The sequence below is a fragment of the Micromonospora sp. LOL_024 genome (assembly GCF_048060415.1).
Lineage (GTDB): Bacteria > Actinomycetota > Actinomycetes > Mycobacteriales > Micromonosporaceae > Micromonospora.
Genome location: NZ_JBHMIS010000026.1, coordinates 1 through 57,671, shown reverse-complemented (window position 1 = coordinate 57,671; position 57,671 = coordinate 1). Strand labels below are relative to the sequence as shown.

Sequence of the window (57,671 nt, the reverse complement as noted above, 5' to 3'; positions counted from 1 at the left end):
GCCCGTACGCCCAGTCGCGCCGGCCACGCCCGCCGAGCAGCACCAGCCGGCGGTTCGTGATCACCGCCATGCCCGCGTCGACGACCCGGACCCCCTCGGGGATGCGCTTACGGAGCCGGCCGGTCTGCGCGGCCACAGTCAGGTCCGGTGCGGGCAGCACGGCGGTGTGTCGCATCTCGACCAGCTGCCCGCCCGGCACCACCCGGAGCACGACCTCGCCGGCGGCCAGCTCCAACGGAAGTCCGTCGCCCGCACCGGCCGAACCGTGACACTGCTCGGCGAGCGTACGCAGGCGGCGCAGCTCCTCGTCGCGGTGCCGCCACGTGCCCTCGGCGCTGCGGAACAGCCGCAGTCGGCGCTCGTTCTGCTGGCGCGCCCACCGGTACCGCCAGGTCGAACCCGTCGAATCAGTCTTCGCCACGCCGACTCCTCCGCCGCGCATGCCAACCGCAGGCCATGAAATGGGGTGTCACAGTGTTAACGGCTGCGAGCACCAGCACGGACACGGCCGATACCGGGATAATTACCCGATCGGTGGACTAAAACGGGCGATGTGGCGGTTTCGGTGCGGCACACGGCGGCCCACCTGTACGCCTGTCAGGGTGACTCGACCGCACCGATGCGGAACTTGTGGACCTCGGCGCCGACGAGCGCCACCTGCTGCTCCGGCTCCGGGCCGGAGCCACGGAACTCCAGCAGCTGCTCGTCGGACTCCCACCGCTCGTAGACGTTGATCCGGGCCGGCTCGATCAGGTCCGCGCTGATGGCGAAGTCGAGACAGCCAGGCGCTTCCCTGGCCTGCCGCACGATCTCGGCACAGGTGGCCAAATAGTCGTCCCGCTCCGCCGGGTCGACGTAGAGCGTGCCGGCGACGATCAACACTGCGTACCTCCGAGAATCAGGGGATCTGACACGCCAGTCATACTCCCCCGGTCTGACGCTCCGCGCTCGCCGATCGACCTCAGGCGCGGTTGATCGCGTTGGCGTGGATCGCCTCGGCCAGGTACTCGGCCAGCCCCGGCGCCATCGCCTCGTAGTGCGCGGTGAACCGCTCGTCGGCCAGGTACATGTCGGCCAACCCGGTGTGGATCTCGTACGAGCACTCGTAGAACCAACGGCTTATCTGCTGGCGGTGTTCCTCTGCCAACTCCCTGGCCGCCGGCCCGTCCGCGGGCGCGCCCGAGGTCAGCAGCGCGATCATCCGCCGCCCCCAGTCCTCGTTCTCGCCCTTGATCCGCAGCCAGTCCTGCTTGGTGTAGCTCGATGCCCGCCGGTTCGACTCCTGGTACGCGTCGGTGCCGCCCCAGCGCTGCTCCGCCTCCTCGGCGTGTGCCTCCGGCTCGAAGTCACCGAACACCTCGAAGCGTTCCTGCGGGGTCAGGTTGATGTTCAACTTGCTCGCCTCCATTGCGAACTCGATCGCCGCGACCATCTCCTGCAGGCGCTTGATCCACACCGTCAGCAGTTCATGCTGCCGGCGCAGGTGGGCACCGGGGTCGCTCGCCGGGTCACTGAGGATCGCGGCGATCTCTTCCAACGGGAACCCCAGCTCGCGGTAGTACCGGATCAGCTGCAGCCGCTCCAGATCCGGCTCGGAGTAGCGGCGGTATCCCGCACCGCTGCGCCCGCTCGGCGTCAGCAGCCCGATCTCGTCGTAGTGGTGCAGCGCCCGCACTGTCACACCGGCGAGCCTGGCCACCTGACCAACGGTGTAGGCCATGGTTCCCTCCCTTCCTGGGAACCAGGCTCCCGCCTGCCGCTACGTGAGGGTCAAGCCCGATTCTGGGACGTCGGTCACCCTCGACGGGGCGGACTTCGCCAGGACACCACGCAACTCGGCGAGCGCGGTCGGGCGGCCGTACCGGTACCCCTGTCCCTGCAGGCAGCCGATCGCGGCTACCGCGTCGTGCTGCCGTTCGGTCTCCACCCCCTCGGCCACCACGCCCAGGTCGAACGCGCCGGCCAGCCGATTCACCATCTCCACCGTCGCGTACGCCCGGGTGTCCTCGGAGATCCGGGCCACGAACGACCGGTCGATCTTCAGCTCGGTCGCCGGGATCCGGTGCAGGTAGCTCAACGACGAGTACCCGGTGCCGAAGTCGTCGATGGCGATCCGGATGCCCAACTCCCGTAGCTGGCCCAGCCGGTCCAGCACCGCGTCGCTGCCCTCGATCAGGGCCGACTCGGTCAGCTCCAGGGTCAGCGCCCGCGGCGCCAGCCCAGCCCCCGCAGTGGCCTCGGTGACGGTGGCGATCAGGTCGGGCCGGCGCAGGTGCGCCGCGGCGATGTTCACCGCCACCGTCGCCGACGGACCCCGGTCCTGCCAGGTGGCCGCCGCCCGGCACGCCTCGTGGATCACCCATCGGTCGATCGGCAGGATCAGCCCGGTCTCCTCGGCCAGCGGCAGGAACCGCGCCGGACTGAGCAAGCCCAGCCGGGGATGCCGCCACCGCACCAGCGCCTCCGCGCTGCGTACCACCCCGGTGGCCAGATCCACGATCGGCTGGAACTCCAGGTGCAGTTGCTCCTCGTCGACCGCCCTCCGCAGGTCGGCGATCAGCTCCGCCCGGCTGACCGCCGACTCCCGCAGCGCCTGCGTGCTCCGCCGGTACGCGGACTTGCCGGCCGCCTTCGCCGCGTACATGGCGATGTCGGCGTCGCGCAGCAGATCCGTGTGCGAAAGGTGCTGCGGCCCGTACTCGGCGATACCGATGCTGGCCGACGGGTGCACCCCGACCAACTCCTCGCCGGGTGACGGTTGCAGCGCCGCCAGCAGCCGCTCGGCCAGCCGCTCCGGCATAGCCGGCCGTCCACCGGTGACCAGCACGGCGAACTCGTCGCCGCCGATCCGGGCGATCATTGCGTCGTCGCCGACCGCCCGGCGCATCCGCCGGGACAGACCGGACAACAACGTGTCACCGGTGGTGTGCCCGAACCGGTCGTTGACCTGCTTGAACCCGTCCAGGTCGAGCAGCAGCACCGCTACTCGGTTCGCTCCCCGCAGGGCGCCGCGCAGGCGACGGATGAACGCCAGCCGGTTCGGCAGCCCGGTGAGCTGGTCGACGTAGGCGAGCTGTCGCAGCCGGGCCACCAGCCGCAGATTCTCGTTCGCCGCCAGCCCCTGGCGCAGGGCCAGCGTCGCCAACAGTGCCATCATCGCCAGGAATACCGGCAGCGGGGTGTGACCGCTGGCGTCGCGGGCCAGCATGGTCGCCGCGATCGCCCCGCCCACCGGCAGGTAGGGCAGCACCACCCGCCACCACGGCGGCAGCGGGGCGTCGACGGCCTCCTCGGCACTGTCGTCGTACGGCGGCGGCATCCGGGTCGCCACCATGATCAGCAGGTAGCTCAGCGGCCAGAGCACGTCGAACGGGGTGCCCGGCTGGTAGGTGCCGGCGACCACCAGCGACACGTACACCGAGTCGGCGATCGCGCGTACCGTCAGGCTCACCCCGAGCAGCGCCATCGGCCGCCCTGCCGGCCGACCCGGGCCGATCACCGCGATCAGGATGGTGAGCTGCATCAGGTCGAACATCGGGTGGAGCAGGCCAGCGGTGCGCAGCGGCTCGTCGGAATCCGTCATCATCAGGTAACGGAAGGTCAGCAACCAACCGATCGGAATCAGCGCCAGCCCGACGATCACTCCGTCGAGCAGGGTCCGCAGCCGGCCGACCGTGGTACGCGGGGCGGTGACCCAGCAGAACAGGGCACCGGTGCCGGTCAGCAGGCTGGCTGCGAAGATCAGTCCGATCGGCAACAGGTGCGGCAGGCCCTCACCGAGCAGCCGCTGCGACGTCCACAGTGCCCGCCCGGCCAACGACAGCGCCATGGTGGCCGCCAACAACAGCCAGAACCGCCGCAGGGGCACCGGCTGCCGGCGGGCGGCCCCGACGCAGGCCACCCCGGCCCAGCCCGCCACGGTGATCGCGCCCAGGTCGCCGACCAGGGCGCCGGCGGGCAAACCCAGCACCAGCCACAGTGCCTCGATCGCGACGACGGCACCGGCGCCCACCAACCCCACCCGACCGGCCCGGTCCTTGCGGGGCGACCGCGCGGCAGCCTGTCCGATATCCCTTCGCGACACAGCGATCGCTCCGGCTCTCTCTCGTGGTACACCCTCGGCGGCGAGGATCGGCCCTGGAAAACTTGAAAGCCTAGCCACGCGGGCTACCGCACCGCCAGATCCGGCGGCTTCCGTCCACAACCTGACGGTCGATCCGCATCAGATGCCGGGACAGGGCCGGCAGCCGTCGCTCAGGTCCATTCCTCGTCGGGCTCCGGCTCAGCATTGACGGCACCACCAGCCGTACCGCTGAGACCACTGCCGGTCGTCTGCCTCGCGGTGGGTGGGCCGCCGTGCGTCCACGGGGTCTCCTCCACCGCCGGGAACGCCCCGCCGGGCACATAAGCCTCGCTGAGCGTGGTGTAGCAGAGCCGCTGCCCCACCTCCGGCACACTGCCCGGAGTGGCCCTCAGCCCGCGTCCCATGCCACCGGACAGCTCCAGCACCACCTCGACCGTCCCGTCGGCCCCCGGGGTCGCGAAGACCACCCGCGCCTTCTGCCCGGGCCGGGTCGGGCTGGACAGGCTCGCACCGACCGGCACCAGCACCGCCTCGGTGGTCACCAGCTGGATTCGCGGGCGCAACACGGGCCGCCGGCCGGTGTCATCCACCCGGGCCGGGTCGGCCCGGACCACCTCGCCGACGAACGCCTGCCCGGTCAGCCGGTGCTCCGCCATCACCAGTGGATCGTCGTAGGCGCGCTGCACCGCGTAGCTCTCCGCTGCCCGCTCCAGGCGGTGCAGGCGGGTGGCGGCGGCCACCGCGCCGTCGCGGCGCGGCTGGGGCACGCCGTCATCGTCGAGATGCTCCGCGTGCGCGGTGAAGGCGTCCCGGTCGCCGTCCCACCGCCCGGCCACCCGGGCCCCCGGCTCCAGTGCCCGCAACAGTCCCAGGCCGCGCCACATCAGCTCCCAGGTGGGCGTCAGCTGGTCCCGCAGCAACCTTTCCAACTGGGTGTACGCCGCGACGCGCGCCGTCTCGTCGTCGGCGGCGGCGTACGCCTCGATGGCCGGGGCGAGTAGCCGGTTGTCGAACTCGGGGTCGGTGGCCGGGCCGGCCGGCGGGCAGGCCGACGGGTCCTCGGCCCGGGCCGCCGCCTCGGCGCCGGACACTCCGGCCGGCGGGGCGATCCAGCTCAGCAGCGCCGGCAGGTGCAGGTCCTCCACGTCGCTCTGCCCGGTCGCCCAGTGCAGCGTCAGCGCCTGCGTCATCGCCACCAGCGCCGACGAGCCGGGGTGCTCGGCCCGTTCGGCGAAGAAGGTCAGCCAGCGGCCCAGCAGCGGCACGTGTGGCGGTACCGGGTACTCGCCGTCGGCCCGGCGGAACCGGGTGGAGCGGCCCAGCAGTCGCAGGAACGTCACCCCCGCAGGGTTCGGCACCAGCAGTTGCGGCGCGTCGAGGTGGCGGTACCGCACGTCCCGGCCCCGGTCGACGGAGATCGCCTCGGTGCCGGTGCGATGCGCGTCCACGTAGGGCAGCAGGATGGCGGCCAGCTCGGCGGCGAAGGCGAGACGCTGGTCCCGGTTGCGGGGCTGCGGCACGGTCAGCAGCCGGCCCTCGCCGGGTGCCGACCCGACCATCGCGGCGAGCGGGGCGTTCGCCTCGCCGGCCATCGCCAGCGGAATCAGCACCAGGGGCCGCCTCGACAGGTGCAGGTGCCGGACGGTGGCCACCGGTTGGGCCACACCGGCGGCAACGGCCTGCGCAGCCGCCAACGCCCGCAGCGTACTCATGACGTCGCCGTGAGGGCGTCGGCGCGTAGCCGGGCGGCGGCGCGCAGCAGGGCGGCGGCCTCCTCCTGTTCCGGGTCGACGGCACGTTGCCCGCTGGCGAGCGCCAGTGCCTCGCCGAGGTCGGCCACCCCGCCGAGCGCCTCGCGGACCGGGCGTCCGAGGGCGCCGGTCTGCCCGCGCGCCTCGTGCCGGCAGAAGTACGCCAGCTCGCAGCTGGCCAGGCACTCCGGGGCGTAGCGGGCCGGCACCTGGGCCAGGGAGCCGGCCAGGGCCTCCGGGGCGACGGCGGGATCGGCGGTGAAGTCCGCCGGCACGTCGGTGAGCAACGTGTCCAGCCGGTCCATCCGGCCCAGTTGCCGGCGCACCACCAGCAACTGCTTGCGTACGTCGAGCAGGTGCGCCACCGGCTGGTTGGTGAAGTCGCGCGGGCAGACCAGCACCACCTCGGGCGACACCAGCTGCGGATCGCGGCCCTGCGCGGCGAGCAGCTCCCGCAGGGCCAGCACGTAGACGGCGGACTGCACCGCCGCGGCGGCCAGCTTCGCCGGGTCGGCCTGCCCGTCGATCACCGGAAACGATTTGATCTCCACGACGTGGTACCGACCGGCCAGCCGCGCGGCGACGAGGTCCGGCTCCAGGTGCACCCGCCGCCCGGCGACCTCGAGCCCGAGCATCGGGTGGTCGAACAGCGCCGCCGGCTCGTCGTGGCCGGCGGCGGTGGGCAGGGCCTCGGTCAGCAGGGCGGCCGAGCGTCGTGCCCGCCCGGCCGGTTCGTCGCCGTCGCCGAGATCCGTCCAGCTCGCCGCCGCCGGCACTGGTACGCCCAACCGCTCGGCGACCAGCCGCAGCAGCTCGACACCGCCGTCGGCCTTCACCTGTGCCTCGAACATGTTGCCCCGGGTGATGGCGAACCGGGACTGACCGAACCGGGCCGGGAAACCGACCCGCTCGGCCAGTAACGGCTTGTCCACCCCGGCGCCGTCGAGGACCGCCCGGCGGGCGCAGCCCGGGTTGCCGGTCAGGGCCGCGATCGTGCGGGCGTTGTGCCGTCGCGGGGGAACCCTACCCCGGATCGTGGCCAGTCGCTGCTCGCTGCTCGTCACGACACGCCACGATAGCCGCGCCGACGGCCCCCCGCCCGCGTCGACACCTTGTCCGGGCTCAGCCGGCCGTGCGCGCCATCTCCTTCGGCAGCCAGATCGGCTGCCAGTCGGACACCTCGTGGAAGCGCCGCAGTTCGGCCAGCCCGGAGACGATCCCGGACCAGGATGCGTAGGGCGGGTTCTGCTCGTCGAAGCCGCTCTGCACGAGGGTCAGCCTCGTCCGCCCCTCGGACTCGGTCAGCTCCCAGCTGGTGACGCCGGGTGGTCCCCAGTCGACGGAGATCCGGCGGCCCGGCTCAAGGTCGACCACCTTGGCCGCGTGGCCGCTCTCGAAGCCACCCATGGCGTACCGGCCGCCGACCCAGGGCTCGATGCCGATGGGGTAGCCGAACCAGGCGCTGGCCTGCTCGGAGTCGGTGAGCGACTCCCACACCTTGTCGGCTGGCGCCGCGATCGCCATCTCGCCCCGGAAGTCGGTGGCGGTGAAGTCGGTCTTCGGCAACAGCGGCCTGCCGGTCAGGTGAGCATCGAGATTGGCGATCGCGAGGGCCCAGTAGGTCTGAAGCACACCCCGGATGCTGGTGCCGTTGACCACGTCGGCGAAGTCGAAGTGGGTCTGCGACAGGGACAGCACGGTGGCGTCCGGTCCTTCCGGCCGCAGGTTGATCTGGGTGGTGGTCTCGACGCCGTCGAGCAGCCAGCCGATCCGCAGCCGGTTGTCGTCGGCGTGCAGCAGCCGTTGGTGCGGGGCGTCGCCCTCCGGCGTGTAGCGGCCCCAGAACTCGTACCGCTCGGGCAGGTCAACCTCGGCGTGCTCGGCCAGCCAGACACGCAGCTCGGCCGTGTCGGTCAGGGCTCGGCGGACCCGCGCGACGGGCGCGGCGAGTCGGACGGCCAGGATCATCGGTTCAGTCATTGTCGGTTCCCTTCGGGTAGCAGGCCACGGCGAGCTTGAAGGCGTCGCCTTCGGCGCCGCCGTAGCGGGAGAACAGGTCCTGCAGCGCGGACTGCAGGTCGTGCAGGAACTCCTGCCGGCGCTCGGCCGGCACCCGGATCTCACCGGAGACGCCGATCGAGGGCAGCTCCGGCGCGGTGCGGTCCAGTGCGGCGACGTCGGCCTGGACCTCCTCCATCAGATCCAGCAGGTAGCCCAGGCTCAGCTCGTCGCGGGCCCGGCGCAGGCCGATCCGCCCCACCAGTCGGGGCGAGAGCCAGTACGACCGGGCAGCCGCCTGGTAGATGCCCTCGGAGATGCCGCGGACCTTGCGCTGGTCGACCTGCTCGACCAGCGCGGCCGCGACGAGTTGCTTGACGTGGTAGTAGACGCGCTGCGGCTTCAGCAGCACCTCGGCCTGCTCGATCTGCTCCAGGTACAGGACATCCTTCATGGCAAAATTAGTTTCTACGTAAAAACTTGCTTGTTGATTGGGTCGACGAAGGCCGCGCCGGGAAATCCGACGCGGCCTTCGTCGACTCAGGTCAGGGCAGCCAGTCCGGCCGCAGCGGATAGCCGCTCACCGCGTCCAGCCCGTTGCGGGTCGACAGGACCTGATGCAGCTGGATACCGTTGCGCTCGAACGCCAGCCGCGAACCGGCCATGTACAGACCCCACACCCGGGCCGTGGCCATACCCACCTCGGCGACACAGAAATCCCAGTGCCGCACGAGGTTGCGGCACCAGGCGGCCAACGTCAACGCGTAGTGCTGGCGCAGGTTCTCCTCGTGGTGCACCTCCAGCCCCACGTCGTGGATCTCCCCAATCACCCGGCCCGGCCCGGCCAACTCCCCGTCCGGGAAGACGTACCGGTCGATGAACGCCCCCGAACGGTGCGGCGCCCGGTTGTCCGCCCTGGTGATGCAGTGATTCAGCAGCCGCCCCTCCGGGCGCAGCCGGTCCCGCAGGAAGCCGAAGTAGCTCGGATAGTTGCGCACCCCGACGTGCTCGGTCAGCCCGATCGAGGAGACCACGTCGAACTGCTCGCGCGGCGCGTCGCGGTAGTCCAGGTGCCGCACCTCGGCCAGCTCGGAGAGCCCCTCCCGCTCGATCGCCGCCTGCGCCCACTGCGCCTGCGCCCGGGACAACGTCACCCCGAGCGCCCGCACGCCGTACTCGCGGGCGGCGTGCCGGACCATGCCGCCCCAGCCGCAGCCCACGTCCAACAGCCGCATCCCCGACCGCAGCGCGAGCTTGCCGGCCACCAGGTCGTACTTGCTCGCCTGCGCCTGCTCCAGGGTGTCCTCCGGGCTGCGGAACACCGCGCAGGTGTACGTCATCGACGGGCCGAGCACCTTCTCGTAGAAGGCGTTCGACACGTCGTAGTGGTGCAGGACGGCGTTGCTGTCGCGGCTTCGCGAGTGCCGCAGGCCGCCCAGGATCCGCTTCCAGCGCGGGAGCGCCTCCTGCGGCGGCGCCGGTGGCGGCACCAGCCGCTCCCAGCCCAGTCCCCGGGCCAACGCCAGCCCGTCGGTCAGCGCGGGCGGTCGTACCCGCACATCCTTGAGCACCCGCAACGCCTCGTACGGATCGCCCGGGTGCACCCCCTCCAGGTCCAGGTCCCCGCTGACGTAGGCCCGCGCCATGCCCAGGTCACCCGGGGCGGTGATCAGGTACGACAATCCTCGCTCGGACCGGATCGACAGGGTGATCCCGGCGTCCGTCGGGCCGATGGCGCTGCCGTCGTACCCACGCACCCGGACCGGCAGCGGGCCTGCGGTCAGCGCCCGGACGATGTCCGCCACGGTCGGGCCGATCCGCCGGCCCCCCGGGGGCGGCGTGGCGGGAGCGCCGGCCGCTCCCTGGCTTCGGTCGGTGAGGCTCATGCTCGTGCTACCGCCTTCTCGTACAGTCCGGTCAGCCGATGCGCCGGGTCGTACCGGTCCCGGACGACACGCCACGTGTCGCCACCGTAGAGCCGGTCGAAGGAATCCCGGTCGTAGTACGCGTCGGAGTAGAGCGACTTGTGCCCGCCCGCCTCCGACACCGCGCGCTCGATCTCCCGGTTGACGTCACCGTCGGTGGCGCCCTCGGCGATCGGCACGCTCCCCCAGAACCCGATGTTGACGTAGTCCTGTCCCGGCCGCATCGGGTACAGCGGCCAGGACCGGGCCGATCCGGTGCCCGACTGCGCACGCAGCCGCAGCGGGCACAACCACACCGGTGTCATGCCCACCCGGCGGGCGAACCAGTGCAGGAACTCGGCGGTGCGCTCCAGCGGGACCTCCACATCCTGCACGACCCGCTCGCGGGCCGGCTGGCCGCGCCACCGGTCGATCCGGCCGGCCACCCGGTGCCGGTGCTCCAGGCGCACGATGCGGTGGTAGACGTCGCTGCGTCGCCACCGGGCCGGCCACAGCCGCCGCACCACGGGATGTTGCGCGCCGAAGGCGGCGGAGCACCAGAACCAGTCGGTGTCCCAGCGCCACAGGTAGTCGTGGATGCTCAACGCGTCGTGCTGCCGTCGGCGCAGCGAGCGATAGTAAATGTCCTGGCCGGTGTAGTCGGAGACCGAAGGCACGTCGTAGACGAAGGTCGCCAGCACCAGGTACGCCTCGTCGATGCCGAACATCACCCCGTCCATCGCGTCGACGCTCAGCCCGGCCCAGGACCCGGTGGCGGCGATCTCGGCGATCGCGCGGCTCAACCCGGCCAGGTCGCCGAAGCGCAGGTTGCGCAGCGCCACGTGACGGCGGACCGGTTGCAGCTCGATGCGCAGCCGGGTGGCGTAGCCGAGGCTCCCCAGCGAGTTGGGGAAGGCGGCGAACAGGTCGGCGTGCTCGCCCTGCGGGCCGACGGTGACCACGTCCCCGGAGCCGGTGAGCACGTCCATCTCGGTCACCGACTCGTGCGGCAGGCCGTTGCGGAACGAGGTCGACTCGATGCCCAGCCCGGTCACCGCCCCACCCAGGGTGATGGTGCGCAACTGCGGCACCACCAGCGGCATCAGGCCGTGCGCGAGAGTCGCGTCGACCAGCCGTTCGTAGGTGCACATGCCCTGCACGTCGGCGGTGCGGGCGACCGGGTCGACGCCCAGCACACCGCCGAGCCCGCTGACGTCGAGCCCGGTCAGCGGGGCGTTACGCGGGCGGAACAGGTTGGAGGTGCGCTTGGCCAGCCGCACTGGCAGATCAGGTGGCACCGCCGCGTACGACCGTCGCAACTGGGCCACCGCCAGGTCATGATCACGCACGGCGCGCATGGGATCACCTTACGCGTCACGGCTGCCCGCGTGGGGACGTCCTCCCGGGGGCGGCTGGCTGGCGCCGGCCGTCGTGGGACAGGATGCCCGCATGTCGGAAACCGATGGACCGGGCAACGTCTACGGCACCCGCCGGGCCGGACCACGCCGCGACCCGCTGCTGATCGCGGCGCTGGCGGTCGGGCTGGTCGGCGTACTGGCCGGGGTGCTGTTCGCCACCGGGGTGCTCGGCGGCGGCGACCCGGCACCGGCACCGACAGTGGCCGCGCCCAGCCCGCCACCGGCGCCGCCGAGCCCGACCGGAAGCGAGCCGCAGCCGAGCACCACATCAGCCGAGCCGAGCCGGTCGCCCACCCCGAGCGCCGCCCCGGACGCGATCTCCGGCCCAAAGGTGTTCCGTGGCGTCGGCTCGGGCCGGTGCCTCGGCCTCGACGGCGACGGCGAGAAGGCCGTCGCCAAGCTGGCCGAGTGCAGCGGCGGACCGGAGCAGCAGTGGGTGATCACCGCCTTCGGCCCGGAGACGGTGACGCTGACCAACGCCGCGCACAACCAGTGCCTCGACGTCGAGGGCGGCAGCGGCGACGACGGCGCCCGGTTGCAGCAGTTCGGCTGCCACGGCGAGGCCAACCAGCAGTGGCGGCTCCAGCAGGTCGACGGCGCGACCCTGGTGGTGGCGGCCCACAGCCGCAAGTGCGCCCAGGCCCGCGACGGTGGCGCCGAACCCGGCACCGACATCGTCCAGGCGCCCTGCGACGGCAACCCGGCCCAGCGTTGGGCCTTGCAGTAAGTCGGCAACCCGCCCCGTCCCGGACCGGCGTCCGGATGTGCTCACGGTCGGCGAGTCGGCTGTGCGAGCTACCTAGCGGCGACCTCGGCGGGCCCGCAGGTAGTCGCTCACCACGTACTCGCCGAGGTCGTCGGCGTCCGGTGTGAAGACCCGACCACCGCTGCGCCGGGCGACCGCGTCGACGAAGCGGCGCAGCCCCGGGTCGTCACCGAGCATGAACACGTTCAGCGTCGCACCGTACCGGCCGAGCCGGTCCACCTCCCTGATCGTCGCCTCGACGGTCTCCGGCAGCGACGGCCAGTGGAACACCGCCTCGCCGTCGTCCGGGTCGAGATGGGCGGTCGGTTCCCCGTCGGTCACCACCAGCACCACCGGCTCGGCGTCCGGGTGCCGACGCAGGTGCCGACCGGCCAGTCGCAACGCGTGCTGGAGATTGGTGCCCTGCGTCATGTCCGGCTCGACCGCGGCCAGCTCCTGCTGGGTCAGCGTCGCCGCCAGCCGGCCGAACCCGATGATCTGCAACGCGTCCTGCGGGAACCGGGTGGCCATCAGGTGGGCCAGGGCCAGCCCCGTCTGCTTCATCGGCCCCCACCGCCCCTGAGAGATCATTGAGTACGACAGGTCGACGCAGAGCGCCACCGCCGCCGACGCCCGCCGCTCGGTCTCGACGACCTCGAAGTCCTCCACAGCCAGCTGCACCGGCACACCCGGGCCAGCCCGGGAGACCGCCCGGGTCAGCGTCCGCACCACGTCCAGCGGCTGCTCGTCGCCGTACGACCAGGGTCGGGAGGCGCCGCTGACCTCACCGGCCGCCCCGGCCGAACGCAGGTCGTGCCGACCCCGTGGGCCGGCGGTCAGCTCGGCAAAGACCTGCCGCAGCGCGGTGCCGCCGAGCCGGCGCAACGCCTTCGGGCTCAACGTCAGGCCCTCGGCGTCACGGGTCACCCAGCCCTGTCGACGCAGCTCACGCTCCAGCTCCCGCAGCCGGCGCACGTCGTCGGCGGCGTCGCGGCCCAGCGTCCGGGCGACCACGTCGACGTCGATGTCGTCCAGCGTCGCCCCCGGATGCGCCTGGCCCAACTGGTCCAGCAGGTCGTCCAGCTCGGCGACCTCGTCGAGCGCCCCGGCCGCCTCGCCGTAACCGAGCGGCTGGCCGCCCTGCATCCGCTCGCCACGCCCCCAGGGCAGCTCGGGCCGCAGTGCCCGCAGGTTCCCCTCCAGCGCGGCCAGCTCACCGGCGAGCCGGTCACCGAGCGACTCGCGCATCAGGCCGGCCAGCTCGTCGCGCTGCCGTTCCGACAGCGAGTTCAGCAGCCGCTGGCCGGCCGCCGACCGCCGGGCGAGCAGGTCGATCAGCTCATCGACGTCGCGCGGCCGTTCCGGGAAGAACTCGCCGTGCCGGCGCATGAACTCGGCGAACGCGTCGGTGGTGTCCTCCGTGCGGGCGTGCCGGGCCAGCAGCGCGTTCAGGTCCCGCATCATCTCGGCCACCCGCTCCTGCACCGCCGGGTCGGCCGTCAGCCGCGCCGAGTCGCGCAGCCCGGCGAAGCGCTGGCCGAGCACGTCCTCCCGCAGCCCGTCGAGAATCCGCTGGTAGGTCTGCCGGGCCTCGTCGCTGGCCCACTGGTAGCCGGCGAGTTCCCGCACCGCCTGCGCCGTGGAGCGGGGCAGGCTGCCCAGCACCGTCTCGGCGAACCGGGCCGCCTCGTCCTGGCGGCCGGCCAACTCGTCCCGCTCTGCGGCCAGCGCCTGGTCGAGCAGGGCGCGAGCCCGGGTCACCGCGCCATCCAGGTCACCTCGACGCAGCGCCTCCCGCCGCAGCCGGCGGGCGCGGGCGGTGAGCCCGTCCAACCCACCCCGCCCCTGCGGGCCCCGGCGCAGCAGCTCCCGCAGCGCGTCGCGCAGGCTGCCGCCGGTCAGCACCTCCGCGCCGACCTGGTCGACGGCGGCCTGCACGTCGTACGGCGGGGCCAGCGGGTCGGGGCCGCCGTGCCACTGCCCGTACCGGAACCGGTCGCCGGCCATGCTCAGTCCCGGCCGCCGTAGCGGGTGCGACCGGAGTCGGTCATGTCCTTGCCCAGCCGTCGGTTCAGGTGCAGCCCCTCCAGCACGAACTCGACGGCCGCCGCCGCCTGCCCGAGGCTGGGCGCGTCACCGATGCCGAGCCGTTCGAGCACCTTGGCCAGCCCGGGAACGGTGCCCACCTGGCGCAGCAGCTCGGCCGCCGGCACCAACTCGCCGGTTTCGATGGTCTTGCCGTCGTCGACCAGTGCGGTGAAGCCGGACAGGTCCAACCCGGCGAGCCGGGCCCGGAACGTCTCGGCGGTGGCGGTACGCAGCAGGTGACCGAGGATCTCTGTTTCCCGGCCCTCCTCGCCGCTCTCGAACTCCACCTTGCCGCGCAGCGTGGAGGTGACGGATACGGCGTCGCCCACCCGCGCCACCGGTGTCTGCACCTCGTGACCCTCGCGCGACGCGGCGAGCAGACCGGCCCGGCGCAGCGCGGCGGCGGCGACCGTCTCGGCGGCCGCGATGGCGAACCGGGCGGAGACACCCGAGCGCGGGTCCACCGACGGCGATCCGCGGACCGCGCGGGCGAACCGGGCGAGCACCTCCAGCACGTGCTCCGGAACCTCGGCGACCAGGTCGGCCTCCTGCCGGATCAGCTCCAGCTCCAGCTCCAGGTCGGTCGGGTAGTGGGTGCGGATCTCGGCGCCGAACCGGTCCTTGAGTGGGGTGATGATCCGGCCCCGGTTGGTGTAGTCCTCCGGGTTGGCGCTGACGACCAGGAGCAGGTCCAGCGGTAGGCGCAGCTGGTAGCCGCGGACCTGGATGTCCCGTTCCTCCAGTACGTTGAGCAGCGCCACCTGGATTCGCTCGGCCAGGTCCGGCAGCTCGTTGACCGCGAAGATGCCCCTGTTGGTGCGGGGCACCAGCCCGAAGTGGATCGTCTCGGGGTCACCGAGGACACGCCCCTGGGCCAGCCGGATCGGGTCGACGTCGCCGATCAGGTCGCCGACGCTGGTGTCCGGGGTGGCCAACTTCTCGCCGTACCGCATCGAGCGGTGCAGCCAGCCGACGGGCAGGTCGTCGCCGGCCTCGACGACCAGCGCCCGTGATGCCGGGGTGACCGGGTGCAGCGGATGCTCGTTGAGCACCGAATCGGCGATAACCGGGGTCCATTCGTCCAGCAATGTCACCAGCGACCGGATCAGCCGGGTTTTGCCCTGGCCCCGCTCGCCGAGCAACACCATGTCGTGCCCGGCGAGCAGCGCCCGCTCCACCTCGGGCAGCACGGTGTCGTCGTAGCCGACGATGCCGGCGAACCGTGGCCGGCCGTCGCGCAGGCGGGCCAGCAGGTTGTCGCGCAGCTCCCGCTTGACGGTGCGGTACGGGTGGCCGGCCGCACGCAGTGCGCCGAGCGTGGCCGGCAGGTCGGCCGGCGGCACCGGAGTTACCGGGAATGCAGTCACCCGCCCAACGCTAGCGCGCCGCCGCGGGTTTCAGAGACCGTCGGAGCACACCGGGTACGGTATCGCGTGTTGCGGGACACGGGGAAAGGAAGTGCCATGGTCTCCGTCGACCACGAGCCGTGGGAGTCGACCGACGCCACGCGCCTACGCGCCGCGCAGCGCGGCGAACTGGATGCCCGTTACGGCTGCGACGACCACGAGCCGGGGGCGCCACCCACCGCCGAAACCGTGAGCGTTTTCCTCGTCGCCCGCGACGCCCACGGCACCGCAGTGGGCTGCGGCGGCCTGCGATTCCTCGCACCCGGCCGCGCCGAGATCAAACGGATGTACGTCACCCAGGCGGCCCGGGGCACCGGCGTGGCGGTCGCCATCCTGCACGCCCTGGAGGACGAGGCCCGCGACGCCGGCGTACGCACCCTGGTGTTGGAGACCGGCACGGCTCAGCCCGACGCGATGCGCTTCTACGAGCGCGAGGGTTACCGGCGCATCGACAACTTCGGCCCCTACCTGGGCGAGCCACTGTCCGTCTGCCTTGCCCGAGACCTGCCGGAAATCTGAGGGCCGGCGCCAGCGGCGATCCGGAGCCCGCCGTGAGCAGCGGTAACACCGCGGCGTCGATTTACGGGCGGGACTTGAGGCGCAACGGAAGGTAGCGGTCAGCGACCGGCGCGGGCCTTGAGCATGCGGGGTAGCGCGGCCACTCCGGTGATCGGGCGGAACGCCCGCGCCGCGTTGACCAGAGCGGCGTACTCGTCCTCGGTCAGGTCGATCTCGGCGGCTGCGGCGTTGCGTTCCACCTGTTCCACGGTGGACGCGCCGGGGATGGCCACCACGTTCGGGTGGCGAAGCACGTACGCCAGGGCGATCTGGCTCGACGTGGCGTCGTGGGCGGCGGCCACCTGGCGCAACGTCTCGATCAGCGCCGTGCCGCGTTCCAGGTTCTCCGGCAGGAAGTACGGGTTGGCCCGTCGTACCGCGCCGGTCGGCGGGTGGTGCGCGTCGTACCGCCCGGAGAGAAACCCCTGCGCCAGCGGGCTGTAGGCGATGACCAGCCGGCCGGCCTGCTCCGCGTACGGCAGCAGATCCGCCTCCGGTTTGCGGTCGAGCATGCTGTAGCGGACCTGGTTGCTCAGCACCCGCCGACCCAACGCGGCCTCGGCCACCTGCCAGCGGCGCAGGCTGTAGTTGCTCACCCCGACCTCGCCGACCAAGCCGACGTCCTGCAACGCGCGCATGCCCAGCATGGTCCGGTGGTCGTTGATCACCGGGTTGGGCCGGTGCACCTGGTAGAGGTCGATGCCGCTGACGCCGAGCCGGGCCGCCGAGGCGACCGCACGTTGCTGCACCACGGACGCGACCGGCAGCAATGGGTAGATCTTGGTGGCCACGGCCACCTTGTCCCGGTCGGCTGCCAGAGCCGCGCCGAGAATCCGTTCGCTGCGGCCGAAGCCATAGAGCTCGGCGGTGTCGAAGACGGTGACGCCCAGCTCGACGGCCCGCCGGACGATCTGGGCCGCCAGCCGTTCGTAGTCAGGGCCGTAGCCCCACTCCCGCGAGCCGAACTGCCAGGTACCGAGGCCGATCTTGGACAGGCGTTTCGGGGTGTCGAGCCGCACGTAGCGCATGGCTCCGACCGTACCCGCAGCAGAGCACGACAGACGCCGATCCGCCGGGCGTTCGCGATGTCCGAGTGTCGCGGGACGCCCTCGGGCTAGGGTCATGATCGTGACCTACCTCGCCGACGACACACGCTACGACCAGATGACCTACCGGCGCAGCGGAGCCAGCGGGCTGCGGCTGCCGGCGATCTCACTCGGCCTGTGGCACAACTTCGGGCCGGACCGCCCCTTCGAGCGGCAGCGGGACATTGTCCGGCGCGCGTTCGACCTCGGCGTCACCCACTTCGACCTGGCCAACAACTACGGGCCGCCGCCCGGTGCCGCCGAGGAGAACTTCGGCCGGATGCTCGCCGGCGACCTCAGGCCGTACCGGGACGAACTGGTGATCTCCAGCAAGGCCGGCTACCTGATGTGGCCCGGCCCGTACGGCGAATGGGGTTCCCGTAAGAACCTCGTCTCCTCGTGCGACCAGTCGCTGCGTCGTCTCGGAGTGGAGTACGTCGACATCTTCTACAGCCACCGGTACGACCCGGACACGCCGCTGGAGGAGACGATGGGTGCCCTGGACGCCATCGTCCGCTCCGGCAAGGCCCTCTACGTCGGCATCTCCAACTACAACTCCGAGCAGACCCAGCGGGCCGCGGCGATCCTGCGCGACCTGGGTACGCCGCTGCTGATCAACCAGCCGGCGTACTCGATGTTCAACCGCTGGACCGAGGCCGACGGCCTGCTCGACACGCTGGAGCGGGTCGGTGCGGGCTGCATCGCGTACAGCCCGCTGGCCCAGGGTCTACTCACCGACCGCTACCTCGACGGCATCCCGGCCGACTCCCGGGCACGCACCAGCGTCTTCCTCTCCGAGAACGACGTAAGTGAGCGGCGACTGGGGACGATCCGCGCCCTGGCCGCGGTCGCCGAACGACGCGGGCAGTCCCTCGCGCAGCTCGCGCTCGGCTGGGCGTTGCGCGACCCCAGGATGACCAGCCTCATCATCGGCGCCAGCAGCGTGTCCCAACTGGAGACGAACGTCGCGGCCGTGCAGCACCTCGACCTGACCCCCGAGGATGTGGCCGAGATCGAGTCCCAGCTGACCTGACGATCTCGGTCCACCCCCTGAGAGTCGGCCCGGATCGACGGGCCGCAAGGCCCTGCCCCGGGCCGCCGCCCGGTCGTAGCGTGAGAGGTGGAGGTGGCCTGATGCGGGTGGCGGTGTTCAGCACGAAGCCCTACGACCGGGAGTTCCTTGCCGTGGCCAACGCCGCGGCAGGTCACGATCTGACGTTCCTGGACGCCCGGCTCACCACGCAGACCGCCCGGCTGGCCGAGGGGGCGGATGCCGTGTGCGTGTTCGTGAACGACGACCTGTGCGCCGAGGTGATCGGTCAACTCGCCGAGACCGGGGTACGGGTGGTGGCGCTGCGCTCGGCCGGGTTCAACAACGTCGCCGTCGCCGCCGCCCGCAAGCTGGGCCTGACCGTCGTACGGGTGCCCGAGTACTCTCCGCACGCTGTGGCCGAGCACACCACCGGCCTGATCCTCGCCCTCAATCGCAAGATCCATCGCGCCTACAACCGGGTACGGGAACACAACTTCGCCCTCACCGGCCTGCTCGGTTTCGACCTGCACGGCCGTACGGTCGGCATTGTCGGCACCGGCCGCATCGGCGTCTGCGTGGCCCAGATCCTGGCCGGCTTCGGGTGCCGAGTGCTCGCCAGCGACCCCTACCCGAGCGACTCGGCGATCACCGCCGGTGTCGAGTACGTACCGCTGGAGCGCCTGCTCGCCGAATCGCACATCGTCACCCTGCACTGCCCGCTCACGCCGGACACCCGGCATTTGATCAACGCCGAGCGGATCGCGCTCGTCCGGGCGGGCGTCATGCTGGTCAACACCGGCCGGGGAGCGCTGGTGGACACCCGGGCGGTGATCGAGGGGCTCAAGAGCGGCCAGATCGGCTACCTCGGCCTCGACGTCTACGAGGAGGAGAGTGACCTGTTCTTCGAGGACCGCTCCGAACGGGTCCTCGGCGACGACGACTTCGCCCGGCTCACCACCTTCCCCAACGTGCTGATCACCGGACACCAGGCGTTCTTCACCGAGGACGGCCTGCGCAACATCGCCACCACCACCATCGCCAACCTCACCGCCGTGGCGCAGGAAGGTCCTGACGGCGTCACCGGCCCGGCCCGCGTCTGCTGATCGGCGGTCGCGGGCCCGCCGCCGAGGAACCAGCGCTGGTTGGACCTGGTCTCCAGGACCTACTCAGGGCCCGGACTGCCGGTGAGCCCGCAGGCAGGAGGCCACCGGTCGAATGCAGCTTGCGCACTGGACCCGGCAAATCGACAAGGCCGAAGCATGTCGACGATGGCCAATGTTGCCGGAGTGGGTCCGAGCGTGTTGAGATGGCTTCATATCGCCGCAGCGCGGAGGCAACCGCGCTGAGCACGGCCCGCACGGGAGCATCGCAGTGCCGGCAGCGCGCCACCCTGGGCAGACGCCTGCGCATCGCCGGGCCACCTCCACGACGACGGGCACACTCCCGGGCAGATTCCCGTCCGCTGCTGCATGTCAACACACCTGAACCGGCGACGAGGTGAGAAACAACCATGAATTTCCGACAACGTGTCACGGGGTGGTACCGAAACCGCTTCGTGTGGATGGAGGTCGGCCTGCTCGCCGTGTCGATCGGCGCGGTCGCCCTGGTCACCTCGACCTACTCCACGACAGCATCGGCCGACCTACCAGCGCAGGTTCTCACCCAACTGCGCACCACCCTCGAACAAACAGACCCCGCGCTCCACCACCACGCCGGACACACCGCCGAACAAATCAGCACCGAGGAGGCGGAGAACCCACCGGTGATCTGTGGAGTCCACGCCTACGGCCACGAACCCGCCCAGGCCACCACGCTCGCCGATGTCCACACCATCTACGGCTTCCACCTCTGCGGGATCGCCGAGACCCAACGGCCGTGGGACTGGGCAGTCAAGCTCGCCGGACCACTGATCATGGACATGACCACGCAACCGCCGAACATCCAGGTCGTCGAGGCCACCGCCGAGATCAGCTATGTCGACCGCCTCCGCCAGATGCTCCCCCACAAGTACGCCGAACTCGCCCTCACCGAAGCCCTGGCCGCATCCGAAATGGCCGACCTGCGCCGCCGATACGACTCCGCCGCCGGACTCTGACGGGCCGGGCGGCCGACCGGGACACGGAGGAGAACCAGGTCTTGGCCGGCGCTCGTGCCCACTACGACCGGCGAATCGTAATCTGGCATCTGTCTGTTCAGGATGGTTGGGCAGGATGCCTGGGAGCAGGTGATCACCGCAGCTCGACCGGGTGGATCTCGTTCACCGGGCTGCAGCCCGACCAGTTCCGCAAGCTGGTCCGGCTGGTCGCCGAGCGTGGCGGTGACGGCATCGCCGACAGCCGGCCGGGCCGGCAATGGGCCCTCAACCTCGCCGACCGGGTACTGCTGGTGGCCACATACTGGCGCACGAACCTGACAATGCGCCAGATCGGCCGCTGTTCAGGGTGTCGCACTCCGCGGCGCACTGGGTCACCGACACCCTCGCCCCTCTGCTGGCCCTGGCGCCGGTGCGCAAGCACCCGGTCGAGCAGATCGCGATCGTCGACGGGACTCTGGTCCCACCCGTGATCACCGGCTGGCCGCCCAGAGCAAGAACTACCGCTATTTGAACGGGCGGCCGGTGATGGCCGACGGCGGCCACCGGGGCAACCCCGAGGTGATCGGGCCGTACCGCAATCAGGGCGGTCGCCGCCGATCTGCCCACTGCCAACCGCCCAAACTGCGACCAACACCATCGCACCCGAACGCACCCGAGTCACTCGCATCGACGCGGCGTCACGGGTGGAATTCGGAGCGCGGCACAGTCCGCCCCACACCGTTTCGGGCACCCCACACTCCAACTCGACCAGGCCAACCGCCAAGATCACAACGAAATGCCTGCTAAAGATCGGTGTCATGCGCGACCTGCCGCCGATCATCGAGCAGCAGTGTGGGGGGCGATCGTGTGAGCACACCGGTGAGCACAGTGATCAGAAAATCGGCATTGGTCGCTGACCAATGCCGATTGACCTGCATAAACAAGGTGGGCCGGAGGTACCACCATGCGAACCACACCGCCACGATCGCCGGTGACCCGCTACCGCTAACTTTGCCCAGCTCACGGGCCTCGGGCGGTGCCCGATGAACCCGGCCCGACCGGCCGAACCGCCGACGCGGTTCGCCGATGCGGAAGAGATCAACCCGTTCAAGCTCCTTCTCGATCTTCACGACCGTGCACTCGCTCGGACGGCGGGACGCGGCCGTGCGGATGCCGTCTTGGCAGAGCTGGCGTTGTCCGCCGCGGTGGTGTCCTGGTGGGCTCGCTGGCAACCCTCGGTGATCCACGCCGCACTGCGGGCGGGCGCGGATCTGGCGGACGTCGCCGACGCCACCGGCCTCGACGCGAGCGACGTCGTCCGACGGTGGTGGCGATGGGTCGATGTCCAGATGCGGCTGGACATTGGCGGACGCCCGTCCGTGGACCCCGCCGAAGTCCGGGCCATCGAGCGACGGCTCGGAAGGGGGTTGGTCCGATGACGCCGACCCGACTCGCCCGAGACGTGAGCACGGTGGCTGTGGCCGGGATTGCTGCCTGGTCGTCGTGGAGTCAAATGGTCGCCGTGGCGTTGAGGTTCGGTGAGCGTCCCGAGGTCGCCTACGTACTTCCGCTGTCGGTCGACGGGATGCTGGTCGTCGCGTCGGCGGCCATGGTCGAGGACAAACGCGCCGGCCGGACTGTGCGCTGGTCGGCCCGGACGGCGTTCGCGGTCGGGGTGGCGGCCAGCGTGGCGGCGAACATCGCCGCCGCCGAGCCAAGCCTCGGCGCGCGGATCGTGGCGGCATGGCCGGCGGTGGCGCTGCTGCTGGTCGTGGAGATGCTGACCAGAGCGCAGCCGGCCTCGGGCAACGACCACCGAGCGTCAGACACCGCCCAGCCGCCTGTCTCTGACGCTGCGTCTGCATCGCCACTGGTGTCGCTTCCGTTGGAGGTTGTGACCGAGATGAAGGAGGCGCAGTTGGCTGAGGCCGCCGACGGTCCGGCGACGAGCCAGGTGTCGGCGCCCCTCCGGCGGCGAACCTCACGACGCAAGCGGGTGACGGGACGCGCGGAGCGGACAGCAGACGTTTAGCCCGGCTGCGTGCCGAGCGGCCGCAGGCCAGTCCGGCGGAGTTGGCTCTGGCCGCCGGCGTGTCCGAACGTCATGTCCGACGCCTTGTGGCGGAGAAGCCTGAGGACGTACAGCCAGCAGAGAATTCCTTTTGATGGTGCTCATGAGCTATGGCGGCCTCCCGAGTCCGTTGCCCTATCTCGCTCCACGACATACGGCTCCGGGCTGCGACGGTCGGGACACGAAGAGTGGACCAAAGTCGCTACACTCCCCGGCTGTACCCAACGGCAACGGGGAGACGTGACGCGGTGCACAAAGCAAATCTGGGCGTGTTCGGCGTAAGCCTCGGCGTACTTGCCGCCACCATCGGCTGCGGAACCGCACCGGAGGCGCAACAGCCACCAGCCCAAGCGACAGCCAGCGCACCGAGCGAGCGGCCCACCTTTGACCCACCGCGCACATTCGACGTGTCCGACCCCATCCCGCTACCGGACAGCGCGTCACTGTCGAAGATCAACCTGGGTGGGCAACGCGTCGAGCCGCTACCCTTGTTACTCGACGGGAACCGACTCTGGATCTCGTCGGTGGACCGGCTGGAAATCGTTGACATCACCTCCGGCATGGTCACCGACACGCTGCGACCCGCACACGAGCCTGCACTGTCGCCGTCGACGCAGAACCCCTTCGTCGGCGGTAACCCCGCTCAACCGCCGATCCTGGCCGGAACCGGTGCGCAGCGCCGTGTGGTGACTGCCTTCGCCGCCACTGCGCCCGGTAAGGGCACGACACCGCCGCGCCCGGTTATCGAAATCCTCGCCGTTGACGCCGGGACCGGGCGTGAAGCTCAACGTATCGAGATCGAGCCCAGTGACGAAGATCAGCACGAGTTGACGCGGAAGCACCCGGTCGTCGTCGGCGCGTCCGGCCCCGTAGTCGTCGCCCAGGTCGGCACCGACACCGTCGCCGTGAATCTCGATGATCGACGCGAGATCTGGCGCCGTCCGGATTTCGCCCTCGGAGCCGTCGCTGGCAATGTGGCGGTCGGTACCGACGCCAAGGCCGCAGTCGCGCGTGCGCTCGCCATCGAAAGCGGCGCGGAGCGCTGGCGCACCGAGCCCGCAGGGACGATCACCATCAAGCCGGGCAGCGCGAAGATCGTGACCGCCACCGGCGCATCGCAAGGCCGCAAGCAGTTCTTCCGCCTCCTCGACGCCGCCACCGGCCGCATGCTGGACGAGTCAACGGCTACCAGCAGCACCGCCTACAACATCACCTGTCTCCACGACGGCCGCAGCGTCACCATCTGCCAGGACCAACGCCAGGACTGGGCGGGTGCCTTCGACGACAGCGGGAAGTGGCTCTGGGAACTACCCGACAAGGAGGCCAACCGCGTTGCCCCCACCGTCACGACCGCCTGGCACGGAGCCGTTTACGGCCGTACGGCGAACGGCCCCGTCATCCTCGACGCTCGCACCGGCGAGGACCGGGAGACGGCTCCCGGCCTCACACCGTGGCTCGTCAACGAACACGCCGCAGTCGCCAGCCCAGCGGATGCCAGCGGCGGGGTGAAGCTCTACCGCGCCACCGGCTGACTGGTGCACGACCTCAGCCAGCCGTAGGTACCGCAGCCCTCGATGCTGTGGCTCAGCAATCACCTTCGGTGGCCGTCAGTTTGTCTGTCCGGTCGGTAGGTGCCGACCGATGTAGCCGACATAGATTCGTCCGCTGTGCGCCGTATCGTCGTAGTAGTGCATGCGAGGGCTGATCATTGCGAACTGAGCGATCTTGAAATGCGCACCCATGAAGATCTCGCCCGCCGGAATGACGGAGACCGGCACGGGTAGCACCCGTTTCCTCCAGAACGCCGGGTTGGTTCGGACCTCCTCGCTCTCGTCACGGGCGTGTCGTCGCGTTGACCACTCGTGGCAGCCAGCCGGAGTGTTCTCCAGGAAGCCATGCACGTCCCGAGCCCAGCGCCCGTCTGCCTTCGCCGCTGCATAGTCCTGGAGCACCAACAACGCGTCCCAGGTCTTCGAAGCCCAGGCGCCCAGGGGGTCGTTGCTGTCGAGTTCCTCGGCGCAGTCAGGATCGCCCGTGAACACGACGTGCTGGAGTCTTGGCAGCCAACGGAGCAACTCACCAAAGCTGTCCGGCCGGGAGACATCCGCTTCCGATGGCTGTGCCGTCCAGGCCACCTCTGCTTGCCCCATAGAGGCGAGCCGGTGGCGCAGCGTCCGTTCGGTCTCCGCGGACCGGGTCAGGCGTTCAACCGCGTCGCGGTTCTCGATCTGCTCATCATCCAGCTGCCATTTGACGTCGTGATACGCCTTCTGTGTCTCATCGAGTTCGGCCTGGAGCTGCGCGAGTCGGGCTGCGATGTCTTTCTGCGCCTCCTGCGATGACCGACCGACCTCGATCAGACGCACGATCTCGTCGATCCGGTCGACGGTCAGGTCATCGACCCCTACCTTGATCTTCAGGTAGTCCAGCAACATGCCTTGCTGCGCGCTGGCGTCATCTTGTCGGCGATCACTCTCTCGCGTCTCGACGGCCGCTGCCTGGGGCTGCGACGGAACGAGCGATGGCCGCTTCGAACTGACGTCGCCGAGTCGGTGCACCAACATGTCGTCGGCGATACGTTCCAGCATCCGGTGTACCCGCGCCACCGATGCCGGTAGTGGCTGTTCGAGAGCCTGAAGTTGGGCATTGGAGGCGAGGACCCGCGCGAGCCGGGGCTGTTCGTTGTCGTCGGCGATCCGCTCGGCGCTCAGCACCCGGTGCCGCAGCCCGTCGACGACGGAGTCCGGTTGCACCTGGGAGCGATAGGTACGAAGCCGGCCGGGCAGTACGGCGTGGGCCTGGCCGAGCCGGTCATTGAGCAACTGTGTGGCCTCCCCGTCCAGCACGTAGCACGAGGCCATGCCGTTGGTAAACCCAGTCAGATTGGCGATCCGGTTAGTCCATGGGACTGACGGCAGCGAGTCGTCGTTGCCTGCGACGAAGACAACACCTCGTCGGTCGGTGTCGATGAGGGCTCGGTGGACCTCGTCGACTTCGTCGCCGCGGATGACGATTGGTCGCGTCGTCAGGCGTGCGGCACCGTCCCAGGCATCGATGATTTCGAGCATGGGGGCGAGAAAGCGGGGGGTGCCTGCGAGGCGGGGGCGGCTGCGTGGGTCCTCGCTGTCGGGGTCGGGGGATTCGATGTCGATCCAGGCCCAAGCCGCCCGCTCTCTCGCGTTGGGCGAGTGTACGGTCAGTTGGATGATCCACTGCCCGTCTGGCTTCGTTTCGACGATCCGTACGCGCGTTGACGTCGACCCATCCTGCCCCTCGTGCTGCAGTAGGAGGGCCCTGACGTTGTCGCCGATGGTCGTCCACCGATTCTCATGAAGCGCGGACGGATCCCAGCCCTTGGGTCCCGCGATCCAGCGGTCGAGTTGTTCCCGTACCAGTGGCTGCAGATGGTTCCGTTCGCGGTGGGTCGTGAACACAGACCTGAAACCGAGCATTGCGCCGTCCCGAGGGGTTACAGGCGTGAGGGCTGCGCCGAACGCGTCGCCGCACTCGCTCGATGCGGCCCCGCTGACCTCCGTCTGCTACTCCAGCACCTGGTCTTGGTTCGGAAGCTGGAGTAGCAGCGGCGGTGTCGAGGTCGGCATCTGGACAAGGAGAGGTCAATCCGCTTGCTTGCTGGTCACCGAGATGAGCTGTTGATCATGGTGCGGATTCCAGGTCATTGAGGAGCGCGTGTACAGGTGCCCAGCACATCCGCACCGTGTCCAGATCGGGCACGAGCCCGTAGTCGATCTGGTGACGAGGGTGCACGAAGTTGCGGTAGTCCCGGACCTTCTCCATGAAGTCCTTGGCGTCGGTCTGGACCCACTTCTGTCGGTGCGCGTACTCGAGGAGCAGGTGAAGGCCCGCTCGTTCGGCCCGAACCCGTCGGCCGTTCCGGTCGACCAGGCCGCTCCTGCGCACGGTCTCGTCGCGGTCAGTCACCACGACGTGCAGCAGGCCTTCTACGAAGCTGCCGATGCCGATGATCGCCAGTGCGTAGGCTCCGTTGTTCTGGCAGATCGACGCTTCGTCGGCGCGGGCCATGAGGATGTCGGTCGCCTTGCTGTTGGGGGATAGTCGTCGCACCCGCTCGTGGAGGTCCGGCGGCGGCCCGTACAGGGGAACGTCGCCGTTCTGGCTGAGCTGACCGAGCACGGGCCGCCCGCCGACGTAGGTGATGGTGAGCTGCTCCGGCGCCAGGATCCGGTTCAGCTCTTGCGCGATCGGTTCGGCGGCCTCGACGCCACCGTCGTACTCCAGCGGATCACCGATGCGACAGAGCAGCCGGTCGAGGGCGGCGGCATCATCGGCATGGCAATTCAGTACTTCAGTCAGCCAGGGGATCCGCGGAGAGCCGTCGTACTGCGGATCGCCAGGCCACCGGACCCGGTGCAGGAACCGCTCGACCTGCGTACCGGTCCGCTCGTAGGGACCATCGACGTCGCAGATCAGGCGGGCGACGCGTTCCAGAGTGAGCGGGTCGAGGGCAATCATCGGGACACCTCCCGGTCGGCGCGCTGCTGCGCGATGTCGAGTGCTTCGGTCAGGCGCTGGAGGATGATTGAGCCGCGCTTGCGGAAGCCGAGCTCAGTCATGGCCTCCTGGAGGCGCTCATCCCGATCACGCTGAAGCTGGTCGCTCACAAGCCAGGTGCAGATCTGTACCAACTGTTCCCGCGTGTATTCGGTGATCCGCAGACCGATCGGCACGTCGGGGCGGGGGCCACGGCGGGTCGCTGGCGGAGACGGTGGCTGAGCGGGCCGGCGTGCCGGCGGTACGGGATGGCTCCTCGCGGCGTGGTCGGCGCGGTCGACCGCCTGCTTCCAGCGGGCGATGAGTCGGGCTGTCTGGCCTGCCGGATCCACGTACCAGTCGGTCGACCAGATGCGGTGGAACTCCCACCCGAGGCGCTCGAGGTGTTGCTGGCGCAGCCGGTCCCGATCCCGGGCGCTGTGTGCCTGGTGGTACGAGTGACCGTCGGTCTCCACAGCAAGGACCATGCGGCCGGGCTGGTCTGGGTGGGCGAGGGCCAGGTCGATGCGATAGCCGGAGACGCCCCACTGCGGCACGGCGTTGATGCCCTGCTGCTGGAGAGCCTTCAGGACGCTGCGTTCGAGGCCGTTGAGCTCGACCCCGGTGTGCTGTCGCGCGCCCAGGTCGCCGCCGAGGTCGACGAACTCCAGGTAGCGGCGGAGCAGTTCGGGCCCGCGGTTCCGTGTCGCTGCGGTCTGGTTCGGGTCCATGTCGTGGTGAGAGAAGGCGCTCACCACGGTCATCCGACTCCGCGCTCGGGTAACCGCGACGTTGAGGCGCCGCTCACCACCCTCCTGGTTGAGCGGTCCAAAGCGCAGCGGAAGTCGACCGTCTCTGGTCTTGGCGTAGCCGATACTCAGGATGATGGCGTCCCGCTCGTCGCCCTGGACGTTCTCCAGACTCTTGATGAAGAACCGCTGGCTCGCGGCCCGGTCCTGGGAGAAGAAGTCGTCGAGGTGCTCATGCTCTCGGCGTCGGCTGCGCAGGGTCGCCTCGATCCGCAGGGCGTGCTTCTGCCCCATCGTGATGACGCCGAGGCTCTCATTCGGTCGCTGCTCGGCATGCTCGAGAATCAGCTCGACCGCCCGGTTCACCTCCTCCGTAGATGAGCCGCCCTGCCCGGGAGCGACACGGCCATCCACCGTCTCCAAGCACAGCGGGCTGTCGACCTGCACGCCGGGGAACGTAACGAGGGACCGGTTGTAGATCTCGACGTTCGAGAACGCGATCAGGCGCTCGTCTCGGCTGCGGTAATGCCAGGTCAAGCGGTACCGGTCCGAGATGAGGCCACCGAGGACGTCAAGAACGGACTCGTAGTCCTCAAGGCTCTCGTCGCCGAGATCATCGTCTTCGCCAGCCGGGCTCTGCTGAACGAGGCGCCGGAAGAACGGCGTGGGTGGGAGCTGCTTCGGGTCGCCGGCCACTACGAGCTGGGTGCCACGCATGATCGAGGCGACCGCGTCGTGCGGCTCGATCTGGCTCGCCTCATCAAAGATCACCACGTCGAACGACCGTTCGGGCGGCAGGATGCGGCTGACCACCAGTGGCGACATGGCCCAGCACGGGAACGCGGCGAGGAGCACCTCCGGTGCGCTGCTGAGCAGCTTCCGGAGAGAGAGGTGCCGGCTCTTCTTGGCCGCCTCCCGCCGGACGAGGCCGTTCTGGTCGGGATAGGCGTCTCGGGTCTTCCGCAGGTTCACTGCCACATTGCGGCGCACGTGCCGGGCGGCCATCTCGATGTGCCGGCTGTCCGCAGCGCGGAAGTCCTGTACCACCGTGGCATGCTGCTGCCCGACGAACTGACCGAGGTACGGGACCCGCATGCGCATCTCGTCGAGGACCACCTGCAACCAGGAGCGCAACAGGGTGTCGGCTGCCTCATCGCTCGAAACCTGCCGGGTGGCCAGGTCATCGAGCATGTGGCCCAGGCCCAACGAGCGGAACAGCTGCTGCTGTTTGTTCAGGTCAGGCATCAAGAACAACGTCTCGCGGTCGGCATTCAACTCGGCGAGCGTGTTGGCTGCGATGGTGGTGGTTCCACGCTCAAGGCCGTCGATCCGGGCACACGCCGCCACCGCGGCGAGGTGGTTACGCACCTGCGTGAAGGACGACATGCACAGGTCGGCGCCCGCCAGCGCAGTGGGTGCGCTGTCCTGACGGCTGAGCTTCCGCCACCGCTCACGCTGATCCGCCGCGGCGACCAAGCCCTGATACATCTCGGAGCGGTTCTTGGGAGGGGCCGGACAGATCCGTCGCAGTTCGCGGCGCAGCTGGAACCGGCGGAAGATGCCGAGCGGCTCCGGCCGGCGCGGCCGGGATCGCCCTGGTGCTGTGGCGTAGACGAAGTCGTCCAGATCCGGGCCGAAGACCTGCTCGCCGTAGCTGGCGATGGTGCGGTCGACCTCGCTGAGCAGGTCGAACAGGTCCCTCCACGCAGCGAGGTCGTCGGGTACGTCCAGCCCCGCGCGGTCGACCAAGTCCCGGATCTGGCGCTGCGCGCCCTGCAGGGCACCGGCCGCGAGTTCGTCGAGATGCACCAGCACCTTGCCGACATCGTCTGGGGTGCGGATAGCGGCCTTCGCCCACGGCGACTCCCCGCGCCAGATCCTCAGGCCGCCACGATCCACGAACGTCCGAAGGTCCTCCCGCGCGGACTCAAGCCTCGATCGGTCGAGGTTCCGCAGCTCGGACGCGCGCAGGTTGTAGCCGCTGACATCGAGAGTCGGAAGCGCGAGGAGCTGCTCGATGACCTGAAAAGCGCTCACCCCCCAGGGCTGCCGTACTTCGTGCAGCTCGGCCGGGTGCCGTTTCGCCGCGGCCCGGCGGCTGTGCAGGCGGCGATGCAACTCGTCGGTGTCGACGGGTGGTTCAGCGCCGGCTTGGGTGAGGACATTGGCGATGCGCTGGGCGACCTGTCGCTTGCTGATCTTGCGGTCGTGCAGGTCGAACACCAGGTTGTCGAGCCCGACGTCGCCAAGGCGGTTCATCACCGCTTCGATGGCAGCCCGCTTCTCGGAGACGAACAGCACGCTGCGACCCATCGCGGCCATGTACGCGATGATGTTCGCGATCGTCTGGCTCTTCCCCGTGCCGGGTGGACCCTCGATGACCACATGTCGGCCGGACAGCACCGCGTCGATCGCCGACTGCTGAGACGAGTCCGCGTCGTGGACCAGGAACTCCTTGGCCGGATCGATCCGATCGGCACTGGAGCTGGACTCCTGGGCTTGCTCCGTGCGCAACTGTTGCCGAGCGTCGCGGTCGCCCGCCATTGCGCCGATCACCGGATGTGAAGCCAGCAGCTCGGCTGAATTGCGCAGGTCCTTGACCATGGCGAGCTTGTCGAAGCTGAAGACGCCGGCAACCACCGCGGGCTCGAGCCGGAGAGACAGGCCGCTGGGAGCTACTGCCTCGGCGATCAGCTGGTAGGCGGCGCTCAGCTGCTGGTCTGGGTCAGCGATCTCGGACAGCATCGCGCTCAGCTTCTCGCCCAAGGCGCTGATGTCCGCCTCCACGCCGTACTGCCGCTCCAGCGCGTACAGGAGAACGGGATTGATCTCAGGTGACTCTGACAGCTCCAGCGTGAAGTCATTCTCGGTCGCCGTCCTGCTGTCCAGCGCAAGCTGCTGCAGAATCAGCGGCGCCCGCAGCGGTTGCATCGGCACGGACCCGCGGGTGTACGGACCGACCATGCAGAGCAGACCGCGGGTCACCCAACCGGCCTGGATGCCCTGCTCCTCCTCCAGCTCGACCAGCTTCCGGCGGAGACTGCGGGCAGTGTTGCAGGCGGTGTTGTGCCGGTCTTGGTCCGGGAACAGCGTCCGTAGGCGAACCTTCTGTCCTCGGAGCAGATCGGCGACCACGTCAGCAGCCGCCTCGGCGAGATCGAGGGTGGTGGTCTGTCGCTCCTTGAAGTAGAGCAGCGTGTTGCGCGGGCCGAAGTCGATCAGTTGGTCTGCCCACCGGCCGGCGGCCTGTTGAACGAGGTGGAGCACATCCGGTTGGGTCAACAGCATCTCGTCTCCAAGTCAGTCGACGTACACCAGTGCTGATCCGCCGGGCCGTCGGCCCGAGGCAAAGCCCTCCAGGATAGGGCGCATGACACGTTCATCTATGCATCAGATTTCCGACACCGACGTCATTGGAACGACGCCACTCAGTAACCTCCACTCCCTTGCCTGGAGTGCCGCCGCGCCTCGTCGGCACATCGAGCAGGCCGAGATGTTGCAGTGCCGGGGCGCGACTTGGCGCGGCTGAAGGCCAACTCGAACGGGCGCTGCGTGGCGAGGGAGAGGCCGTAGCGCGGGCGATCCTCGTCGGGACGTGGCCTTTGATGCATCGATGGGGGAAGTCGAGGTCAGCGGGAGACGGCGGCCGGCGGCTTCGGCGGCTCGTGTCCGCGAAGAAAGTTGGTGGCATCGACGGTGGCACTGACCAGGGCGCACGTTGTTGCGGTGAGGGCGAGCCAGAAGGTCACGGTGCTCTTCCAGTCCTCGGCGATCTTCACGGTCACCACTTCGGTGACCTCGGTAGCCTCGGTAGACCGGCTTCGCCGATTGCTCGGGTCAGGCTGACGACGCCAGCCGAAGCGGGCGAAGAACTTGGCCCAGGTGTGGTTCGACCGGCCGCAGCCGAAGATCACTCCGTTGACCTTCCGTCCGCACCGGCTGCCGTTCTGGGTGGTCACGCCGCACGTCGCCGGCGCCTTCACGGCGAGCAGCCAGGCCGGGATTGCGATCGCGATCGACGCCGACCAGGCAAGGCTGATGAGGTCGAGCGTGACGAGGTAGTAGACGACGCCGACGATGGCCAACGCCTCAACGCCGAGGATCAGCATGGCCTGATCTCGCTTCAGCATCTGGGAACCTCCGAGTGGTCAAGGAGCGCGACGATGTCGACGAGTTCGGTACGGAGCCGGGTCAGCTCGGCTGCGGTGACGCCGAGTTCGTAGTGGTGGTGGTGACCGGCGCGGGACAGCGCCCACCACAGGTAGCTGGCCCGGCGCCCAAGGTCGGGGCCGGCGTAGTGGGCGAGCAGCAGCAGCTTCGGCCGCTGCACCCGGGTCCGTCCGATCTCGGGGCAGACGCGAGCCCAGTACCGGTCCATCGCTGCTTCCAGCTCGTGGCGAAGCAGCCACGCGCACGCACGGGGCCAGGCTCCACGGGTGCCTCGGATGACGCTGCTGAGCATCCGGTCGGCGGTGGCGAGGTACAGCGACGTCGTCATCGCAACCGCCCCACGAGCGCAGCGGTATTGGCGACCATCGCCCGGACGGGCATGCTCCGGTGGCCGTGGACCGCATCCGCCACCGCTTTGACCGTCCGGGTGGCCTGCGCGCCGTAGTCACGGTCGAGACGAGCGAAGAGCTCCGGTCGGGGTACGAGGCGGCCGAAGAGCCCGAGGCTGAGCCGGTCCTTGACGGTGTGCGCCCGGCTGAGCCCTTCCTGGATCTGCTGGTAGGGCGTGCCGCGCCGATGCTCGGCGGCCCGGTAGCGATCCATACTCACCGACTCGATCGCGGACCGGCAGAACCCGGCGACCATCAGGTACTTCGCCTCGTCCGCGATGTCCGCGGCGACCAGAGCGCGGGCATCGTCGAGGTAACGGTCCGCTGGGTCGCAGACCTTGCGGACCTCGACGATCGAGCCCTGGCGGCGAGTGACCTCCCGGACGTCGGCCTCGATGTCGAGGCGGCGGATCGCTTCCGGCAGCCGGTCGTCGTGGGTGAACACGATGACCTGCCGGGTCAGGGCGACCTCCCGCAACACCTCGGCCAAGCCGTCGATCTTGGTGGGATCCATGCTCTGCACCGGGTCGTCGATGATCACGAATCGGTACGGGCTGGTGTCGGCGCAGGCACGGGGCAGGAAGACCGCGAGGCCGAGGGCGTGCAGCTCACCCTGGCTCATCACCGCGAGCGCGCTGGTCTCGACGCCGTCGGCGGCTACGGGGAACAGGACCCGGCGGGTGTTGTTCACCCCTTCCATCCGCAGCCGGCGCAGCTCGACGTTGCTCTCCTGCCGCAGCTTCTGCCAGATCCAGTCCGACTGCGCGGCGAAGCTGCCCAGTCGGTCGGCACGGATCGCCTTCTCGGCGGTATCGAGAGCCGCACGAGCCTTGGTGAGCAGAGCCAGGGCCGGCGCCTCGGCGCGGACCATGGCCGCGGCGTCGACCCACCGGCGGATCGCGGCGCCGGGCTCGCGCCAGGCGTCGTGACGCTGGGCGAGCCAGCCGGCCGCCGCCTTCACGAGGGTGGTGTGCGCCGCGACGACACTGTCCCAGGAGAGCCGATCGGGGCCGAGGCCGGCGAGAGCTTCGCGCATCGCCGCGCTCTCGCCGGGGATGTAGGGCGCCAGCGTGGCAGCGGCCGGTTCCAGCAGCCGGTGGATGTCGCCGAGCAGCCCATCGACCGTACGCCGGGCGTGCGCGTGAGCCTGCTGGGCCGCGCGTGCCGCCGCAGCGACCGCGGCCATCCTCGCGAGTTCCTCCTCGGCCTGCGTACGCCAGTCCTGGTCCAAGGTCCCGACGCGACACACCGGGCAAGGGCCGCTCCCACGAGCGTGGTGCAAATCGAGCGCGGCCCGCAGCAGCCGGGCGCTCCGATCCGCAGCGCCGCTGTCGGTCGCGGTCGTCTCCCGCATCGCCGCCGCGGACTCGGCGAGGGCGACCAGCGCCCCACCGAGGTCGGGCAAGTCCTGCTCGGCGAGTCGCCGGGCGGCTGCCGCTGCAGGTTCCTCCGACGTGGCGGTGTCGATGCAGGCGAGGTCGGCCAGCAGGGTCAGGTTTGCGCGGAGCGGACGGGCACCGAGCGCGCTCAGGGCGTCGCGGGCGCGGTCGTCGTCGATCTCACCGAGCTGTTCGCGCAGCTCGGTGAAGGCCGCCTTCAGCGCCTTGGCACGGTAGTCGTAGACCTTACGCCGCTGCTGCAGCCGGGCGTCGGTGTCGCGCAGCGGGCTCAGGCCGAGGATCGGCGCGATCGCGTCGTACAGCTCGGCCGGCTTCGCGGTGATGACCCGTTCGAGGTCGCGGGCGGACAGGAACGGCCGGTACCTGGCGGCCTGACCAACCCACTGCGGCACCTGACCGGGCGACATCGCGGCGCCGCCCGTGGTCGTGGTGACCGTCGCGGAGGTCAGATCGGTGGCCCCGGCCGGCCAGGTGCGGTGGGTCGTCACCTGCTGGCCGGAGTCGAGCCGAAGGCTGAGGCGGATCTCCGATGCGCCATCGTGGTGCAGGTTCCGCCAGCCCTCGCGGAAAGCCGGCGGACGCTGCGCCCAGCGCAGGGAGTCCTCGGTCAGCGCGTACTCGACGGCCTCGGCGATGCTGGACTTCCCGGAGCCGTTGCGGCCCACGAACACGGTCAGCCCGGTCTTGGGCAGCCGCCCGACCGTGACCTGCTGGCCGATCCCGCGGAAGCCGGCAACCCGGACCTCTTCCAGCAATGCCTGCGGCGTTGCACCGCCCGCCTCACCCAACTCGGGCGACGGCGGAAGGGCCTCACCTCGCAGTACGTCATCGAGAACCTGCTCGCCGTGAAAGGCGGCAAGAACCAGGTCGCTGACCGGGCCGGGCACCTGGAACCGCTGAAGGCGGTCAGTGAGCTCCTGGTAGAGCGTGAGCGTGTCGTTCATCAGACCCCCTGATGTCGTTGGCGCATCGAGGGAACCGCAGATTGGTCGCTTACACTGCCCTACACACTGTTATCCCGGGATAACAGATTGACCTTGTTTTCTGAGGATCCAGGACTCGTACTGTGACCGCTAGAGCGAGGAGGTGAGCCATGGAGGCGGAGTTGATGTCGCAGCGCGAGATCGCGCAGCTCGCGCGGGTCAAAAAGCCTGCGGTCACCACTTGGCGCCGGCGGCACTCGGACTTCCCTCAACCCGTGCCGGGCAACCACGGCCAACCTCTCTTTCCTGCAGACGCTGTCGTGGCCTGGCTACTCCGGACCGGGCTCGGCCACGCCGACCCGGACACCCTGCGCGCCGAGCGGTCCATGCACACCCTGGCGGCGTACGCCCGGCGGCACGGCGGCCGACGCACGATCGTCGTCCTCGCCGCCGCGCTCTGCCTCCGCCACCTCACCGGCCAGGCACTGCCAGCCGATCCTCTGCCGCTGGCTCAGCGCCTCGATCCCGATGACGAGTTTCTGCTGCACGAGCTGGCTGACGCCCCGGAACTGACCGGGCTCGCCCAACTGGTCGAGCAACTGATCGAGGGAGCCTTCGACCCGTGGCATTGCTGTCAGTTCCTGCTCAGCTCCGCCAACCGCCTCGGCTGGCCCGAGCTGACAGCGGATGCGCTCACTCCAGAGACGGTGGCCCTGATTCGTCGGGTGGCCGACGCGCCGACCCGGCTGCAGGCCCACGGTGCCCTTACCATCGCCGACGGCAACGCGGGCGCAGGTGACCTACTTACAGCGCTGATAACCGACCAGGACCGCGACAATCTGCGAGTCAACGCGTTCGTCGCCGACGAGGAACTCGCCCGCCTGGTGCGTCGGCAGCTACTCCTCGCCGAGTTGCCCGAGTTCCAGTTCGACGTGCGCGCCGATGAGCTCAACGAGGAGTTCGCCGACCCGGACCTCATCGTCACCCGGCTCCCCTACCAACCGGCGGAGAGCCGAGAAGCCCTCGCCGACCTCGACCGGGTCGAAGCGATCGCCGATCTGCTCGGTCCGGGCCGCACGGCCATCGTCGTCGGTCCCGCCAGCAGCCTCGTCGACCAACTACGGGACGGGCCAGCGGCGTTTCGCCGGTCCGCGCTGCTGAGCAGCGGCATCGTCGAGGCGATTGTGCAACTGCCGGGCGGCGTCTACCCGGCCAGACCAGGCCATCCCGCCGCTCTGTGGCTGCTGACCCGCGACCCGATCCCCACTACCAAGGGCCGCGTGCTACTCGTCGACCTCAGCGGTCACGCGCTTGACCAATCCACTGTCGAGTCCGCAGCCGAGGACATCCTCCTCTGGCGCGCAGAGGGGCACCGCAGCGACGGCCACGACCCGCGCACCGGCCGAGTCGTCCCGCTGGACAGCCTCAACCTGCGTCGGGGTGCGGCGCTCCGACCGCCGGGTCCGGCGTCGGTCACCCTGCGCGCCCGGCTGGCCGCCGACCGCCCCGCGCTCGTCGGCGAGGTCGAGCGCCGTCTCACCGACGCTGAGCAAGAGGCCATCCGATACGCGAAGGAGCACGGTTTCCTGAACACCGGAGCGGTACAGCGTGACGGGATCAGGCCGAATGAGCTTTCCTGTGAGGCGCTACGAACGGCTCGCCGGGTCCGCCCCCTCACCGGACACCGCTTGAACCCTGAGCATGTCGGACCGCAAGGTCACCATCGGGTAATCGGCGCGGCAGAGGTACTCGCGCAGTCGTCCGAGCGCTGGATGGACCGGCTCACCCTCGCTGCGGGGTACCCGCAGGTCGCCCTTACCGAACCGGGCGACCTCGTGGTCACCAACGTCCCTCGGTTCGGGGTTCTCCTCGATACCGACGGCTTTTCGGTGATCGAGTTTCCGGCCAGCGGCCTGCGTATCTCCCCGGGCGACCCGCTCACTCCTCGTGTGCTGGCGGCACTTCTGGGCACTGCCCGCAACATGGCACGTAGTCCTGGTGCAGTGCGGGGCCCGCGGCTGTGGGATGCCACGATCCCTGACCTGGCCCGTGACGAGGCAGCCAGCCTGGACGAAGTGCTTCGCCGTCTGGACGAACGCGAGCATCTACTGCAGCGGCAGGCCGACCTTCTGGCGAAGTTGCGCGAACTCATCGTGACCGGGTTCACCGACGGCACCCTCACGACTTTGTACGGTACGAACTCCTGAACGAGAGAACGGAACACACAGTGCCCCCACGTAAACGCGCCAACGGACAGGCCGAACTGTTCGGCGTGTCCAGCACCAAGCAGATTCAGGACATCCTGTGGAAGGCCGCCGACAAGCTGCGCGGCTCCATGGACGCCGCACAGTACAAGGAGTTCGTCCTCGGCCTGGTCTTCCTCAAGTACGTCTCCGACGCGTTCGCCGAACGCCGCGCCCAGATCAAGGACAGCCTCTCCGACATCCCGGAGAACCGCCGCGCCCAGTTCCTCGACGATCGCGACGAGTACGCCAGCGCGAACGTCTTCTGGGTGCCGGAGACCGCCCGCTGGGACTACCTGGTGGAGAACGCTCCCAGCGGCGTCGGCGAACTGCTCGACAACGCCATGGACGCGATCATGCAGGAGAACCGGGCGCTGACCGGCGTCCTCCCGAAGATCTTCAATCGGGACAACGTCGACCAGAAGCGGTTGAAGGAACTCGTCGATCTGATCAGCGACGCCCGCTTCACCGGCCATGGCGACCGGAAGGCACAGGACGTTCTCGGTGAGGTGTACGAGTACTTCCTGGAACGCTTCGCCCGAGCCGAGGGCAAGCGGGCCGGCGAGTTCTACACCCCGTCCAGCGTGGTGCGGGTTCTTGTAGAGGTGCTGGAGCCCTACGAGGGCCGGGTCTACGACCCGTGCTGCGGATCGGGCGGCATGTTCGTGCAGTCGAAGAAGTTCGTCGAGGCCCGCGCTGGCCGCGACCACACCAACGACATCGCGATCTACGGCCAGGAAGCCAACGAGCGCACCTGGCGGCTGGCGAAGATGAACCTCGCCATCCACGGCATGGACCCGGTCGGCATCGGCGACCGTTGGGCCGACACATTCGCCGACGACAAACACCCAGACCGGCGGGCCGATTTCATCATGGCGAACCCGCCGTTCAACATGAGCGACTGGGCGCGGAAGGTGGGTGACCCGCGCTGGCGCTATGGGACGCCGCCGCAGAGCAACGCCAACTACGCCTGGCTTCAGCACATCCTCTTCAAGCTCGGTGACCGGGGCAGTGCCGGCGTCGTCCTCGCCAACGGCTCGATGTCCTCTAAGCAGTCCGGCGAAGGCGAGATCCGGCGCGCGATGGTTGAAGCCGACCTCGTGGCCTGCATGGTCGCTCTCCCACCGAACTTGTTCCGCACCACCGCTATTCCGGCCTGCCTCTGGTTCCTGACCAAAGACAAGACCCCGCAGGGCGCGAAGGCACTGACCGACCGGCGCGGCGAGATCCTCTTCATCAACGCCAACGCCCTCGGCACCATGGTCGACCGCACCGAACGCATCCTCACCGACGACGACATCGCCAAGATCGCCCACACCTACCAAGCCTGGCGCGGAACCAGGTCCGCGAAGACCAAGGGCCAGACGTACGAGAACGTCCCCGGCTTCTGTTACTCGGCGAAGCTCGACGAGGTAGCCGCCAACGACTACGTCCTCACCCCTACCCGCTACGTGGGCGCTGCGAAAGCCGAAGAGGACCCGGACGCCGAGCCGCTCGCAGACCGCATCGAACGCCTCACCAAGGAGCTGTACGCCCACTTCGACGAGGCGTCCCGCCTCGAAGCCCTCGTGCGTAAGCAGCTAGGAGGCATCAATGCCTGATTGGGGTGAACGGAAGCTTGGTGACCTCATCACCGTCAAACACGGATACGCATTCAAGGGTGAATACTTCGGAGAAGACCCGGCGCAACCCGTTCTTGTTACGCCGGGAAACTTCGCCGTAGGTGGCGGGTTTAAGGAGAGCAAGGTCCGCACCTACTTCGGCCCAGAGGTGGAAGGCTTCACACTCTCTGCGGGCGATCTCATCGTGACCATGACAGACCTGAGCAAGACAGGAGACACCTTAGGCTATCCAGCGCTGGTTCCGACGGGAAGGACATACCTGCACAACCAGCGCATCGGGTTAGTGGAGTTCCTGAGCCGAGATTCCATCCCACGGTTTCTTTACTACGTGCTCATGACAAAGGAGTACCGTCACCACATCCTGGCGACCGCGACCGGAAGCACCGTCCGCCACACAAGCCCAGGGCGGATAGGCGAGCACGTATTCCGACTTCCTCCCCTCCGGGAGCAGCGGGCGATCGCCTCGACCCTCGGCGCACTAGACGACAAGATCGCGATCAACCACTGCATCGTCGCCGCATCACGCGAGCTTGGAATCGCTCTATATCAAGCAGCTTTAGGTGAATCAGGCCGAGAAATAGCCGTCGACGAAATGTCAGCTTTGCTTACGCGAGGGCAAGCACCCAGGTACACGAATGAACCCACGGGAATCACCGTCTTGAACCAAAAGTGCGTTCGGGATGGGCGCACTGTCCTCGAACCCTCACGGCTCACGGAGGCTGATCGAATCAAGCCGGATCGACTCCTTCAAAAATATGACGTCCTCGTCAACTCGACTGGCGTTGGAACCCTCGGGCGCGTAGGCATCTGGTCTCATGACCTAGCGGCAACCGTTGACTCGCACGTCACCATTATCAGGATCGCACCGCCACTTCCAGCGATCATCGGCGGCTTCGCGCTCCTGGCAGCTCAACCAGAGGTCGAGGCGCTGGGCGAAGGCTCAACTGGCCAAACAGAGCTCAGCCGATCCAAGTTGGCATCTCTCCTGGTCAGCGTTCCTGTGCGGAATGTGGAAGAACTGGCGCGTCGATTGTCTGGGCTTGAAGACCGTGCAGATGCAGCGCTTAGCGAATCAAAGACGCTGACAGAAATCCGTAACACTCTCTTGCCGGAGTTGATGTCGGGGCGGTTGCAGATCAAGGACGCCGAGAGGGTCGTCGAAGAAGCAGTTTAGGTAGTTAAATGGTTCACGGGGAGGGGTTGTGATGGGTGCGGGCGGGTGGATGAGCGAGGCGGACTGGGAGGCGCTCGCGCTGGATCAGCTCGGTGAGCTCGGGTGGGAGCCGGGTGCCGGGAAGGACTTCGCGCCGGGGTCTGGGCAGCGGCAGTCGTGGGCAGATCTGGTGCTCGTCGAGGACCTGCGGGCCGCGGTCGAGCGCCTCCATCCCGAGCTGCCACAGGCCGCCGTTGCCGACGCGGTGCGGGCCGCCACCGACGTGGCCTCCCGGGAGGCATTCGCCGAAAATCGGGCGGCGCACGAGCGGCTGGTCCGCGGCGTCCGTTCGATCGCGTACACCGACGCGTTCGGTGCGGAGCACAACCCCACCGTGCGCTTGGCCGACCTGGACGACCCCGGCGGCAACGTCTATCGGGCGATCAACCAGGTCACGATCGTCGACGGCGACTTCCGGCGCCGGTTCGACATCGTGCTGTACCTCAACGGTCTGCCGGTCGCGATCGTCGAGCTGAAGAACGCCGCTGACGAGAACGCCACCCTGACGGGCGCGCACGCCCAGCTTCAGGCGTACCTCGGGGAGTTCCCGCTCGCCTTCCGGCACGCTGTGCTGTGCTTGATCTCCGACGGGGTCACCGCGAAGTACGGCACCCCGTTCACCCCCTATGAGCACTTCGCGCCGTGGAACATCGACGACGAGGGTGAGCGCGTCGACACCAGCTCGCCGGACTACGACGGCCCGGAAGCGCTCATCGTCGCCCTCTGCGGACTGTTTAACCAGCGGCGCTTCCTGGAGCTCACCGGCGGGTTCGTCAACTTCACGTCGAAGGCGAAACGGATCGCGAAGGCCCACCAGTACTTCGCGGTCGTCCGGGCCGTCGAGTGCATCGTGCGGGCATCGCGGAGCGACGGGAAGGCGGGCGTCGTGTGGCACACCCAGGGTTCCGGCAAGTCCGAGGAGATGGTGTGCACGGCGGCGATGGCCGCCCGGCACCCCGCCCTGAAGAACCCGACCATCGTGGTGCTCACCGACCGCAACGACCTCGACGACCAGCTCTTCGACACGTTCCTCGACAGCCAGACGCTGCTGGGCCAGGAGCCGGAGCAGGCCGACACCCGCGCCGAACTGCGTGACAAGCTGTCGAACCGGAACGTCGGCGGCATCATCTTCACCACGTTGCAGAAGTTCGCACGTACGAAGGAAGAGCGCGACGCCGGCCGACCGCATCCGCTCCTTTCCGGCCGGCGCAACATCCTGGTGATCGTCGACGAGGCGCATCGCAGCCACTACGACAGCCTGGACGGCTACGCCCGGCACCTGCGTGACGCGCTGCCGCACGCCACGTTCATCGCCTTTACCGGCACTCCGATCTCCACCGCCGAGGTCAACACCCGCGCCGTCTTTGGCGAGGAAGTCGACAGGTACGACCTCAAGCGTGCCGTCGACGACGAGGCAACCGTACGGGTCTACCACGAGCCGCGGATCATTCCGGTGTCGCTGCCGCCGGACATCGACCCGGTGAGCATCGACGAGCAGGTGGAGAAACTAACCGCCAGCCTGGACGACGCGGAACGGCGCAGGGCCGAGGCGTACGCGGCCACCATGAACACCGTCTACGGCGCCCCCGACCGGGTCGAGACCCTCGCAAAGGACCTCGTCGAGCACTGGGAGAAGCGGCGGGAGCTGATGCGACCGCAGCTCGGCGGACCGGGCAAGGCCATGCTCGTCTGCGCGACCCGGGAGATCTGCGTCCGCGTCTTCGACGCCCTCAAGGGGCTGCGGCCCGACTGGGCGGACCCCGCCGTCGACAAGGGCAAGATGAAGATCGTCTTCCATGGGATGCCGAGCGACGACGCAGATCTTCGCCCGCATCACCTACGCCCGTCGCAGCAGAAGACCGTTCAGGCCCGCGCCAAGGACCCGGACGACGAGCTGGAGTTGCTGATCGTGCACTCGATGCTGCTCACCGGCTACGACGCGCCGCCGATCCACACCATCTACATGGACCGGCCGATGAAGGGTGCCAACCTGATGCAGGCGCTCGCCCGGGTCAACCGCCGGTTCCGGGAGAAGCAGGACGGCCTGCTGGTCGGCTACGCCCCGCTGACCGAGAACCTGCGCAAGGCACTCACCGAGTACACGTCTAGCGACCAGGAGGACCAGACCCTCGGAAGGGAGATCGACCGGGCGATCAGCGAGGTGTACAACGAGATTTCCGTCCTCGAGGCCATGCTGACCCCGGTCAAGTGGCGGGAGGTCCTGGACGACGAGACGGACCCAACCCGCTGGCGCCGGGCGGTAAAGAAGGCCGCCAACTTTCTGCGCAACCCACGTACCCCCGGCAACGACGCCGAACCCGGCACGAAGCCGTTGCACCGGCGGTTCCGTGACTCGGCAGGCCGGCTGGAACGCTTCTACACCCTCTGTGCGACCAGCCGCGACTTCGCCGAACGCGCCGGTGACATCCAGCGGATGCGCCGCGACATCCACTACTTCCGCGACGTGCGGGTCTGGATCGTCAAGGAGGAGGCCGCCGACCGGGAGGCCAAGGGCCTGCCCAACACGGCCGAGGTGGAACGCTACCTGTCCCAGCTCGCCGCCGAGGTGGTCGACGCCGCCGACATCACCGACATCTACGAGGAGGCGGGCCTCGGCAAGCTCGACATCACCGAGCTCAACGGGGTGGCGTTGCAGCGCCTGCAGGACTCGGAGACCCCGCACCTGGCCGCCGCGGCGCTGCGCCGGCTGATCGAGCGAAAGATGCGTGAGGTCACTAAGCACAACGTGGTCCGGCAGGAGCGCTTCTCGGCCCAGCTCGAAGACCTGATGAACCGCTACATGCGTCAGCAGCTGACCAGCGCGCAGCTGATCGTCGAGCTGGTCGAGCTGGCCAAGCAGGTGTCCGCGGACGCTCGGCGCGGCCAGCAGTTCGACCCTCCGCTCAACCACGCCGAACTGGCCTTCTACGACGCCGTTGCCCAGAACGGTGCGGCAACGGAGCTCATGGGTGTTGGCACCCTGGCGGAGATCGCCCGAGAGCTGGTCAAGTCGATCCAGACCTCGATTACGGTGGACTGGTTCTCCCGTGAACCGGTACGCGCCAAGCTCCGCAGCCACATTCGCCGCCTGCTGGCCCGCTACGACTACCCGCCCGACCACGAGCGGGCCGCTGTCGACCTGGTCATCCGCCAGATGGAAACCTTCGCCAACGAGTGGGCCCCGGGAGGACAGGCCGCCCAGCGGTGACGGAATCGGCGCTACGTGCGTCTGCTTCGGTTATCCAGCCTATGCATCCGACGGTGCGGCCAATCGGCCGAGCACGGGCGTGAGGCCCGCCTCGGTGTTGACCGTGATGCCCGCCGTGGCGTCGAGTGGTAGCAGTGGCAGGACTGTGTAGGAGAAGGTAGCCATCTCGGCTACCAGCGCCTTAAGGTAGCGGACATAGGAAGGCGGCAATTCTTCACGCTGCGACAGCCGGGCGAGGATCAGGTCCAGCCCTCCCGGCTGCTCCGGCAGCCGGAGCTCTATCGACATGCAGGCTTCGACTGCAACGAGGTGACGTACACGCTGTTCGAGTCGCGCACGGTGCTGGCCGGTGGACGGAGATCGCAGCCGAGGGTCGTCCGGCGCGGGGATTCCGGTCTTGTGGTGGGCCAGCGCAGAGCAGATCACCGTCTTGGGACCACGGTCGACGAGCACAACGCCTCGGGCCGGTCGGGCTTCAGCCGTCGTAATCAACCACTCGATACGGCGTGTCTTGGCTTCGAGTAGCGCATGGGCGATCTGGATGCCCGGTGTTGTTCGCGCCCAAGGGCCGAAGTCCTCCGGTGCGGACAACTCGTCCAGGTAGGTCCACAGCGGCGGCGCGTGCGTGACGGTACGCCCGTGTGCAACCAGGACCGGGCCGAGGTTGGCGATGAGGGTGGACTTGCCACTGCCGTCGGGGCCGTCGATGAAGACGATCATCGTCGCTGCTCAGGTTGCCTGGATCGTGGTGCGTCGACCGTCTCGGGCGGCTGCGAGCTGGTGAAGTTCCTCCAACGCCGAAGGCACCTGCCTGGCGAGCTGCACGGCTCGGATGAGGTTGGCCGCACCGGTGCGGCGGTAAGCGTCGTAGTCGTCGAGGAGCCGCGCAGCCTCAGTGCCGGGCCAGTGCTGGTCGAGGGTGGCCACGACGTCGGGCAAGCGGAGCAATCCATGTGCGTCAACGGTGAGGGCGGTTTGGCGGGCGGCGCTGGACAGCGCCGCCAGGGTACGGCGGGCGCAATCAGCGCGGCCGGCGTCGGTGGTGGGTATTGCGGCCTGGCGCTGGTGGGCGAAGTCGCGTAGATGACCGATATCGGCGGCCAGGTTGGCGGTGTGAGGCACTTCCGGCAGCGATGCTGCGCGGGTACCGGCCACGATCGGGACGTCGATGTGGGTTCGACGCAGGACGGTGCGCAGCTTCATGGCATGCAGCCGCTTAATCCCGTCGGCATTGGCGTCGTCGGAGCGGGCGAGGCGCAGTGAGATGCTGATGCCGGTTTGGTGGCTGACCTCGTCGGCGAACTGGCGCAGGGCGACGGCGGCCGGGGACGCGGATTCGAGTCCCCAGGCGATGAGGTCGAGGTCGCTCCAGCCTTCGATGAAGTCTCCGCGTGCGCCGGAGCCGCACAAGGCGGCACCAGCACCGGGATGCTTAGCCAGCAGGGCGTTGGCCTGGCGGCTGAAGCCCCACACCGCTTGGCTGAGGGCGTCGCTGTAGTCGAGCGGGCCGCTGCGGCGCCAGGCGATGATCTCGCCGGCCCGTCGGACGTACTCGTGGAAGCTGGTGTGGCTCGCGGCGGTCAGCGCGTCGGGCAGGTCGTGCCATTGGGCGGCGACGAACCCTTCGGTCTGCCGTGCGGTGGCGGTCGTGTCGATGGCCGCGAACAGGAACCAGTCGACGGTCTTCCGCGCTGGCATGCCATCGTGGTCGGTGAAGTGGTATGCCTCCTGTCCGAGGTACGCGACGTAGCGCATGTCGTGCAGCCCGGCCTCTTCCGATACTTCCCGGGCGGCAGCGATCAGCGGCGACTCGCCCGGCTCGATGCGGCCCTTCGGGGCGACCACCTGACGCTCGCCGGTGGTGCGGATCTGCTCCAACAGCAGCATCCGCGGACGGTGCAGGTCCGTGCAGACGACGATCGCGCCAGCGGAGGAATACAGCCGTGTCATGAGTTTTCCGTCCTCGTGATGGAAGGGCAGGTAGCGGCGTAGACGTCGTCCAGCGTCGCCGTGAAGTGGGCGAGGTGGTGGTGATTGTCGATCCAATGGTCGGCGATCTGCCGCCAGCGGGGCAGTTGCTCGCTTACGCGTTTTCGAGCATCTTTGGCCTTGATGAGAGCGTGGGCCGCAGTGTGGTCGATGTTGATGGCCACGGCCAGGCGATTCACGCGTACCGGCTCGGCTGCCGTGATGAAGACGATGGCGGCGGGACCGGGCCAGGATGCCTTCGTCGCGTGGGCGAGTTCGGCGTCGATGAAGCTCTCCACCACGGCCACATCGGCCGCCCCGGTGCGGACGTGCTCGTGGAGGGCCGAAAGGAACTCGTCCGTATCGAAGCCTTCACGGGTGGGGACTCCCTCGTGCCGCACCTCTGCGCCGGAGGTCAATGCCAGCAGGATCGTACGGATCTTGATCCGTTGCGCGCCGTGCTGTGCCAAGTGGATGCCGGCGGTCGACTTGCCGCTCTCACTGGTGCCGGCCAGCAGAATCAACCCACGCCGCTCAGACGGGGCTGTCACAGCAACTCCGCGACGTGTTTGACGGCCTCGACGCTGGAGGCGATATCGGCCGGCGATCCGATGCCGACCCGGAACGTCAGTACCCGGGACAACCTGTCGAGCACAGTGCGAGGCGGCGTGCACAGTTGTGCTCGGCAGCTCAGCAGCGGGGATCCAGACGCGAACCGAACCTGGCTCGGATCGCTGAATATGCTGACGTGATCGAGGCTGGGATCGATCAGCTTGGCGACGTGATCGGTGACCGCGCTGGTCAGCAGGACACCGACCTGGGCGGGGTCGACCTGCTCCAGCTTGCCGGCGGGAATCCCGCTGTCCGGCACCACGATGAGCGCCAACCTCGCCGTGGTCTTGGCCGTGCCGACGGATGCCAACTGGTCGGGGAACAGGAGGCGAACGTCAGGGCGCTCAGGCACAAGGTGGGGGGCCATGTCGCCGCGCACGTGCCAGGGCAACCGCGGCGCCGGGCCGACGACGATCTCTTCGCGGTCGCACGTGGCGAAGGTGAACTCATCGACGAGCAGGACGAAGCCGGTCTTTGCCAGGCCCAACGCCAACGACGTCTTGCCCTGCCCGAGTCCGCCGTCGAGGACCGCGACAGCCCGACCATCGTTGGTGCCGGTCACGGCGCTGCCGTGCAGCAGCACACGCCCGTCGGCAGCGCCCAGCAGGGCCAGGCACCGCGCCCCAGCCTGCAAGATCGCAATCTCCAGGACCGTTGGGGACACCGTCGTCATGCTGGGGACAACGAGCGACACGCTGCCCGTCTGCTCATCGACCAGTAGTTCCGCCTGCTCTCCCTCGACGATGCGCATCTGATATCGAACGGGCGTCGGTACGCCATCGATGCTGATCCGGTCGATGAATCGCTGTAGGTGCGGTTGGCGCACCGCTGTCGCGTCGAGGTGAAGGCGCCGGTCACCGAACTCCAGAACCCTCATGGCGCACACCCTGTGGGCTTGCTCAGCAGCAGCCAGGACGAGTAACCGCGGTGACGGTTACGGACCGGCGACAGGCTTCCGTCCATCAGTCCCGCCTCGTCGGTCACCTGCATGTGCTCGGCGAGCCCGACGTCGCGTACCAAGTGGCGTAGTTCCTCCAAGGTGGTCAGGTGCGCGTAGCCGGGTGCCGCGCCGGACGCTTTGTTGGCCAGGTAGATGATGTCGCGCGGCGGCAGCGGCAACGAGCCGTGCCGCCCTTGGCCGAGCCACTTCAGATGCCGTGCTGCCGAGTCCAGCCGATTGGCCAACCGCAGCAGGCCGAACCGTCCGGGGAAGTACCAGTTGAACGCCTCGACGATGACGGTCCCACCAGGTGCGCACACACGCCAGAACTCGCGGAGAGCCGCCTGCCGCTCGGCGACGGTTGGCAGGGCGTTGAACGAAAACCTGAGGCACCACACCTGGTCGAAGTTGCCGTCTGGGAACGGGAGATCCGCCATGCTGGCATGGACGTACGTCGCCAGCGGGGTCGATGCGCGTGCCGCGTTCAGGGTCGCCCCGTTGACGTCGACGCCTGTGATGTTGCCGCCCGAGGTGGTGACGGCTCGCGTTACCCGGCCCGCTCCGCAGCCGACGTCGAGGATCCGACTTCCGTGTCCGTACCGGGAGAACAGTGTTTCCTCGCACGGACGGAGCGAAGCCTTGCCGTAGAAGGTCGTCTCGCCTGCATAGTGCACCGTGTTGAGCGCTCGGATCATGTCGCCGTAGCCGACCTCGTCGTAGTGCGAATCGAGATCGTTGCCCTTTGGTTCGCGCTTCCGACCGGCTGTGGGGCCATCAGGAAACGTTGCAGCTCTCGACACGGGCGAGTCTTCCTCTTGAAGGTTCGAGCGGGTGTGTTCGTCTGGTACGGCCTTGCGGAGCGGTGTGGACATCCGGGATCTCCTACGGGCTAGCGGTAGGTGGTGGTGAGGTCACCGACTGCGGTATCGACGGCAACGGTGATTGCCTGTACTGATTGGTGGTGCTCGCGGGCGATGGCAGCGAGGTACGCCGTCAGGGCATCGACGTCCTCATCGAGGTGGAGGTAGGTGGTCAGGCCCAGGGCGGCGACCAGACCGGCGAGGGCGCCGGTGTGGCTGTCGGGCTGCTCCCGGCCCTCCGCCACGTATCGCAGGCGGGTCCGGGCCACGATCGACCATCTGCTGTCCGTCAGGAGGTAGGTGTCGGTATGTACGAGGCCGCCCAGGCGTCGGCGGGTGGTCTGCCGCAGGATCCCGGCGGCGACGAGGCCCGCTCGGGCGCGCTCGTACAGGTCGTCGGCGAAGCCGAGGAGGAACTCCCTCAGCGGTGGGTTCGCATGCCCGTGACGGATATAGCCGATGGCGCTGTCGGCGATCAGATCGCCCACCGGCTGATAGCTGCGGAGGTGTAACCACTGCTCGACAGCCCGGCGGGAGTCATCCTTCGAGGTAAGCGCGATCCGCCCGGCCAGGAAGAGGTCGATCAGGACCGCGCCGGCCAGGCCGAGCGCCAGCGCCTGCCGGTCGATATACGGCTGACCGTTGTCGTCGTCATGGCCGAGCAGGAACAGTTCGTCGCGCAGTGGCAGCGGCAGTCGAGGAATGGTCATCGGCCGGCTCCTTTGATGCCGACGCCCCCGAGGAAGCCGGCGAGGAAAGGGCTGGCGGACGCAGGACTGCCTGCCACCTGGTCGTCAGCATCAGGGCGCCACTGGGCGACAGGGGCGAGTGCTGTGCCGGTGGCGGGTACGGCAGATCGGCTGGCGGGCAGCATGGCGAAGTCGCCGAACAGTGCCTCGACCTCGGCGGCGGCGCGCAGTTGCAGTGGGGTGGGTGTGCGCTGGTACAGCCGCTGCACCTCGTCGGTTTCGGCGGTGGTCGTGCCGGAGGTCGCGTGGGAGATGACGAGGGCGCTGCCAGAGCTCATCGCGGCGCGGAATGGTTCCACGATGGCGTCGACGTCGCCCGGGATGAAGTGCAGGACCGATACGAACAGGACGGCCACGGGGCGGGTGAGGTCGATCAGCCGCTGTGTGGCGGGATTTTGGAGGATGAAGTCCGGGAAACAGATGTCGGCCTGAATGACGTCGACGAACGGGTGGTCACCGAGCAGCGCCCTAGCATGCGCGACGGCTACCGGCTCGACATCGACGTACAGCACCCGAGCATCCGCTTTGGCATGGCGGGCGATGTCGTGCACGTTGCCCACGGTCGGAATCCCCGATCCGAGGTCGAGGAACTGGTGAATGCCTTGCTGGAGTGCGTGTCGGACGGCACTGCGGAGAAACGCGCGGTTGGCGCGGGCAGCGTCGGCGACATGCGGCGCGACGGCGAGGACGGCGTCCGCGGCTCGGCGGTCAGCAGCGAAGTTGTGGCTGCCGCCGAGGAAGTAGTCGTACATGCGGGCGGCATTCGGACGAGTCAGGTCGAGCTCGGCGGGCGCCCAGCTCATCGCCTCAGTTCCCATGCTCTTTTCCTGGTTGCTTGATCTGGGCTTCGGCGATGCGCCGCAACCGGTGATGCACTCCGTCGTACGGGTTCGCGCCGGCCAGGACGGCTTTATTGAGGGCGGCGTGCATGGTGTACAGCGGATCGCAGACGTTGCCGGGTGCGGCCCGACCGGCTTGTGAGACGACCTGGTAGGCGTCGAGAATCTCCAGGCCGGTCAGCTGCGCGGTCCAGGTCACCAGATCGTGCTGGCTGATGCGGTAGGCGTCCTCCAGCGGACGGGCCGCGCCGATCGAGATGATCCGATAGTCGGTCTCGATACGCGGCCACGGGGTCGGCACGCCCTTGATCAGGTCGACGACGACGCTGACGTTCATGGCGGTCTCCACCGCGACACCACACGCCTCGCCCTGCCCCTGACGGGCGTGGCCGTCACCGAGGGCGAAGAGCGCGCCGGGGACGTTGACGCCGAGGTAGACGGTGGTGCCGAGGTGGATCTCCGGGGTGTCGAGGTTCCCGCCGTGCGCGTCGGGCACGAGGGTGGAGCGGGCCTCGCCGCCGGCCGGAGCCACGCCGACGGTGCCGAGCATCGGTTCGAGTGGCATGACGATGCTGTGGTCAGAGCGGCGGGCGTGGAAGGTCACGGTGTCGGCGGCGGTGTCGATGGTGTAGCGCCACACCCGCTCCTCCAACGGCGGATGCAGCATGGCCGTGCTCCGGGTGCCGGTCAGCGCCCCGAAATGCGGGAAGGTGGCGGACACGCCCCAGTCGCGGGCCGGGGTGATGGCCGCGAAATGCAGCGCGAGAGTGTCCCCCGGTTCCGCGCCGACCACGTGGAAGGGGCCGGTGACCGGGTTGAACGCCTGACACACCTGCGACGGCAGATCATCCACCGTCCGTACGGCACCGCCGTAGCAGTCCTCGGTGCTGGTGACCAGCAGGCTGCCCGGCTCGATCTCCATGACCGCCGAGTGACCACCGAAGGTGTAGCGCAGCTCCCCGGGGGCCGGCCGGTAGGTGACGACGTTGGTCATGCCGCCTCCCGTCCCTTCATCAGCCCGGACCGCGAAGGGGCCCGCGCTACGTCGAATCCCGGCGGAGGCGCTGTCTGCCTGGTGCTCATGCCGTTCCGTTCCTTCCTGTCGTCGTCGACTCCGGCGTTGATCGGAGTTCCTCTGGTTACCTGCTGTGGATTGATTGACGAGCGCGTAGAGAGCTACTGCTTCGGCGCTAGGTACGCCAGGTGATGGACAGGTCCTGCGCGCAGCCACCGACCCGGACGGTGACGAACAAGCGGCGGAAGATTCGCCTGATTTCCTCGGGCGAGGCGCTCGCCACCGGACCCGGTGCCGACCCGGCCACCGCTTTCAGGACGAGCTGCTCGATGTCCTCGGCGTCCACGGCCGTCAACCGGCAACCGCAGGGCCCACGGTAGGCACGCCGACCGAGCATCAGGACGGGCTGCAGGGCGATGCCGCAACTGCGGCAGCACAGCAGACCATCGAGGGTGTACGCCGCCGAGGTGGGCAGGCCCAGCCGCGTCGTCCGCTCACCTCCGGAGCCGGAGTCGGAGCCGGCACGCCGAGCGCGGTCGTGCACGTTGTTGCTGCACACGTCAATGGCCACATGCACCTCCACCCATCAACGCTGCCGTAATGCGAGGGCTGGTCACAGCGGTGGCGTGGGTCCGAACGCCGATCCACCGCCGTGGTTGTCTGTGCAACCAGCCTGCGGGTCCGATCCGGCCCTGACGATGCGTGAACGTCCTAGTGTTGTCCTAGTTTTAGCTCGTCTGCGCCGGCCGTCGTCTACTACGCTGCCGACTGCGACAATGACGCTGAGTGCACGGCCCTGGGGGACACCAGTGGAGACGGTACGGCGGTGGACCGGCCGCGAGGCCAAGGCATTTCGCCTGGCGCTACGTATGAGCGTGCGTGGTTTCGCCGAACACCTGGGGGTCAATCCAGCGGCCGTCTCCAACTGGGAGAGGCGCGGTGCCACGAGCCGGATGCGCTACGAGACCCAGCAGATGCTCGACGTCGACCTCGCGCGATCACCGACCGAGGTCAAGCAGCGATTCACCCAGGTCCTCAAGGCGTCAGCCGCTGCCGTGCCAAGCCAATCGCGGGCTCCCGCCGACGGCTCTCAGCAGACAAGACAGGACCTCGGTGCCCGTTCCAGTGAACGGACCACCGCCATTCTCGCGGCGCTCGGTGGCCAGCAGCCCGACGACCTCGTCTACGTGCCGCCGGCTGACGTCCAGCGTCTGGTCGCGGACTTTCTCGCCTCGACCGCCCGCGTCTACCTGCTCACCGGCCCGCCGGGCGGTGGCAAGACCAGCTTCACACGCCATCTGGCGGCGCACGCTTCCGGAGTCGATGTACAGCTGCTGACGGCGGACTCATGGACTGAGGACTTCGACCTGGCGCGCGAGATCCTCCGCTACGGCTCCCTGCCGGCCGGGGAGGATCCCCTGCTGACCTTGGAAGATGAAAGCCAGAGCCTGTCCAGGCCGCTGTTCGTCGCCATCGACAGTCCACAGTCCCGCGCCGTGGTGGACAAGGTCTGCCGCCAACTCGACGGCACGCTGCGGCAGGTGCTGTCAGGCAACCTGAGATTCCTCCTCGTACTGCGCACACCGCCGGAGATCGAGCTCGCGCCCTACCCCGTTCTGGCGGCGGCAGTCATGCCCGGTCAGGACCGCGGCGCCGGTGCGTCGCTGCGGCTGGAACGATGGGACGCTGGCACCGCCCGGCAGGTATGGAACGCCCAACGGTCCGAGAGCGAGCCTTCGTTCGACGCGCTGCCGGCAAAGATTCGCAACTTGGTCCGTCTGCCGCTGTACATGAGCCTCATCCGTGCCGCCAAGTCGACCGAGCCACTCGGGCACACCAACGCCTACCGGCTCGTAGAATTCTGCGTCGCCTCGATCTTGAAAGCGGCGGGACTTGATGTCGAACGCACTACCGCAGACCTGACGGCTCTCGCGCGCCGGCAACTCGCCGCAGCCTGGCCCCACCCCCTACTTCCGGCGCTCGATGCCGGCCCGGGCGATGACGATGAACTCACCGCGTCCTCGGTCGCGGGGCTCGTACGACCCGGACCGACCGGTGCTCTGGCGTTCCATCACGACGTCATTCGTGAGTACCTTTTCGCGCGGTGGCTCGCCCAGCTCATCGAGGCCCACGGCCGCTCGACCACCACCATCGAGTTCCTCAACGACCTAGCCGCTCGCACCAGCACATCAGCCGACCTGCGAGGCGTCCTGGAATTCGCCCTTCAGGGCTTGGACGCCACGTCGCCGGAGCTGCTGGCCGCCGTCGCCCAGTCACCATCGGTCAGCATCACCGAAACGCTGCCGTTGATGCTCGAGCTCACCGGCGACACCCCGGCCTTCGCCACGGCAGAGGTGCTGCGTGTCTGCGCCTCCCGGTGCCTACACGACAACGGCCTGCCACTCGCCAGGGCCCTCCTGCACGCCAGCGCGGCCACCACAGCCCTCGGCGCGGAGTACCCGCGATGGATGCTGCGGGTACTGCGCCGCTTCGGCCCGGCAGTCTGGGACGACATCGTGGCGTGCGTCGAGACGCAGCTACCCATCGCGGTCATCCACGACTTCGTCCGACTCGCGCAACTCGACACGGTAGAAGACGCGGTTTTCCTCGCCCGACACTTCTACGTCTTCATCGCCACCGACGACGGCCGGTCCCAAGAGCTCAAGGCGCTCCTCGCCCACCCCGACTGGCGAGCACGCGCAGCCCTCGCCGAAGGGATCCAAGCCGGCCGCGCCATCCCACCACACACGATGACCACGATCTCGGAAGCGTTGGCTACGGACCGCGACTACAAGGTCCGCGCCGCCGTCGCCGACGCCGTCGGCCGCTCCACCGCGCCCGGCACGGAGCACCTGGTCGCCACTCTCCTCGAAGACCGGAACTGGCACGTCCGCGAGCGCCTCCTCCAAGGGCTCGCCGCCCGTGCCGGGCACGACCACTCGGCCGCCGACCTGGTGATCAGGAAGCAGGGCGCGTGGCGAAGCGGCCCTCGGAACGTCCGAGTCGCTGCTCAGCGGCTCCTGCTCCAATCCGGCCGACGACCGCTTCAAGAGGACGACTCCGCTCGCGGTGCCTTGTTCTGCCTGCTCCGAGAGCTCCGCACCGGCGCTCTACGGCTACCCGCGAACGTCCAAACCGCCATGGTCGGCGAGGGCATCGCCTCGACCGACTGGCTCGTTCGGGCCGAAGCCAGCCTGCTCGACGGACAGGGCGCGGGCACGAACACGACGGTAGGCATCAGCAAGGAAGCCTTCCGCCGACTCCGAGACGGACGCGCACTCCAGGTCGCACTCGATGTCCGCGACGTCGACTACGCCATCCGCGTCGCGCAGGCCGCCGCCACCGCCGGCGTGCAGTTCATCGAGATCGGCGACCCCCTCATCAAGAGCGTCGGTATCCAGGCCATCAGCACCATCAAGCAACAAGCTCCTGGCATATGGGTCGTGGCCGAGATGATGTCCGCAGACTGGGGGCGCGACCAGGTCGTTCTCGCCGCCGAGGCCGGAGCCGACGTCGTACTCCTTATCGGACCCGCCAGCATCGCCAGTGTGTCCGCAGCCGTCGAAGCGAGCAAACGCCTCGCGGTCCCCGTCGTCATCGACGTGCCCGAGGGGCGGCTGACCCAAGGTTGGGTCCAGGACATGGAACGCACGGGCATCGACGGCTTCGCCATCACCACGAACATCGACCTGGGCGTGGCCGGCTTCCACCCCCTCGACCAGGCACAACTCATCAGGTCGTGGACCAAGCTGCCGATCGCCGTATCCGGCGGCTTCGAACCCACCGACGTCGAAGCCAGCCGACGACACTCATGGGACATCCTCGTCATCGGCCGCGGAGTCACCGACTCCCTGGACCCGACCACCGCCGCACGTGACCTCACCGCATCGATCAAGCTCACCGAAGGGCAACACCGATGATCATCACCCCGCTCACGGTCGACCGGATTTCCGACCTCGAGAAGCTGTTGGCGCTCGGAGAGCCGTACATCAGGCTGCGGGGCTCATCGGACTACTGGCTGTACGCCACACTGTTCGCGAACACCTGCCCGGTCGCCATCGTCGACGGGCAGGTCGTCGGCAGCGTGATCGCCTTCCGAAGCCAGATCGACCCGTCCGAGATCTACCTCCAGGACGTAATGACCCACCCGAGCCACCGCCGTGCGGGAATCACACGAGCGCTCATCGAAGACGTCCGCCGCCAGGGCTCCCTCTGGGGATGCCAGCGCCTCTTCCTCACCTCGGAACCCGACAACCAGGCCGCGCACCGGGCCTGGCTCGCCCTGGGCTTCACCAACGTCCCCGGCGACGCCGTCGAGCACGGAGTATCGGTGATCCACGACTACAAGGGGCCTGGGAAACACCGCGCCGTGTACGAACGCCGGATCGCAACATGATCAGGCACGGCCCGCCGTCTCATTGCTCGACTAACCTCCGCGCAGGAGTCGAGGGGTAACAGGTTGTAGCGAGCCAGTCGAGTCGGGGTGTAGGGCAGTCCCTTCCGCCAGGCTGCATCAGAAATGGCGAAGCGCTGTTGGCGGGCCTGCGAAACCGTTGGCTGTTCAGGCCAATGTGTGGTGGGGTCTGCTGGTGGGTTCTCGATCAAAGCGCCGAGAGGCGCGAAAGAAGCGGCAACGACGTGCTGGCTCAACGTCACCGGCGTTTGATCCGCATGCGCAGGTCATCGTTGACTCCTGGGCCGCTCTGGAGAGGCTCATTGCCAGGTTCGCTGCGACCAACGACCCGCTGGCAGCGATCGGTAAAGAGTTCGACGCGGCCATTGCTGAGTTCGTTGGAAGGTTGCGGAGGTTTGATGCTATCCGGCTCATCGAGGTAGCTCGTCTGGCGTTCCTGCCGATCGTACCCAAAGGCGAGATGCCGGTTACCGCAGAGGCAAACGCCGCGCATGTCGAGCTGCTGGCACTCGTTGCTCTCGCAGCTGAGCGGGGAGCAGCCGCCGCAGGCGTCCCCGACTCCGATGTGGTCGAGGATCAGGAAATGAGCAGCTTTGTCTCCGAGGCGAAGGAAGAGCTTGTCACGCTTCTTCGTCTGGCACAGTTGCGGTCGTTCGCGGCTGCAGATCCGACCGACAAGCTTGCCATGGTGTCATTGCTCATCCAAGGCTCCGAGGTTTGGGTCCGCAACCTGTCTTACCCGGAGATGGTCAAGGCGACAAATCTTGCGCTCCTCGATGGCGACCCTGCCGTCCGCGCGGCGCTGAACGTTGAGCTCGGTTTTGATGCGACCGACGCGCTGGCTGTTCTTGACACATGTCACCAGCTGCAAGTCATCAACATGAACGATCGTGTGAATGCGATGCACGTGGCGATATCGGATGCGATGAAGTCGACGCAAGGCGGCGAGCCTGACCGTAAGATGGCAGAACTTGCCAGGGCCAATTTCGTGTCGATGTTCGAGCCTTGCGTCAACGAGGCCACGGTCGCAATCGGAGATATCGTCGCGCGCACGGGCATTGCTGAGGAACGTGTCAGAGGGGTCGTCGATCGGTTCCGCCTTGACCTCGGGATGGCCACCCCTGCGGAGGTCATCGACCAGTTCATGACCGGTAAGAATCCAATGCGCATCCGGCCACTCGTCGCCAGCAATAATGGGCGCGTCATGCTGCCGCATCCTGCGCTAAACGTGGTCGCCGTGCGAGAGAACCTCGAGGATTATCTCAAGACCTCGGCCGCGTGGAACCAGTACGCCGCGCACCGCGGTAATCTTCTCGAGTCCCGAACTCGCACCGCGCTTGGTCGCGTTTTCCCTGGCGCCCATTACCGCGACGCGTTCGATTACTATATACCCGCGAACGGCATCGAACGGGAGACCGCCGATCCGGCGAGGTACACCAAGCGTGTCGAGGGCGACCACCTCGTCCTCCTTGACGACGTCGCGGTCATCGTTGAGGACAAGGCCGTTGCGTTGAGCACCCTCGCCCGCGGGGGTAAGACGACGCGCATTCGCACCGACCTAACCGGCATTATTACGAAGGCCGCCGACCAATCCGGTCGGCTGCGGGATGGAATCGAGCGCGATGGAGGCCTCCGCATCGAAGGTGAAGGATGGGTTGACCTCAGCCACATTCGCGAGATCCACACCATCGCAGTCAGCCTCGATGACCTGTCGACCGTTCTGACCGCTACCGCAGAACTGGTGCGAGCAGGCGTGCTCACCCTCGACAATATTCCCTGGACTGTGTCGTTACACGACCTCGAGCTCATCACCGAACTCGTCGCTCGGCCGGCTGAGTTCCTTCTCTATCTTCGTAGGCGCCGCAATCCTGATGTCACCGTAATTTTTAGCGCACCGGACGAACTCGACCTGTTCCTGTACTTCTTCGAGGCGGGTCTTTGGGTCGAACCCGACCCGGTAAAGGTGCGCGCCGCATTCCCGTTCTTACCTGAGCCAACTACAGCTGAACTGCGCCGCTACCGCTCACAACAGCGGGTTTTCCTGAGTAGCCGTACTGATGCGCTAGACAAGTGGTTCCATACTAGAGACCGCGACGATGTGGGCACCGGAACTGCACCGAAGCCAGCGATGGCGCCTTCTCCGGTCGAGTCGCTAATCGACGAACTGCAGTTACGAAATGTCACAGGCTGGCTCAGTGTCGGCGCAACATTGCTGTCTGGGTCGACACGAACCGAGCATCAGTTCGCGCGTAACGGTGACGATCTCCTTGACAATCCGTCCCCCAACGGCAAAGGCCGCAGCCTCGCCGTGCCCATCGCGGCCAGCGTCGACCCAGCCGAAGGATGGCTGGCGGTATGGGCCACCCGTCCGGCGGGGTCGAATCCCGCTGCCATAGAGAAGAAATTCCGCGATTACCTGCGCGCAAAAAAGTACCAACTCGGCATCCCTCGGGGTATTGTCTTCCTGTATGATGAACCGACTCGTGGTCTCGTCGGGGCCTATTACGACGGACACATCGGGCCGCTCGACGCCGCACTAACGGCCACCCTAAAACACTTGCGGCCCGCTTCATATCTTCAGAGCCGGCTACCTCCGAACGTCAAGCGGCCGCCGCACAACACAGGGAACACTAGGACAATGAATGCGAAGCGGGCGCGAAGGCGTTAAATTAACTCTTGGTCTTGGTGTTCACTCCGACTCGGTGGCCTCGTCGTCTGGCCTCGGCGGCGAGGCCACGGAGCAGGTCCAGCGCCCTGGGGAAGGATGCCCCGGTGACCTCCAGCCCGGCCGGGTTCTTCTCCAGGGCGGCGAACACGAGGTCAGGATCGGTGGTGACGCGACGGGTGGTGAGTCGGATCCGATTCCAGTCCGTCTCGTCGGGGTCGTTGTCGCTGGACAGGCGGATGATCAGATCCCGGCAGCGCGGCCAGTGTGCTTGAGGTGGAATCCGGCGGGTACGAGGCCGTGCTGCTTGGCGGCTGGATGACCCGCCGATACCGGGCGCGTTCCTCAGTATCGGAACTCTCCACCCGTACGGTTCCGCCCTCGGCTTGGAGGCGCTCAACGAGTTGTCGGGCCTGCTCGACCGTCGCGGCGGCTGGAGACGGCGTCGAGCCGACCACCTTGGTGGCGTCACCGGCTCCCGAGAGGGCCGTGGCCGGCTTACCTTGCTTGGCAGTGGCGGGGGTCCGGACACGCTGACGGGGTGCCTTGCTGTCGCCCGAGATGCGGTCGGGGTGGTCGGGGTGGATGCCGTTGTCGAGGTAGAAGCGGCCGGCGTCGGTGATCTGAGCCCGCCACACGCCACCTCGACGGCTGATGCCGACGAGGCGACGGGTCTGCAATGCCCGAGCCATGTGACGCTGATCGACCCCGTCCGGGCCGCTGAGGTCGTCGCCGTCGCCGATCCGCCGCAGCACCAGCAGTTGATGTTCCTTCAGCGGATCCCAACTCTGCATACTCTCGACCTTCGACGGCTACGACCTGATCCGCAGGGAACGACACTCACCACTGCATGGAGACGGACGGCAGCGCCGTGACCATGTGCAGACGGCCCTACTCGCTGACCCAGGGTCTTTGCGTTGTCGATGTGCGGGGCTGTGAGCTGGGCTGACGTGTCGATTGGGGTC

General features: G+C 68.5%; 46 protein-coding genes and 1 pseudogene (1 of these 47 running past the window's edge). 16 read left to right on the top strand and 31 right to left on the bottom strand.

The genetic code is table 11. The features are described 5' to 3' along the window. The 10 genes from ACFHWY_RS22110 to ACFHWY_RS22065 all read right to left on the bottom strand — a co-directional run. A protein-coding gene (locus ACFHWY_RS22110; protein WP_416582150.1) for a hypothetical protein crosses the window boundary here: on the bottom strand, positions 1–421 show its 5' end (the start). It extends 689 nt beyond the left edge of the window; only the first 421 of its 1,110 coding nucleotides appear in the window; the start codon lies at positions 419–421; its stop codon lies off the left edge, out of view. Positions 422–597: 176 nt separating this feature from the next. Next, positions 598–882, bottom strand: coding sequence for a putative quinol monooxygenase (locus ACFHWY_RS22105; RefSeq protein ID WP_416582149.1), 285 nt, complete (start codon positions 880–882; stop codon positions 598–600). A 79-nt stretch (positions 883–961) separates the two neighbouring features. Next, entirely contained in the window at positions 962–1,720 is a 759-nt protein-coding gene (locus ACFHWY_RS22100; RefSeq protein WP_416582148.1) for a MerR family transcriptional regulator, read from the bottom strand. Positions 1,721–1,759: 39 nt separating this feature from the next. Next, positions 1,760–4,084: a putative bifunctional diguanylate cyclase/phosphodiesterase gene (locus tag ACFHWY_RS22095; RefSeq protein ID WP_416582147.1), complete on the bottom strand. Its 2,325-nt coding sequence runs from the start codon at positions 4,082–4,084 to the stop codon at positions 1,760–1,762. A gap of 170 nt (positions 4,085–4,254) precedes the next feature. Continuing rightward, positions 4,255–5,796 carry a hypothetical protein gene (locus ACFHWY_RS22090; protein WP_416582146.1) on the bottom strand — a complete coding sequence of 514 codons (1,542 nt, stop codon included), beginning with the start codon at positions 5,794–5,796 and terminating at the stop codon, positions 4,255–4,257. After that, positions 5,793–6,899 carry a hypothetical protein gene (locus ACFHWY_RS22085; RefSeq protein WP_416582145.1) on the bottom strand — a complete coding sequence of 369 codons (1,107 nt, stop codon included), beginning with the start codon at positions 6,897–6,899 and terminating at the stop codon, positions 5,793–5,795. The genes ACFHWY_RS22090 and ACFHWY_RS22085 overlap by 4 nt, the downstream gene beginning before the upstream one ends. 58 nt (positions 6,900–6,957) lie before the next feature. After that, on the bottom strand, positions 6,958–7,815 hold the full coding sequence (locus ACFHWY_RS22080; RefSeq protein ID WP_416582144.1) for an SRPBCC family protein: 858 nt from the start codon (positions 7,813–7,815) through the stop codon (positions 6,958–6,960). Beyond that, positions 7,808–8,287, bottom strand: a complete 480-nt coding sequence (locus tag ACFHWY_RS22075) for an ArsR family transcriptional regulator (RefSeq protein ID WP_416582143.1) — start codon at positions 8,285–8,287, stop codon at positions 7,808–7,810. The genes ACFHWY_RS22080 and ACFHWY_RS22075 overlap by 8 nt, the downstream gene beginning before the upstream one ends. A gap of 91 nt (positions 8,288–8,378) precedes the next feature. After that, entirely contained in the window at positions 8,379–9,719 is a 1,341-nt protein-coding gene (locus ACFHWY_RS22070; protein WP_416582142.1) for a class I SAM-dependent methyltransferase, read from the bottom strand. Further along, on the bottom strand, positions 9,716–11,095 hold the full coding sequence (locus ACFHWY_RS22065) for an FAD-binding oxidoreductase (RefSeq protein WP_416582141.1): 1,380 nt from the start codon (positions 11,093–11,095) through the stop codon (positions 9,716–9,718). Before ACFHWY_RS22065 ends, ACFHWY_RS22070 begins: the two co-directional genes overlap by 4 nt. Before the next feature lie 91 nt (positions 11,096–11,186). Between ACFHWY_RS22065 and ACFHWY_RS22060 the strand changes: the two genes are divergently transcribed. Next, positions 11,187–11,882, top strand: coding sequence for an RICIN domain-containing protein (locus tag ACFHWY_RS22060; protein ID WP_416582140.1), 696 nt, complete (start codon positions 11,187–11,189; stop codon positions 11,880–11,882). Positions 11,883–11,954: 72 nt separating this feature from the next. Here ACFHWY_RS22060 and ACFHWY_RS22055 read toward each other — a convergent pair whose 3' ends face one another. Further along, positions 11,955–13,907 (bottom strand): vWA domain-containing protein, encoded by a 1,953-nt coding sequence (locus ACFHWY_RS22055; protein WP_416582139.1) that lies wholly within the window; start codon positions 13,905–13,907, stop codon positions 11,955–11,957. Positions 13,908–13,909: 2 nt separating this feature from the next. Continuing rightward, positions 13,910–15,355 (bottom strand): magnesium chelatase, encoded by a 1,446-nt coding sequence (locus ACFHWY_RS22050; protein WP_416582138.1) that lies wholly within the window; start codon positions 15,353–15,355, stop codon positions 13,910–13,912. Between the two features lie 96 nt (positions 15,356–15,451). Here ACFHWY_RS22050 and ACFHWY_RS22045 point away from each other — a divergent pair, with 96 nt between their 5' ends. Further along, positions 15,452–15,913: a GNAT family N-acetyltransferase gene (locus ACFHWY_RS22045; RefSeq protein ID WP_416582137.1), complete on the top strand. Its 462-nt coding sequence runs from the start codon at positions 15,452–15,454 to the stop codon at positions 15,911–15,913. A 98-nt stretch (positions 15,914–16,011) separates the two neighbouring features. Here the strand turns inward: ACFHWY_RS22045 and ACFHWY_RS22040 are convergent, their stop codons facing one another. Beyond that, on the bottom strand, positions 16,012–16,980 hold the full coding sequence (locus ACFHWY_RS22040; RefSeq protein WP_416582136.1) for an aldo/keto reductase: 969 nt from the start codon (positions 16,978–16,980) through the stop codon (positions 16,012–16,014). A gap of 94 nt (positions 16,981–17,074) precedes the next feature. Here ACFHWY_RS22040 and mgrA point away from each other — a divergent pair, with 94 nt between their 5' ends. The 4 genes and pseudogenes from mgrA to ACFHWY_RS22020 all read left to right on the top strand — a co-directional run. Further along, positions 17,075–18,070 carry an L-glyceraldehyde 3-phosphate reductase gene (mgrA, locus tag ACFHWY_RS22035; protein ID WP_416582135.1) on the top strand — a complete coding sequence of 332 codons (996 nt, stop codon included), beginning with the start codon at positions 17,075–17,077 and terminating at the stop codon, positions 18,068–18,070. 101 nt (positions 18,071–18,171) lie between these two features. Next, positions 18,172–19,173, top strand: coding sequence for a 2-hydroxyacid dehydrogenase (locus ACFHWY_RS22030; protein ID WP_416582134.1), 1,002 nt, complete (start codon positions 18,172–18,174; stop codon positions 19,171–19,173). 458 nt (positions 19,174–19,631) lie between these two features. Then, positions 19,632–20,165, top strand: a complete 534-nt coding sequence (locus tag ACFHWY_RS22025) for a hypothetical protein (RefSeq protein ID WP_416582133.1) — start codon at positions 19,632–19,634, stop codon at positions 20,163–20,165. Positions 20,166–20,267: 102 nt separating this feature from the next. Continuing rightward, a pseudogene (locus ACFHWY_RS22020) lies at positions 20,268–20,741 on the top strand (helix-turn-helix domain-containing protein); the annotation flags it as partial. A 206-nt stretch (positions 20,742–20,947) separates the two neighbouring features. Here the strand turns inward: ACFHWY_RS22020 and ACFHWY_RS22015 are convergent. Beyond that, a complete protein-coding gene (locus ACFHWY_RS22015; protein ID WP_416582162.1) occupies positions 20,948–21,274 on the bottom strand; it encodes a hypothetical protein in 327 nt (108 codons plus the stop codon). Between ACFHWY_RS22015 and ACFHWY_RS22010 the strand changes: the two genes are divergently transcribed. From ACFHWY_RS22010 to ACFHWY_RS22000, 3 genes are all read left to right on the top strand, one after another. Further along, positions 21,188–21,583: a hypothetical protein gene (locus tag ACFHWY_RS22010; protein WP_416582132.1), complete on the top strand. Its 396-nt coding sequence runs from the start codon at positions 21,188–21,190 to the stop codon at positions 21,581–21,583. The two genes, ACFHWY_RS22015 and ACFHWY_RS22010, sit on opposite strands and share 87 nt — an antisense overlap. Continuing rightward, the gene (locus ACFHWY_RS22005; RefSeq protein ID WP_416582131.1) at positions 21,580–22,176 is read left to right on the top strand and encodes a DUF2637 domain-containing protein; all 597 of its coding nucleotides are present in this window, start codon (positions 21,580–21,582) and stop codon (positions 22,174–22,176) included. Before ACFHWY_RS22010 ends, ACFHWY_RS22005 begins: the two co-directional genes overlap by 4 nt. A 563-nt stretch (positions 22,177–22,739) precedes the next feature. Further along, a complete protein-coding gene (locus tag ACFHWY_RS22000) occupies positions 22,740–23,747 on the top strand; it encodes a hypothetical protein (protein ID WP_416582130.1) in 1,008 nt (335 codons plus the stop codon). 75 nt (positions 23,748–23,822) lie between these two features. Here ACFHWY_RS22000 and ACFHWY_RS21995 read toward each other — a convergent pair whose 3' ends face one another. The 6 genes from ACFHWY_RS21995 to ACFHWY_RS21970 all read right to left on the bottom strand — a co-directional run bounded on the left by ACFHWY_RS21995 (position 23,823) and on the right by ACFHWY_RS21970 (position 34,379). Continuing rightward, positions 23,823–25,649: a hypothetical protein gene (locus ACFHWY_RS21995; protein ID WP_416582129.1), complete on the bottom strand. Its 1,827-nt coding sequence runs from the start codon at positions 25,647–25,649 to the stop codon at positions 23,823–23,825. 223 nt (positions 25,650–25,872) lie between these two features. Continuing rightward, positions 25,873–26,709 carry a hypothetical protein gene (locus tag ACFHWY_RS21990; protein ID WP_416582128.1) on the bottom strand — a complete coding sequence of 279 codons (837 nt, stop codon included), beginning with the start codon at positions 26,707–26,709 and terminating at the stop codon, positions 25,873–25,875. Continuing rightward, entirely contained in the window at positions 26,706–30,764 is a 4,059-nt protein-coding gene (locus tag ACFHWY_RS21985; protein WP_416582127.1) for an AAA domain-containing protein, read from the bottom strand. Before ACFHWY_RS21985 ends, ACFHWY_RS21990 begins: the two co-directional genes overlap by 4 nt. A gap of 341 nt (positions 30,765–31,105) precedes the next feature. Then, positions 31,106–31,606 (bottom strand): hypothetical protein, encoded by a 501-nt coding sequence (locus tag ACFHWY_RS21980; protein ID WP_416582126.1) that lies wholly within the window; start codon positions 31,604–31,606, stop codon positions 31,106–31,108. After that, positions 31,600–31,974: a hypothetical protein gene (locus tag ACFHWY_RS21975; protein ID WP_416582125.1), complete on the bottom strand. Its 375-nt coding sequence runs from the start codon at positions 31,972–31,974 to the stop codon at positions 31,600–31,602. The genes ACFHWY_RS21980 and ACFHWY_RS21975 overlap by 7 nt, the downstream gene beginning before the upstream one ends. Beyond that, on the bottom strand, positions 31,971–34,379 hold the full coding sequence (locus ACFHWY_RS21970; protein ID WP_416582124.1) for an AAA family ATPase: 2,409 nt from the start codon (positions 34,377–34,379) through the stop codon (positions 31,971–31,973). The genes ACFHWY_RS21975 and ACFHWY_RS21970 overlap by 4 nt, the downstream gene beginning before the upstream one ends. 149 nt (positions 34,380–34,528) lie before the next feature. Here ACFHWY_RS21970 and ACFHWY_RS21965 point away from each other — a divergent pair, with 149 nt between their 5' ends. From ACFHWY_RS21965 to ACFHWY_RS21950, 4 genes are read left to right on the top strand one after another with little or no spacing between them, the layout of a single operon-like run. Continuing rightward, entirely contained in the window at positions 34,529–36,565 is a 2,037-nt protein-coding gene (locus tag ACFHWY_RS21965; protein ID WP_416582123.1) for an SAM-dependent DNA methyltransferase, read from the top strand. Between the two features lie 20 nt (positions 36,566–36,585). Further along, entirely contained in the window at positions 36,586–38,202 is a 1,617-nt protein-coding gene (locus ACFHWY_RS21960; RefSeq protein ID WP_416582122.1) for an N-6 DNA methylase, read from the top strand. Next, positions 38,195–39,397 (top strand): restriction endonuclease subunit S, encoded by a 1,203-nt coding sequence (locus tag ACFHWY_RS21955; protein ID WP_416582121.1) that lies wholly within the window; start codon positions 38,195–38,197, stop codon positions 39,395–39,397. Before ACFHWY_RS21960 ends, ACFHWY_RS21955 begins: the two co-directional genes overlap by 8 nt. A 31-nt stretch (positions 39,398–39,428) precedes the next feature. After that, positions 39,429–42,644, top strand: coding sequence for a type I restriction endonuclease subunit R (locus ACFHWY_RS21950; protein WP_416582120.1), 3,216 nt, complete (start codon positions 39,429–39,431; stop codon positions 42,642–42,644). Between the two features lie 39 nt (positions 42,645–42,683). Here ACFHWY_RS21950 and ACFHWY_RS21945 read toward each other — a convergent pair whose 3' ends face one another. From ACFHWY_RS21945 to ACFHWY_RS21905, 9 genes are all read right to left on the bottom strand, one after another. Continuing rightward, on the bottom strand, positions 42,684–43,364 hold the full coding sequence (locus ACFHWY_RS21945) for a hypothetical protein (protein WP_416582119.1): 681 nt from the start codon (positions 43,362–43,364) through the stop codon (positions 42,684–42,686). A 9-nt stretch (positions 43,365–43,373) separates the two neighbouring features. After that, positions 43,374–44,594, bottom strand: coding sequence for an NUDIX domain-containing protein (locus tag ACFHWY_RS21940; protein ID WP_416582118.1), 1,221 nt, complete (start codon positions 44,592–44,594; stop codon positions 43,374–43,376). Continuing rightward, the gene (locus ACFHWY_RS21935) at positions 44,591–45,136 is read right to left on the bottom strand and encodes a hypothetical protein (RefSeq protein WP_416582117.1); all 546 of its coding nucleotides are present in this window, start codon (positions 45,134–45,136) and stop codon (positions 44,591–44,593) included. The genes ACFHWY_RS21940 and ACFHWY_RS21935 overlap by 4 nt, the downstream gene beginning before the upstream one ends. A 23-nt stretch (positions 45,137–45,159) precedes the next feature. Then, the gene (locus ACFHWY_RS21930) at positions 45,160–46,101 is read right to left on the bottom strand and encodes a hypothetical protein (protein WP_416582116.1); all 942 of its coding nucleotides are present in this window, start codon (positions 46,099–46,101) and stop codon (positions 45,160–45,162) included. Beyond that, on the bottom strand, positions 46,098–46,964 hold the full coding sequence (locus ACFHWY_RS21925) for a class I SAM-dependent methyltransferase (RefSeq protein WP_416582115.1): 867 nt from the start codon (positions 46,962–46,964) through the stop codon (positions 46,098–46,100). Before ACFHWY_RS21925 ends, ACFHWY_RS21930 begins: the two co-directional genes overlap by 4 nt. An 89-nt stretch (positions 46,965–47,053) precedes the next feature. Further along, positions 47,054–47,734: a GOLPH3/VPS74 family protein gene (locus ACFHWY_RS21920; protein ID WP_416582114.1), complete on the bottom strand. Its 681-nt coding sequence runs from the start codon at positions 47,732–47,734 to the stop codon at positions 47,054–47,056. Then, positions 47,731–48,576 (bottom strand): SAM-dependent methyltransferase, encoded by an 846-nt coding sequence (locus ACFHWY_RS21915; RefSeq protein WP_416582161.1) that lies wholly within the window; start codon positions 48,574–48,576, stop codon positions 47,731–47,733. The genes ACFHWY_RS21920 and ACFHWY_RS21915 overlap by 4 nt, the downstream gene beginning before the upstream one ends. 4 nt (positions 48,577–48,580) lie before the next feature. Beyond that, positions 48,581–49,606, bottom strand: a complete 1,026-nt coding sequence (locus ACFHWY_RS21910; protein WP_416582113.1) for an acetamidase/formamidase family protein — start codon at positions 49,604–49,606, stop codon at positions 48,581–48,583. A 196-nt stretch (positions 49,607–49,802) separates the two neighbouring features. Continuing rightward, positions 49,803–50,210: a hypothetical protein gene (locus ACFHWY_RS21905; protein ID WP_416582112.1), complete on the bottom strand. Its 408-nt coding sequence runs from the start codon at positions 50,208–50,210 to the stop codon at positions 49,803–49,805. Positions 50,211–50,403: 193 nt separating this feature from the next. Between ACFHWY_RS21905 and ACFHWY_RS21900 the strand changes: the two genes are divergently transcribed. From ACFHWY_RS21900 to ACFHWY_RS21890, 3 genes are all read left to right on the top strand, one after another. Next, positions 50,404–53,547: an orotidine 5'-phosphate decarboxylase / HUMPS family protein gene (locus ACFHWY_RS21900; RefSeq protein ID WP_416582111.1), complete on the top strand. Its 3,144-nt coding sequence runs from the start codon at positions 50,404–50,406 to the stop codon at positions 53,545–53,547. Next, positions 53,544–54,023: a GNAT family N-acetyltransferase gene (locus ACFHWY_RS21895; protein WP_416582110.1), complete on the top strand. Its 480-nt coding sequence runs from the start codon at positions 53,544–53,546 to the stop codon at positions 54,021–54,023. The genes ACFHWY_RS21900 and ACFHWY_RS21895 overlap by 4 nt, the downstream gene beginning before the upstream one ends. A 157-nt stretch (positions 54,024–54,180) precedes the next feature. Then, positions 54,181–56,709, top strand: coding sequence for a hypothetical protein (locus ACFHWY_RS21890; RefSeq protein ID WP_416582109.1), 2,529 nt, complete (start codon positions 54,181–54,183; stop codon positions 56,707–56,709). A 1-nt stretch (position 56,710) separates the two neighbouring features. Here ACFHWY_RS21890 and ACFHWY_RS21885 read toward each other — a convergent pair whose 3' ends face one another. After that, a complete protein-coding gene (locus ACFHWY_RS21885) occupies positions 56,711–56,857 on the bottom strand; it encodes a hypothetical protein (protein ID WP_416582108.1) in 147 nt (48 codons plus the stop codon). Positions 56,858–56,861: 4 nt separating this feature from the next. Then, a complete protein-coding gene (locus ACFHWY_RS21880; protein WP_416582107.1) occupies positions 56,862–57,500 on the bottom strand; it encodes a hypothetical protein in 639 nt (212 codons plus the stop codon). Positions 57,501–57,671: the final 171 nt, after the last annotated feature.

Excerpts from the sequence above, each read along its gene's own strand:
- ACFHWY_RS21910 (WP_416582113.1), bottom strand. The coding sequence starts at position 49,606 with ATGACCAACGTCGTCACCTACCGGCCGGCCCCCGGGGAGCTGCGCTAC.
- ACFHWY_RS22040 (WP_416582136.1), bottom strand. The coding sequence starts at position 16,980 with ATGCGCTACGTGCGGCTCGACACCCCGAAACGCCTGTCCAAGATCGGC.
- ACFHWY_RS21900 (WP_416582111.1), top strand. The coding sequence starts at position 50,404 with ATGACGCTGAGTGCACGGCCCTGGGGGACACCAGTGGAGACGGTACGG.
- ACFHWY_RS21990 (WP_416582128.1), bottom strand. The coding sequence starts at position 26,709 with ATGATTGCCCTCGACCCGCTCACTCTGGAACGCGTCGCCCGCCTGATC.
- ACFHWY_RS22070 (WP_416582142.1), bottom strand. The coding sequence starts at position 9,719 with ATGAGCCTCACCGACCGAAGCCAGGGAGCGGCCGGCGCTCCCGCCACG.
- mgrA (WP_416582135.1), top strand. The coding sequence starts at position 17,075 with ATGATCGTGACCTACCTCGCCGACGACACACGCTACGACCAGATGACC.
- ACFHWY_RS21950 (WP_416582120.1), top strand. The coding sequence starts at position 39,429 with ATGGGTGCGGGCGGGTGGATGAGCGAGGCGGACTGGGAGGCGCTCGCG.
- ACFHWY_RS21880 (WP_416582107.1), bottom strand. The coding sequence starts at position 57,500 with ATGCAGAGTTGGGATCCGCTGAAGGAACATCAACTGCTGGTGCTGCGG.
- ACFHWY_RS22075 (WP_416582143.1), bottom strand. The coding sequence starts at position 8,287 with ATGAAGGATGTCCTGTACCTGGAGCAGATCGAGCAGGCCGAGGTGCTG.
- ACFHWY_RS22065 (WP_416582141.1), bottom strand. The coding sequence starts at position 11,095 with ATGCGCGCCGTGCGTGATCATGACCTGGCGGTGGCCCAGTTGCGACGG.
- ACFHWY_RS21975 (WP_416582125.1), bottom strand. The coding sequence starts at position 31,974 with ATGACGACGTCGCTGTACCTCGCCACCGCCGACCGGATGCTCAGCAGC.
- ACFHWY_RS21955 (WP_416582121.1), top strand. The coding sequence starts at position 38,195 with ATGCCTGATTGGGGTGAACGGAAGCTTGGTGACCTCATCACCGTCAAA.
- ACFHWY_RS22030 (WP_416582134.1), top strand. The coding sequence starts at position 18,172 with ATGCGGGTGGCGGTGTTCAGCACGAAGCCCTACGACCGGGAGTTCCTT.
- ACFHWY_RS22045 (WP_416582137.1), top strand. The coding sequence starts at position 15,452 with ATGGTCTCCGTCGACCACGAGCCGTGGGAGTCGACCGACGCCACGCGC.
- ACFHWY_RS22060 (WP_416582140.1), top strand. The coding sequence starts at position 11,187 with ATGTCGGAAACCGATGGACCGGGCAACGTCTACGGCACCCGCCGGGCC.
- ACFHWY_RS21895 (WP_416582110.1), top strand. The coding sequence starts at position 53,544 with ATGATCATCACCCCGCTCACGGTCGACCGGATTTCCGACCTCGAGAAG.
- ACFHWY_RS22055 (WP_416582139.1), bottom strand. The coding sequence starts at position 13,907 with ATGGCCGGCGACCGGTTCCGGTACGGGCAGTGGCACGGCGGCCCCGAC.
- ACFHWY_RS21940 (WP_416582118.1), bottom strand. The coding sequence starts at position 44,594 with ATGACACGGCTGTATTCCTCCGCTGGCGCGATCGTCGTCTGCACGGAC.
- ACFHWY_RS21970 (WP_416582124.1), bottom strand. The coding sequence starts at position 34,379 with ATGAACGACACGCTCACGCTCTACCAGGAGCTCACTGACCGCCTTCAG.
- ACFHWY_RS21915 (WP_416582161.1), bottom strand. The coding sequence starts at position 48,576 with ATGAGCTGGGCGCCCGCCGAGCTCGACCTGACTCGTCCGAATGCCGCC.
- ACFHWY_RS21985 (WP_416582127.1), bottom strand. The coding sequence starts at position 30,764 with ATGCTGTTGACCCAACCGGATGTGCTCCACCTCGTTCAACAGGCCGCC.
- ACFHWY_RS22080 (WP_416582144.1), bottom strand. The coding sequence starts at position 7,815 with ATGACTGAACCGATGATCCTGGCCGTCCGACTCGCCGCGCCCGTCGCG.
- ACFHWY_RS21945 (WP_416582119.1), bottom strand. The coding sequence starts at position 43,364 with ATGATCGTCTTCATCGACGGCCCCGACGGCAGTGGCAAGTCCACCCTC.
- ACFHWY_RS22100 (WP_416582148.1), bottom strand. The coding sequence starts at position 1,720 with ATGGCCTACACCGTTGGTCAGGTGGCCAGGCTCGCCGGTGTGACAGTG.
- ACFHWY_RS22010 (WP_416582132.1), top strand. The coding sequence starts at position 21,188 with ATGAACCCGGCCCGACCGGCCGAACCGCCGACGCGGTTCGCCGATGCG.
- ACFHWY_RS21920 (WP_416582114.1), bottom strand. The coding sequence starts at position 47,734 with ATGACCATTCCTCGACTGCCGCTGCCACTGCGCGACGAACTGTTCCTG.
- ACFHWY_RS22005 (WP_416582131.1), top strand. The coding sequence starts at position 21,580 with ATGACGCCGACCCGACTCGCCCGAGACGTGAGCACGGTGGCTGTGGCC.
- ACFHWY_RS21930 (WP_416582116.1), bottom strand. The coding sequence starts at position 46,101 with ATGAGGGTTCTGGAGTTCGGTGACCGGCGCCTTCACCTCGACGCGACA.
- ACFHWY_RS22025 (WP_416582133.1), top strand. The coding sequence starts at position 19,632 with ATGGAGGTCGGCCTGCTCGCCGTGTCGATCGGCGCGGTCGCCCTGGTC.
- ACFHWY_RS22090 (WP_416582146.1), bottom strand. The coding sequence starts at position 5,796 with ATGAGTACGCTGCGGGCGTTGGCGGCTGCGCAGGCCGTTGCCGCCGGT.
- ACFHWY_RS21980 (WP_416582126.1), bottom strand. The coding sequence starts at position 31,606 with ATGCTGAAGCGAGATCAGGCCATGCTGATCCTCGGCGTTGAGGCGTTG.
- ACFHWY_RS21965 (WP_416582123.1), top strand. The coding sequence starts at position 34,529 with ATGGAGGCGGAGTTGATGTCGCAGCGCGAGATCGCGCAGCTCGCGCGG.